Raw genomic sequence first — 57,295 nt, forward strand, 5'->3', positions numbered from 1 at the left:
AGATGGTGGTGGGAGAAGGATTCGAACCTTCGAAGTCTGTGACGGCAGATTTACAGTCTGCTCCCTTTGGCCGCTCGGGAATCCCACCGGGGATGATATGTGTGTTCAGGCAGCAGGTTCAGATGGTGGTGGGAGAAGGATTCGAACCTTCGAAGTCTGTGACGGCAGATTTACAGTCTGCTCCCTTTGGCCGCTCGGGAATCCCACCAGGGACTGAATTGTTGTGCTCTGAAGCGGGGCGCATCATACCAAATGCGCCATGGCTGTAAAGCGACGACTGGCAAAAGGTGAATCGTTTGCCCACTTTTTGCCCGTAGCGCTGGAATGTCAGCCAATCCAGCGCCGTTTACGCTTAAAGAATAATCGTGCGGTTACCATAAACAAAAACACGCTGGCCCAATACTTTATCCAGCGCGCGGCTCAGCACGTTTTTTTCGACGTCGCGTCCGGCCCGCATCATCTCTTCGGCGGTGTAACTGTGATCGACATTAATCACGTCCTGCATGATGATCGGACCTTCATCAAGGTTATCGTTAACGTAGTGTGCCGTTGCACCAATGATTTTCACACCACGTTCGTAAGCCTGATGGTAAGGCCGTGCGCCGATAAAGGCCGGCAGGAAAGAGTGGTGAATGTTAATAATCTGATTTGGGTAGCGCTGCACAAAGCCCGGCGTCAGCACGCGCATGTATTTGGCAAGCACCACATAATCGGGCTGATAACGATCAATCTCGTCCGCCATGCGGTTGTCATGCTCTTCGCGCGACAAGCCTTCGTGGCTGACCAGAACAAACGGAATATCGAAACGCTCTACCAGCGAACGCAACGTGTCGTGATTACCTATAACGGCGGCGATTTCCATATCGAGGCCGCCAAACGCACTCTTCATCAGCAGGTCGCCAAGGCAGTGTGCTTCTTTGGTAATGAGAATAACAACACGGCGACGGCCTGCGCTATGCAGTTCACGCACGGAACCTTGCGGAAGGGCACTATCGAGATCGGCCAGCAGGGTGGTGTCGTTAAAAATCCCCTCCAGCTCTGTGCGCATAAAAAAACGCCCGGTGCGATGGTCAACAAACTCATTGTTTTGCACGATATTCAGTTCGTGCTTGTAACAAATATTGGTGATTTTGGCGATCAGACCTTTTGCATCGGGACAAATGGTTCGTAAAACTTTTCTTTGCATGGTTTGCGCTTGCATCTCAATCAGAGTCCTGTCAAAGCATTAAGGGTAAAACCGTTACGCAGGCAACTGCCTTAGCCGCAACATTTTTTGTATTTTTTATCGGCGCCACAAGGACAGCGATCGTTACGCCCAATAGCGGGCGTCACTCCGTCTACATAGTACCAGCGTTGATCCTCGCGAAGAAAGCGTGAACGTTCGTACATTGCCCGATCGGCGCCGTTTTCACGATAACGGGCGAAAAAAGTCACAAACGATTCGTCATCATCGCGCCCCGGTTCACGCTGCGTGATGTTCAGGCTCAGCCATTCAGTACCAGCAAAACTTTCAGACAACAGTCCCGCAAGTGCCGGATCGCGCCGGGTAGGATGCCAGGTAGACACCAGGTAGTTGACGTCATGTTTGACATAAGCGCAGTAGCGAGAGCGCATAAGTTGTTCAGCTGATAAGGGAATTTCTGCTCCTTTAACAAAGGGCTGACAACATAGGCTATACTGCTTGCCGCTACAGCAAGGGCAAGATTCGGACACACTTTCTCCTGTTAATCACAGTCGTTGTTGATGATATCGTTTACTTTATCTGACCCATGCTTATGACGCTACGTATTGACGCCAGGAACCGAGCAAGATGAGAAAGCAAAAGATTGGATTGGCTCTGGGTTCCGGTGCCGCCAAAGGATGGGCGCATATCGGCGTCATCGAAGCGTTGGAAAGCGCAGGCATTGAAATTGATGTAGTCGCCGGGTGTTCAATCGGTGCCCTGGTCGGTGCGGCTTATGTCAATCACCGGTTGCCCCACATGAAAAAATGGGTCAGCGCTTTTAGCTACTGGGATGTGATCCGCCTGATGGATCTCTCCTGGCAGCGCGGCGGACTCCTGCGCGGTGAACGCGTATTTAACCATGTCCGCCAGCTCATCACGAATGATGCGCTTGAGTCATGCCATAAGCCCTTTGGCGTAGTGGCGACCAACCTGAGCACCGGGCGTGAATTATGGCTCACTGAGGGAGAATTGCATCAGGCGGTTCGCGCTTCCTGCAGTATGCCAGGTTTATTACCACCGGTCGGCTACAATGGATATTGGCTGGTAGACGGTGCCGTGGTGAATCCGGTGCCGGTTTCGCTAACGCGCGCACTGGGCGCTGATGTGGTTATTGCCGTCGATCTTCAACACGATGCGCACCTGATGCAGCCTGATTCAATGGTGCTGACGCCGCAGAGTTCTGAAGAACATGCCGCGGCTGTCGCACTGAATCTTGACTGGCGCGGAAAGCTGCGCCAGAGGCTGGTCAGTTTTACCCAGCGACGGGCATCACAAGTGCCGGGCGCGATGGAGATCATGGCAACATCCATTCAGGTCCTGGAAAATCGCCTGAAGCGAAACAGGATGGCAGGCGATCCGCCCGATGTGCTCATCCAGCCGTTTTGTCCACAAATATCCACGTTGGATTTTCATCGTGCAGAAGAAGCTATTGCGGCTGGGAAGGTTGCCGTTGAGAAACAAATGGATGAATTATTACCGCTGGTCCGTAGAAGATAATCTGGTTGTTCACGCACAGATGTTACTTCGGTCTATTCTGAAAGGCGCAACTGCGTTTTATGAACCACTATTGAATTATCGGGTACGCAGGGGGATGGAATGGAAAAACCACTGATCGGCAAAAAGATACTCATTGTCGAAGATGAGGCCGTTTTCCGTTCGCTTTTAAACCAATTTCTGTCATCAATGGGGGCTGTCACAGTTGAGGCAGAAGATGGCCTCGAGGCTATTGAGCAACTGAAGCAGCATGCCGTGGAGCTGGTGATTTGTGATCTTGAGATGCCGCGCATGAGCGGTATCGAATTCGTTGAACATGTGCGCAGCCGCGGTAACAGCGTCCCGATTTTGATTATTTCCGCCACAGAAAATATGTCCGATATTGCTCAGGTTTTGCGTCTTGGCGTACAGGATGTGCTGCTTAAGCCGCTAAAAAACTTTGAGCGTTTTCGTGAAGCGGTTTACGAATGCCTCTATCCCTCCATGTTTACCTCAAAGGTGGAGGAAGACGAGCAGCTGTTTCAGGACTGGGACGCTCTGGTTCGCGATCCCTCTGCGGCGGCAAAACTCCTTAAAGAACTTCAGCCACCCGTACAACAACGCATTGCTAATTGTCGGATCAACTATCGGCAACTGACGATGGCCGAGCAGCCGGGTCTGGTGCTGGATATCGCGGCGCTTTCAGACAAAGATCTCGCCTTTTATTGTCTTGACGTTACTCGCGCTGGCGACAACGGCGTACTGGCCGCCTTGCTTTTGCGCGCCTTATTTAACGGACTCCTTCAGGAACAGTTATCTGGCCAAAAACAACGCTTACCTGAGCTGAGCAGTCTGCTCAGACAGGTTAATTTGCTGCTGCGCCAGGCAAATCTGACCGGTCAGTTCCCGTTGCTGGTGGGCTACTATCACCGCGGATTAAAAAATCTGGTACTGGTTTCAGCCGGATTAAATGCAACGCTGCACGTTCAGGCCCATCAAATACAACTCAGTAACGGTGTGCCACTTGGCACTATGGGCAGTACACATACTAACCAAATAAGCCAGCGCGCTGATGACTGGCAATGCCATATTTGGGGGGCCGGAGGCCGCATACGACTGATGTTATCGTCTGACCAGTAAACCCGAATGGATAGTTTATTATCTGATGGGAGACAGGGCCAGAAGTTAGCTTTACACTTGGGTAATAGTCTTAAATTCTACGGATAGCGGTCTTCCAGGATAAATCCGTTCACGACTAACTGATATACTCATTTCCGAATTTAAACCGACATATCAAGCATTAAAACTTGAACGGCCTATAAGAGAGGTATTTTGATGTCTGCCTATAAGACCAAAGTAAAAAAAGCGGTAATTCCAGTAGCGGGTTTGGGTACACGTATGTTGCCTGCTACCAAAGCGATTCCAAAAGAAATGTTGCCGCTGGTTGATAAGCCGTTAATTCAGTATGTCGTTAACGAGTGTATTGCTGCGGGTATTAATGAGATTGTGCTGGTTACTCACTCCTCTAAAAACGCCATTGAGAACCATTTTGATACCAGTTTTGAACTGGAGTCTATGCTGGAAAAACGCGTAAAGCGCCAGCTGCTGGACGAAATTCAGTCCATCTGTCCTCCTCACGTGACCATCATGCAGGTCCGTCAGGGCATCGCGAAAGGTCTGGGCCATGCGGTCATGTGTGCACATCCTCTGGTCGGCGATGAACCTGTTGCGGTCATCCTGCCTGACGTGATCATCGACGAATACGAATCTAACCCAACCAAAGATAACCTGGCAGAAATGCTGAGCCGTTACGAAGAGTCTGGCCGTAGTCAGATCATGGTTGAGCCCGTCAGCGATGTGACGGCATACGGTGTTGTCGATTGTCAGGGTGCAGAACTGAATCCTGGTGACAGCGCGCCTATGGTCGGGGTTGTTGAGAAACCTAAAGCGTCTGAAGCGCCATCCAACCTTGCGGTTGTCGGTCGTTACGTTCTGTCTGCGGATATCTGGCCACTGCTGGCGAAAACGCCTCCAGGTGCCGGTGGCGAAGTTCAGCTCACCGACTCCATTGCCATGCTGATGGATAAAGAAACCGTCGAAGCCTATCACCTGAAAGGGGTAAGCCACGACTGTGGTAATAAACTGGGTTATATGCAGGCTTTCGTTGAATATGGTGTCCGCCATCCGGTATTGGGTAAAGAGTTCACTGAATGGCTCAACAATACTGTTAGCGATAAAAAGTAATTTTAAACACAGGATAGCTCAATGAAAGTCACTGTATTTGGTATCGGCTATGTCGGTCTGGTTCAGGCTGCGGTGTTGGCCGAAGTCGGACATGACGTTCTCTGCATTGATGTGGATGAAAACAAGGTCGAGAACCTTAAAAAAGGCAAGATCCCAATTTTTGAGCCGGGTCTGACGCCGCTGGTTATGTCGAATTACGAATCGGGTCGCCTGAAGTTCAGCACTGATGCTGCTCAGGGCGTGAACCACGGTGTAATGCAGTTTATCGCCGTCGGCACGCCGCCTGATGAGGACGGCTCGGCCGATCTGAAATATGTTACTGCCGTAGCGCGTACCATTGCTCAGCACATGACCGATCACAAAGTCGTGATTGATAAGTCAACGGTACCGGTCGGAACGGCTGACAGAGTCCGTGCTGTCATGACAGAAACGCTGCAGGCGCGCGATGCCAACATCAGCTTTGATGTGGTATCCAACCCAGAGTTCCTGAAAGAAGGCGCGGCCGTTAACGACTGTATGCGCCCTGAGCGTATCGTTGTCGGCACCGACAATGATGACGTGGTGGAGCTGTTGCGTGAGCTGTATGAGCCATTCAACCGTAACCACGATCGTATGATTTTGATGGATATTCGCAGTGCAGAACTGACGAAGTACGCCGCTAACTGCATGCTGGCGACGAAAATCAGCTTTATGAACGAAATTTCCAATCTCGCAGAACGTTTAGGTGCGGATATCGAAAAAGTGCGCCAGGGGATTGGTTCTGACTCACGTATCGGCTATCACTTTATCTACCCAGGCTGCGGCTATGGCGGTTCCTGCTTCCCGAAAGACGTTCAGGCGCTGATCCGCACAGCGGAGTCTATTGGTTATACACCGCGCCTGTTGAAGGCGGTGGAAGACGTCAACGACAGCCAAAAGACAAAGCTGCCCACCTTCATTAAACGCCACTTCGGTGACGATCTGAAAGGTAAAACGTTTGCGCTGTGGGGCCTGTCGTTCAAGCCCAACACAGATGATATGCGCGAAGCATCCAGTCGCGTGTTGATGGAAACGTTATGGGAAGCGGGTGCCTCTGTTCAGGCGTTCGATCCGGAAGCCATGGACGAAGCGCAGCGCATCTATGGTCATCGCGACGATCTGAAGCTGATGGGAACCAAAGAAGCGGCGCTGCACGGTGCAGACGGCCTGGTGATTTGTACGGAATGGCAAAATTTCCGTGCACCTGACTTTGACGTGATTAAGAGCGCACTGAAAGAACCCGTGATTTTTGATGGACGTAACCTGTATGATCCAGAGCGTATCAGCAAACGCGGCTTCGTTTATTATGCAATCGGCCGCGGAGCATCTATCCAGGCTGTGTGATTAACGAGGGATTTATGAATTTTCTGGTAACCGGCGCAGCAGGCTTTATTGGCTTTCATGTCAGTCAACGCCTGCTGGCCGCCGGTCACCAGGTTGTCGGCCTTGACAACCTGAATGACTACTATGATGTAAACCTTAAACAAGCTCGCCTTGATATCATCGGTGACAATCCATCCTTTACCTTTATTAAAGCCAATTTGGCCGATCGTCAGGCTATTGCCACACTTTTTGAACAGCACAATTTTCAGCGCGTTATTCATCTGGCCGCTCAGGCAGGGGTGCGTTACTCACTCGAAAACCCCCATGCGTATGCCGATGCAAACGTCATTGGGCACCTGAATATTCTTGAAGGCTGCCGCCACCATAAAATCGAGCATCTGCTTTATGCTTCATCCAGTTCGGTTTATGGCCTGAATAACAAGATGCCATTTTCAACAGAAGACAGCGTCGATCATCCCGTGTCATTGTATGCCGCGACGAAAAAAGCCAATGAGCTGATGTCGCATACCTATTCACATCTCTATCAATTGCCTACTACTGGCTTACGTTTTTTCACGGTCTATGGCCCGTGGGGACGTCCGGACATGGCGTTGTTTAAATTCACCCGCGCAATGCTTGCAGGCGAGGCGATAGATGTTTATAACCAGGGGCAAATGAAGCGCGACTTTACTTATATCGATGATGTTGCAGAGGCGGTTATTCGCTTGCAGGATGTTATCCCGCAGGCGGACGCAGACTGGACCGTGGAAACGGGTTCTGCCGCGTCAAGCTCTGCCCCTTATCGTATATATAACCTTGGCAATAGCCAGCCGGTGAGCCTGATTCACTATATTGAAGCGATTGAGAAAGCGCTGGGTGTGAAGGCAAATAAAAATCTGATGCCCATGCAACCGGGGGACGTGCTGGCAACCAGCGCGGACACAACCGCATTATTTAATACCATTGGATTTAAACCCCAAACCGGTGTTGATGAAGGCGTAAGGCGCTTTGTAGACTGGTATCGAAATTTCTATTCAATCTGAAAATAAAAAAAAGGAAGCGATCGCTTCCTTTTTTTTCTGCTGCGGATAATCGTAAAGCTAAAGTAAAGCTAACAATAAGCGAAACAGGCTAAGCATTACAGCAGGAAGTCGTCTAACTGCTTACCTTGTTCTTCCATGGCTTTCTTGATTGCTGCTGGCGTACGGCCCTGACCCGTCCAGGTTTTGGTCTCGCCATTTTCATCTACAAACTGATATTTAGCCGGGCGGGCAGCACGTTTGGCTTTGCCAGCCGTTTTTGATTCTGACAGGGTATTGAATAATTCGTTGGGATCGATACCATCCGCTAACAGCATCTCGCGATATTGCTCAAGTTTACGCGCACGCTCTTCGTTTTCAGCTTTAGAGTTTGACTCTTCGTCGCGACGTTCATTTACCACGACGTCCAGTTTTTCCAGCATTTCTTCCAGCGTTTCCAAAGAACACTCTCTGGCCTGGGCACGCAGCGTGCGGATATTATTAAGATTTTTAAGTGCTTCGCTCATTGTCCTGATCTCTGAATAATTAATAGGAGAGTTGTTCTGCCCGCTAATAGTAGTGGTGGAGAAAAATAAGTTCAACATTAAATTAATTTTTAGCTTAAAAAGAGTAAGCGAGGAATTTATTAAATTATTAATTCACCCCGATGACGTGTGATGTCAGGTGGGTTGAATCAATGAAAAGATTAAGATCTTAGCTGAAAATGCGCTGATACATTATCGGTATAAAAATAATGTTTAATCACACATGTGCTTTAATATTTATCCTGACCTAAAGACCCAATGCCGCATCATATTAACCGCTGCATCATCAATGAGTGATGCTAATCTGAACAGCATAAGGTGAAAATCCCCCCAGCAGCAACCTGTAGATATGGTAAAATCGACCCTGTTTTTTCATCGTATCCGAGAATCGGCGCAAATGGCTCAACTCTATTTCTACTATTCGGCAATGAACGCCGGTAAATCAACCGCATTATTGCAGTCATCCTACAATTATCAGGAACGCGGGATGCGCACGCTCGTCTATACCGCTGAGATCGACAATCGCTTCGGCGCAGGCAAGGTGAGCTCGCGTATTGGATTATCTTCTCCTGCGGTGCTTTATAATGCAGCCAGCCAGCTTGATGTGGAAATTGCCCAGGAACATGCGCGACAACCCGTTCACTGTGTACTGGTGGACGAAAGCCAGTTTCTGACGCGTGAGCAGGTTAAGGCCTTGTCTGACGTGGTAGATAATCTGGATATTCCCGTACTCTGCTACGGGCTGCGTACCGATTTTCTTGGTGAACTCTTCACCGGTAGCCAGTATCTTCTGGCATGGGCGGATAAGCTGGTAGAGCTGAAAACGGTCTGTCATTGTGGACGTAAAGCGGGCATGGTGCTGCGTCTGGACAGTGACGGTAAACCTTTCAGAGAGGGGGAGCAGGTCGTCATCGGCGGCAACGAACGTTATATCTCCGTATGTCGTAAGCATTATAAAAAGGCGATAGAGCAGGGTTGTTTGCAGGCCATCCATGGGGCGCAAACCCCCGTGGGGGAATAAATAGCCCTCAATGAGCGCCGGGCTGCTTTTCCATGGCGCTCGTTAAGGGCGCAAGGCGATGTGATCACGGACTTTATCCCTTTTCCCGTCCGGCTCAGGTCGATATTCTCTTCACTACGCTGATGCACCAGGCAGCAGTGTTTATCAAAGCGATAAACCCCCCATAAAAAACCCCTTGAGGCACGGGCCAGACAAGGGGTTTCGGCAGCCCGTTCATCGGGCGCGGAGCGGATTAGGCTTTTTTAGCTTTCTTCGCCGCTTTGCTGTCACTGACAGGCTGAGCCTGGGCAGCCTCGGCGGCACTGGCGAACGGCTCGACAAATTTGCGTCCGTAGTAGCTGTCCAGCATCAGCTGTTTGAGTTCGGCAATCAGCGGATAACGTGGATTCGCGCCAGTACACTGGTCATCAAAGGCATCATCCGCCAGTTTATCGACTTTCGCCAGGAAGTCTGCCTCCTGCACACCGGCTTCACGAATTGAGGCCGGAATACCCAGTTCCGTTTTGATTTCATCCAGCCATACCAGCAGCTTCTCAATTTTCTGGGCAGTGCGGTCGCCCGGCGCGGTGAGACCAAGATGATCCGCAATTTCAGCATAACGACGACGCGCCTGGGGACGATCGTACTGGCTGAATGCGGTTTGCTTAGTAGGGTTGTCATTTGCGTTATAGCGAATAACGTTGGAAATCAGCAGCGAGTTAGCCAGTCCATGAGGAATATGGAACTCAGAGCCAAGCTTATGCGCCATTGAGTGACAAACCCCGAGGAAGGCGTTAGCAAAGGCGATACCGGCGATGGTGGCGGCATTATGTACACGTTCACGGGCAACCGGATTTTTTGCACCTTCTGCATAGCTCGCCGGTAAGTTCTCTTTAAGCAGCTTAAGCGCCTGCAGGGCCTGACCATCGGAGTATTCATTGGCCAGAACGGACACATAGGCTTCCAGCGCGTGCGTCACCGCATCCAGACCGCCGAAGGCACAAAGTGAACGTGGCATATCCATGACCAGGTTGGCATCAACGATAGCCATATCCGGCGTCAGCGCATAATCGGCCAGCGGGTATTTCTGTCCGGTCGCGTCATCCGTTACCACGGCAAAAGGCGTCACTTCTGAACCTGTGCCTGAGGTTGTCGTAATGGCCACCATGCGCGCTTTCACGCCCATTTTAGGGAACTTATAGATACGTTTGCGAATATCCATAAACCGCAGTGCCAGCTCTTCAAAATGGGTTTCTGGATGCTCATACATGACCCACATGATTTTGGCTGCATCCATCGGCGAACCGCCGCCCAGGGCGATGATCACGTCTGGCTTAAAGCTGTTCATCTGTTCTGCACCTTTACGCACGATGCTTAAGGTGGGATCCGCTTCAACCTCAAAGAAAACTTCGGTTTCGATGCCGTGAGATTTTAAAACGCGGGTGACCTGATCGGCATAACCGTTGTTAAACAGGAAGCGGTCAGTCACCACAAACGCGCGTTTGGCACCGTCAGTGGCGATCTCTTCAAGCGCAATGGGTAAAGAGCCGCGACGGAAGTAAATGGACTTCGGAAGTTTATGCCACAACATATTTTCAGCTCGCTTAGCGACGGTTTTCTTGTTGATGAGATGTTTGGGCCCCACGTTTTCAGAAATGGAGTTACCGCCCCAGGAACCACAACCCAGTGTCAGAGAAGGGGCGAGTTTGAAGTTATATAAATCACCAATACCGCCCTGAGAAGCTGGTGTGTTGATCAGAATGCGGGCTGTTTTCATCTTGTCGCCAAAATAGTGCACGCGCGCTGTCTGATTGTCCTGGTCGGTATACAGGCATGACGTATGACCAATACCGCCCATCGCCACCAGTTTCTCCGCTTTGCTGACGGCATCCTGATAATCTTTAGCACGGTACATCGCCAGTGTCGGCGACAGTTTTTCATGAGCGAAAGGCTCTGATTCATCGACCCGTTCAACTTCGCCAATCAGGATTTTGGTTTCACCAGGTACGCTGATGCCGGCCATCTCCGCAATCTTCACCGCAGGCTGGCCCACAATGGCGGCGTTAAGCCCACCGTTTTTTAGAATGATATTTTGTACCGCACTCAGTTCCTGTCCCTGAAGCAAATAGCCACCATGGCTGGCGAAGCGCTCGCGCACGGCGTCGTAGACGGCATCCACCACGATAACCGACTGTTCAGAGGCACAGATCACACCGTTATCAAACGTTTTTGACATCAGGATGGAGGCAACGGCGCGTTTAACATCAGCTGTTTCATCGATGACAACGGGCGTGTTACCGGCCCCCACGCCAATCGCCGGCTTACCTGAGCTGTAGGCGGCCTTGACCATGCCGGGGCCACCCGTCGCCAGAATCAGGTTAATATCAGGATGGTGCATCAACTGATTGGACAGTTCCACAGAAGGTGCATCAATCCAGCCTATAATGTCTTTGGGCGCGCCAGCGGCAATCGCTGCCTGCAGGACAATATCCGCCGCTTTGTTCGTCGCATCTTTGGCTCGAGGATGGGGGGAGAAGATAATCCCGTTGCGGGTTTTAAGGCTGATAAGTGCCTTGAAAATCGCGGTGGAGGTAGGGTTAGTGGTGGGGACGATACCGCAAATCAGGCCGATGGGTTCAGCGATTGTGATGGTGCCAAACGTATCATCGGTGTCCAGTACGCCGCAGGTTTTCTCATCCTTATAGGCGTTGTAGATGTATTCAGAAGCGAAGTGATTTTTAATGACTTTGTCTTCAACAATGCCCATGCCCGATTCTGCCACCGCCATTTTAGCGAGTGGAATTCGGGCATCCGCGGCGGCCAGTGCGGCTGCGCGGAAGATGGCATCGACCTGTTGTTGAGAAAAATTGGCGAATTCTTGCTGGGCTTTTTTTACACGTTCAACCAGTGCATTGAGTTCAGCGACATTAGTAACGGCCATTGTGCTCTCCTGAGGAAGTTAAACTTTTTTTAGTAAACAAGCCTGAATCCCTGAGTATAGCCATGGTGCAAACGGCACGGTTTACGGGAATAAAGCAGCGGTTTTTCAATTGTTTACTAAAAGAGCTTCTCTCTGTTTCGAAATAATGAGACCTGCGTTACTGACAGAGAAAGAGTATCGGGTTTGGGAGAGAACAATGATGATTTAGATCAATTTAAACCCAAGCTGACTCCTTTCAGCTCTGCATTCAGGGGGGCCGGGCTGGGGGATAATAAACGGGGCGTAAAAGTAACATCTTCCACAAGATAGTTAATGCGTGGTTAAAGCCACTAAATTGTAAGTAAAATAACAGCATAAATAACTGCTTAGGCATCTGGCGCCCACGGCTTTTTTCACTTACATTAGGCGCGTTTTTCATCTGGGATGGGGAGTTAACCGTGAATCCTGCGTTATTAGATCTGTCTGGCTATATCAAGTTTTTCGTAGGCCTGTTTGCACTGGTTAATCCCATCGGCATCATTCCGGTATTTATTAGCATGACCCGCTATCAGGGCGTGGCAGAACGCAATAAAACCAACCTGACGGCCAACCTCGCGGTGGCGATTATTCTCTGGACCTCGCTGTTTCTGGGCGATGCAATCCTGCATGTCTTCGGTATCTCTATCGACTCGTTTCGCATTGCGGGCGGGATTCTGGTGGTGACCATCGCTATGTCGATGATTAGCGGCAAGCTGGGCGAGGATAAGCAAAATAAGCAGGAAAAAACGGAAACGGCAATTCGGGAAAGTATTGGCGTGGTTCCCCTTGCGCTGCCGCTCATGGCGGGTCCAGGCGCCATCAGTTCGACTATCGTCTGGAGCACGCGTTATAACAACTGGCTCAACCTTCTGGGTTTTACCGTTGCGATTGCTGTTTTCGCCTTTAGCTGTTGGCTGCTGTTCCGCGCTGCGCCTTTAATGGTCAGGCTGTTAGGGCAGACAGGGATTAACGTGATTACCCGTATCATGGGATTGCTGTTAATGGCGCTAGGTATTGAATTTGTGGTGACCGGCATCAAGGCAATTTTTCCCGGTCTGGTTGGGTAAACCGACTTATTTAATCGCATTTAACAAGAAATGAACCAATAGGGTGCAAAAGACGATTTTTTTGCACCGTATTGATGCAATTATTTATCTCTCTTCACATCCTTCTTCAGTTATCACTTCCGCTAATAACCTTCGCTGCAGCGCCAGTGCTGGCATCGCGGCATGTCACTATATTCACACTATATTCTGCTTTCGCAGCGGAAGTTGGCATGATTAATGCTGGTCTACGTCGTTTAAACCGTTTTTTAAATGATGTGACGGTGTGTATTAACACTACAACAACGCAACGCCAGGGTCTAAATGTTGTTTTTGGGTTAAATTGACATCAAAGTGATGAGATTGTTTATTAATCAGTCTGTTAAGCTATTTTTAGGGCAAAAATTAACACTTCCACTGGGAAAAATCTCATGATAAAAGAGAAACAGGTAACATTTTAGCGATTTAGTTTTGGCGCCCCTCTGCAGCATCTGCTAATTTTCGGCGCATTAATAATGTTTTCCCAAACGTCAAAAGCAAAAGATTTATTCCTTATTGATGCTGGGATATCAGAATAAAAATTGGCATTTAACAAGGGTGTGGGAAATGAACGCGCAGCACTACCTGGCTTGTCTGGCACTAACCTTAACCGCATTGCCCACCTGTGCTGCCACCGTGCCATCAGACGTGACGCTCTCCGCCGTCCAGCAAATCGTGATTAATAACGGTTCGGAAGTTGCCTCGCTCGATCCGCATAAAGTCGAAGGTGTACCGGAGTCAAACATCATCCTCAACCTGCTGGATGGGCTGGTTAACACGGACAATAACGGTAATGTGGTGCCGGGTGTGGCTGAGCGCTGGGAAAACCAGCAAGGTAAAATCTGGACATTCACCCTGCGCGACAATGCCAAATGGAGCAATGGGGAGCCGGTTACGGCACAGGACTTCGTTTACAGCTGGCGTCGTCTTGCCGATCCTAAAACTGCGTCGCCCTATGCCAGCTATCTGCAGGCTGCCCATATTGCGAATGTCGATGCGATTCTTGCCGGTAAAGTTGCCCCCGATCAACTGGGCGTGAAAGCCCTGGACGATCGCCATCTGCAAATTACCCTGACCGAACCGGTGCCTTATTTAGTGGCCATGCTGGCGCACACCGCGATGAAACCCGTTTACGCACCTGCCATCGAAAAGTGGGGTGAGGGCTGGACCCAACCCGGTCACTATATCGGTAACGGCGCCTATACGCTGAATGACTGGGTGGTGAATGAGAAAATTGTTCTGAAGCGTAATCCTCTTTACTGGAACAATGCTCAGACCGTTATTGAGCAGGGAACGTTTCTGGCCATCAGCTCGGAAAACAGTGATATCAATCGCTATCGCAGCGGTGGCATTGATATGACCAACAGCGCGGTTCCGCCCGACTTGTTTGCTAAATTGCGCAAAGATATGGGTGATGAGGTTAAAGTCAGTCCGCTGCTCTGCACCTTCTATTACGAAATTAATAACAAAAAACCGCCGTTCACCGATGCCCGCGTGCGCGCTGCGATCAAAATGACGCTGGATCGCGATATCATCGCTCGTAAGATCATGGGGCAAGGGCAAATTCCGGCCTACAGCTTTACGCCGCCTTACATCGCAGGCGCTGCGTTATCTTCCCCAGACTGGATGGCGTGGACACAGCCGCAGCGAAACGCGGCTGCGAAAAAACTGCTGGCCGAGGCGGGTTACAACGATAAAAATCCGCTGCGCTTTACGCTGCTCTATAACACATCCGATCAAAACAAAACCCAGGCCATCGCCGCCGCGTCCATGTGGCAACGCAATTTGGGCGCGCAGGTTACGTTGCAGAATCAGGAATGGAAAACCCTGCTGGAAACCCGGCATCAGGCACAATATGACGTTGTGCGCGCCACCTGGTGTGCGGATTACAATGAGCCCTCAACATTCCTGAATATGTTCCAGAGCCAGTCGTCGACCAATACCGCGTTTTACCACAGTGCGGAATACGACCGTCTGTTAGCCGCAACATTAACGGCTGAAAATGAAGCGGACCGCGCATCATTGTATCAGCAGGCAGAAACACAACTCGACAAAGACTCAGCAATTGTGCCAGTTTACTATCGCGTCAGCGTGCGGCTGGTTAAACCCTGGGTTGGCGGTTTTACTGGCCACGATCCGCAGGACATGACAGACCTGAAATACTATTTCATTAAAAAACACTGAGTCACGCGCTTAACCGGCGGCACAGTCGGGAAGGGCGTGGCCGTGCAGACCACACAACAGGGTCAATACGCCCCAGGTGGCAAACACCGGGGACCCGAATACGGGGAACGCTGAGGTCGCAAACACCCTCAGTGAAAATAAAAAAACTGGAGTTAAGAATGAACAACATCACGAAAAAAACCTTGATTGCTGCCAGCGTCTTTGCAGCGATGAGTGCGCTCGCAGCGAACAGCGTTATGGCAGCCACAGTACCTGCCGGCGTAGAACTGGCCGCGAAGCAGGAGCTGGTTAAAGGAAACGGTAGCGAGGTTCAGTCACTGGATCCGCATAAAATCGAAGGCGTTCCGGAATCTAACGTGAGTCGTGATCTGCTGGAAGGTCTGGTCATCAGCGATACGGATGGTCATCCCATTCCTGGTGTGGCTGAAAGCTGGGATAACAAAGACTTTAAAGTCTGGACTTTCCACCTGCGTAAAAATGCCAAATGGTCAAATGGTGAACCTGTCACTGCTCAGGATTTCGTCTACAGCTGGGAGCGTTTGGCCGATCCGAAAACCGCATCGCCTTATGCCAGCTATCTGCAATACGGCCATCTGGCTAACGTTGATGATATTATCGCTGGCAAGAAGCCCCCAACAGACCTGGGCGTAAAGGCGATTGACGATCATACACTGCAAGTGACCTTAAGCGAGCCGGTGCCTTATTTCTATAAATTACTCATTCACCCCTCAATGTCGCCAGTTAATAAAGCTGCAATCGAAAAATTCGGTGACAAGTGGACTCAGCCAGAAAACTGGGTGGGTAACGGTGCGTTTAAATTGGAATCACACGTCATCAACGAACGTATCACCGTTGTGCGTAACCCTGAATACTGGGATAACGCGCATACCGTGCTGAACAAAGTCACTTTCCTGCCAATCTCGTCGGAAGTCAGCGATGTAAACCGTTACTTCTCTGATAACGGCAGCGACATGACCTATAACAACCTGCCTATTGAGCTGTTTAAAAAATTGCAGCGTGACAACGGTAAAGAGCTGCATGTTGACCCGTATCTGTGTACCTACTACTACGAAATTAACAACCAGAAAGCGCCATTTAACGATCCGCGCGTTCGCGCTGCGCTTAAGCTCGGCATCGATCGCGACATTATCGTAGACAAAGTCCTGGCGCAGGGCCAGAAACCGGCTTACAGCTACACGCCGCCAGCGACAGATGGTATGGAATTGGCGAAGCCTGAGTGGTTTACCTGGTCACAGGAAAAACGTAATGCCGAAGCGAAAAAGCTGCTGGCCGAAGCCGGTTATACGCCAGAAAAACCGCTGACCTTTAATCTGCTGTACAACACCTCTGACCTGCATAAGAAACTGGCCATTGCCGCGTCATCTATCTGGACGAAAAACCTGGGTGTGAAAGTGAAGCTGGAGAACCAGGAGTGGAAAACCTTCCTGGATACCCGCCACCAGGGCAACTTTGACGTTGCGCGTGCAGGCTGGTGTGCAGACTACAACGAACCGACATCGTTCCTGAATACCATGCTGTCTGACAGCAGCAACAATACCGCGCACTATAAGAGCCCAGCTTTCGACATGCTGATGAAAGATGCGTTGGCCACTACAGATGATAAAGCGCGTTCGGCTGATTACGAGAAGGCAGAGCAGCAGCTGGATAAAGACTCTGTGATCGTGCCGCTTTACTACTACGTTAACACGCGCCTGGTGAAACCTTATGTTGGCGGTTATACCGGTAAGGATCCGCTGGATAACGTAGCAGACAGAAACCTGTACATCATCAAGCACTAATAAAACACCAAGAACAGCGGCGGCGCGTTACGCGCCGCCAGTACTTTTTTTAATGCAATGTGAAGCACCAGCCTGGTAGGTACGGCAATGTTAAAATTCATTCTGCGTCGGTTGCTTGAAGCAATTCCGACGCTTTTCGTTCTGATTACCATTTCCTTCTTTATGATGCGACTGGCGCCCGGCAGCCCTTTTACCAGCGAGCGCACCCTGTCGCCAGAGGTCATGGCAAATATCGAGGCGAAATATCACCTCAACGATCCTATCGGTAAGCAATACGTTGATTATCTGATTCAACTGGCGCATGGCGATTTCGGGCCCTCGTTCAAGTACAAAGACTATTCGGTCAATTACCTGGTCGGCCATGCCTTCCCGGTTTCAGCCAAACTCGGCCTTGCTGCCTTTATCCTGGCGGTGGTTCTGGGCGTCACGGCGGGCGTTATTGCGGCGCTGAAGCAGAACAGCCTGTGGGATTACGTTGTGATGGGGGTGGCAATGACCGGCGTGGTGATACCGAGTTTTGTGGTAGCGCCGCTATTGGTTCTGGTGTTCGCAATCACGCTTAAGTGGCTGCCGGGTGGCGGCTGGAATGGCGGTCAATGGAATTACATGCTGCTGCCGATGGTGGCGCTCTCACTGGCCTACATTGCCAGTATTGCGCGCATCACCCGCGGCTCGATGATTGAAGTTATGCACTCCAACTTTATCCGTACCGCGCGAGCGAAAGGGCTGCCGCTGCGTCGTATCGTGTTACGTCATGCACTGAAGCCTGCGCTGCTGCCGGTCATTTCCTATATGGGGCCGGCCTTTGTGGGCATCATTACCGGTTCTATGGTCATCGAGTCGATTTACGGACTGCCGGGTATTGGTCAGCTGTTCGTGAACGGTGCACTTAACCGTGACTATTCACTGGTGCTGAGCCTGACCATCCTGGTGGGGCTGTTGACCATCCTGTTTAATGCGATCGTCGATGTGCTGTATGCCGTTATCGACCCGAAAATCCGCTACTGATTCTGGAGTTCGCCATGATGTTAAGTAAGAAAAATAGCGAAGCTCTTGATGCATTCAGTGAAAAACTGGAAGTCGAAGGGCGAAGCCTGTGGCAGGATGCCCGTCGTCGTTTCATTCATAACCGTGCCGCATTAATCAGCTTGATGGTGCTGATGCTCATCACGCTGTTTGTGATTTTTGCGCCTATGCTGTCGCAATTCTCCTATTTCGATACCGACTGGGGAATGATGTCATCACCGCCCGATACCACGTCGGGACACTGGTTTGGCACCGACTCCTCGGGGCGCGATTTGCTGGTGCGCGTAGCCATTGGCGGGCGCATTTCACTGATGGTCGGGATTGCTGCCGCGCTGATCGCCGTGATCGTGGGAACCTTGTACGGTTCAATCGCGGGTTATCTGGGCGGGAAAACCGATTCCGTGATGATGCGTATTCTGGAAATCCTTAACTCCTTCCCGTTTATGTTCTTCGTTATCCTGCTGGTGACCTTCTTTGGCCGCAATATTCTGCTGATCTTTGCCGCTATCGGCATGGTGTCCTGGCTGGACATGGCGCGTATCGTGCGCGGGCAGACATTAAGCCTGAAGCGCAAAGAGTTTATTGAAGCTGCACACGTTGGCGGTGTTTCCACCTGGAAAATTGTGACGCGCCATATCGTCCCCAACGTTCTGGGCGTCGTGGTGGTTTACGCTTCGCTGCTGGTGCCCAGTATGATTCTGTTTGAATCTTTCCTGAGCTTTCTGGGGCTGGGAACGCAGGAGCCACTGAGTAGCTGGGGCGCACTGCTCAGCGATGGTGCGAACTCCATGGAAGTCTCGCCGTGGCTGTTACTGTTTCCGGCGACTTTCCTGGTCGTCACCTTGTTCTGTTTCAACTTTATTGGCGATGGCCTGCGTGATGCCCTCGACCCCAAAGATCGTTAAGGAGTTTCCCGATGACTATTCATGAATTTCAGCCTGCTCAGGCTGCGCGCGCGGGAAGCGAACTGCTGCTTGAAGTGAAAGATTTACGCGTAACCTTTGGCACGCACGATGGTGACGTCACCGCCGTTAACGATCTCAACTTTTCACTGCGGGCAGGTGAAACCTTAGGGATTGTGGGCGAGTCGGGTTCGGGTAAATCCCAGACCGCCTTTGCGTTAATGGGGCTGTTGGCCAGCAACGGGCGCATCGGTGGTTCGGCGTTGTTCAACGGTAAAGAGATCCTGAATTTGCCTGAGAAACAGCTGAACCGACTGCGTGCCGAGCAAATCGCCATGATCTTCCAGGATCCCATGACGTCACTGAACCCCTATATGCGGGTCGGCGAGCAACTGATGGAAGTGCTGAAGCTGCATAAAGGGATGAGCAATGCACAGGCATTTGAAGAGTCAGTAAGAATGCTGGATGCGGTTAAAATGCCGGAAGCGCGTAAACGTATGAAAATGTATCCCCACGAGTTTTCGGGTGGGATGCGTCAACGTGTGATGATTGCGATGGCCCTGATGTGTCGGCCTAAGCTGCTGATTGCCGATGAGCCGACAACCGCACTGGACGTCACGGTTCAGGCGCAGATCATGACCTTGCTGAATGAGCTTAAGCGCGAGTTTAACACCGCGATCATTATGATCACCCACGATTTGGGTGTGGTTGCGGGCATTTGCGATAAAGTTCTGGTGATGTATGCCGGACGCACCATGGAATATGGCCGCGCCCGTGATGTGTTTTATCAGCCCGCACATCCCTATTCTATTGGTTTGCTGAACGCCGTACCCAGACTGGATGCGGAAGGGGAAAGTCTGACGACGATACCGGGTAATCCGCCTAACCTGCTGCGTTTGCCGCAGGGTTGTCCTTTCCAGCCGCGCTGCCCTCACGCTATGGATATCTGCTCCAACGCACCGCCGCTGTTACCTTTTGCAGAAGGGCGTTTGCGCGCCTGCTTTAAGCCGGTGGAGGAACTCGTATGAGCAGCCTGGCAGAAAAGAAAGTGTTACTCGAAATCGCCGATCTGAAAGTCCATTTTGATATCAGGGATGGCAAGCAGTGGTTCTGGCAGCCGCCAAAATCTCTCAAGGCGGTGGACGGTGTCAGCCTGCGCCTGTATGAAGGTGAAACCCTGGGCGTCGTCGGGGAATCCGGCTGCGGCAAGTCTACGCTGGCGCGGGCCATTATTGGCCTGGTAAAAGCCACCGAGGGCCGCGTTTCATGGCTCGGGCGTAACCTGCTGGGGCAGAGTGAAGAAGAGTGGCGTAAGGCGCGAAGCGATATCCAGATGATTTTCCAGGATCCGCTGGCCTCGCTGAATCCGCGTATGACAATCGGCGACATCATTGCAGAGCCGTTACGCACTTATCATCCGGAGCTGTCGCGTCAAGATGTCAAAGATCGCGTCAAGACCATGATGATGAAGGTAGGGCTCCTGCCTAACCTGATCAACCGCTATCCACACGAGTTCTCGGGTGGACAGTGCCAGCGTATCGGTATTGCGCGCGCATTGATACTTGAGCCTAAGCTGATTATCTGCGACGAGCCGGTGTCGGCCCTGGACGTGTCCATTCAGGCTCAGGTCGTGAACTTGCTGCAGCAACTGCAACGTGAAATGGGCCTGTCGCTGATTTTTATCGCCCATGACCTCGCGGTGGTTAAACACATTTCCGACCGCGTGCTGGTGATGTATCTGGGGCACGCCGTGGAGCTGGGCACCTACGACGAGGTGTATACCAATCCGCAGCATCCCTATACCAAAGCGCTGATGTCGGCGGTGCCGATTCCCGATCCGGACCTGGAAAAAAATAAGCAAATCCAGCTCCTGGAAGGGGAATTACCCTCACCGATTAATCCGCCCTCCGGCTGTGTGTTCCGGACGCGCTGTCCGATTGCCGGCCCTGAGTGTGCGAAAACCCGACCGCTGCTTGAAGGCAGTTTCCGCCATGCGGTGTCCTGCCTGAAGGTGGATCCGCTGTAAAACAAAAAGCCGGGCAATCGCCCGGCTTTATATTCATGGTGTTACGCTATTCACGCCACAAAATATGGCACAGCTTGTGATCTTTTTCGCGACACAACAGCACGCGCGCAAAAACATCAGTAATAGGTTCGCCATCCGCTTCGCCCAGACCGATCACCACTTCTGAGAAAAAATCTGGATTCAAATCGAAATCCACATGATCCTGCCAGTCATCGGAAGGGTCAAACAGCTCTGCGCCACCACGCTCTTCAAACTGCAGGTTGAAAAGAATGATATCGGCCGGATCAAGATTATCGCCAGCCAGTTCAAGAAAAATGTCATAGGCCTGTTCCAGCGTTTCGTCTTCTGTCAGGCGGTTGTTCAGATCCATGCTCAGTCCCGTTTATCTAAGGGCAGTTCGTAATTTCGCTCGTTTTACAGTAAAGGGCTGAAGAAGTAAAACAGTCGTTCGACAATCCGCTGCCACCAGGCACGTTTTGCCCAGCGTTTGGGATCGAGCAGACGCGAACGGGCAATATAGTCATCCTGCACGCAGGCCAAATCGCTGCCGAATCCGGCATCATCGACAGCCAGGGTAATTTCGAAATTCAGCCACAGGCTACGCATGTCCAGGTTAACGGTTCCCACCAGGCTCAGTTGACCGTCCACCAGCACGCTTTTGGTATGCAGCAGGCCATCTTCAAACTGGTAGATTTTTACTCCTGCCTCAAGCAGCTCGCCAAAGAAGGAGCGGCTGGCCCAGCCGACCAGCAAAGAGTCATTGTGAAGGGGAACCACAAGACTCACGTTAACGCCCCGCATGGCCGCCGTGCAAATGGCATGAAGCAGATCGTCACTCGGCACCAGATAGGGCGTGGTCATGATAAGCTGCTCACGCGCTGAATACACCGCCGTGAGCAGGGCCTGATGAATCAAATCCTCCGGAAAACCGGGACCGGAGGCGATAACCTGCACCGTGTGCCCACTTTCCTGTTCAAACGGCATGATATTGCGGTCTGGCGGCGGCGGTAAAATACGTTTACCGGTCTCAATTTCCCAGTCACAGCTGTAGACAATTCCCATGGCGGTGGAAACCGGACCTTCCATGCGCGCCATCAGGTCAACCCATTGGCCTACGCCGGCCTCTTGTTTAAAAAAGCGCGGATCAACCAGGTTCATGCTGCCGGTGTAGGCAATATAGTTGTCGATCAGCACCATTTTACGATGTTGACGCAGGTCCATACGGCGCAGGAATACGCGCAGCAGGCTCACCTGGAGCGCCTCAACGACGTCAATGCCTGCATTACGCATCATGCCCACCCAGGGGCTTCTGAAGAACGCCACGCTGCCCGCTGAATCCAGCATGAGGCGGCAGTGAACGCCGCGGCGTGACGCGGCCATTAACGACTCGGCGACCTCATCCGCCAGCCCGCCCGGATTCCAGATATAGAACACCATCTCGACATTGTGGCGAGCCAGCTGGATATCGCGAATCAAGGCTTTCATGACGTCATCAGAGCTGGTCAGAAGCTGCAACTGATTGCCTTTTACGCCCGCAATGCCCTGGCGGTTGTTGCACAGTTGAAACAGCGATCGTGCGACGTCGCTGTAATCTGTCGCAAAAATTTCGCTGCGTTTCTTTAAATCATTTAACCAGCGAGCGGTGGAAGGCCACATGGTACGTGCGCGTTCAGCGCGGCGCTTACCCAAATGTAATTCGCCAAAGGACAAATACGCGATGATGCCAACCAGCGGCAGAATAAAGATAATCAGCAGCCATGCCATCGCTGAGGTAACGGCCCGTCGCTTCATCAGGATGCGCAGCGTGATCCCGGCAATCAGTAACCAGTAACCAAACAACAGCAACCAACTGATAAGCGTGTAAAACGTGGTCATTAAGTGGACATCCTGTTCGCGCTTGAGTCAGAGAAGTTTACGTGGAGATGAGGGGGAGCGAAACCCTTAATAATAGCGGCGTTTCGATGAGAGATCCGATTTGGCATTCGCTCAGAGATCTTTATAATGCGTGCGCGTGAGTTTGATGGCAGAGAGGAAGTGATGAGACGAAGCAGAAACGAAGTGGCCCGCTGGAGAATGTTACGTCAGGTACAGCGCAGACGTTCACGCTGGCTCGAGGGGCAGTCACGTCGCTATAAACGGATTCACGGAATTCGTCATCAACTGGCGCAGCAGCAGCGTCGTTCGATTCTGTTTATCACACAAAATCTGTAATCGATCAGCCGCCCGGCGCGGCTGAGACATTAATGCCCGGTCATCAATAACTTGACGTTCACCAGCTGTACCGCTGCGGCCAGGACGATCAGCATGACGATCAGGTGCTTTTTATTCCGCCAGCCGTGTTTTCGCCACAGATAAAGCGCCGCACCTACTAACAGCATAATCACCAGCAACAGGGTGATAATAATCGATTGCATAAAATATCATCTCGAAAAAAAAGCTTCTGAGCGGCTGCCCGGAAGCTCTTTTTTGGCTGCGGAGTTAAATCAGAAGACGCGCTTAAACGGCTTAACGCTAACCTGCTTGTAAACACCGGCGGCGATGTAGGGATCGTCTGCAGCCCAGGCCTGCGCCGTTTCCAGCGACGGGAATTCGGCGACGACGGTGGAACCGGTAAAGCCCGCAACGCCCGGATCGTTACTGTCGACCGCAGGCATAGGACCGGCGACGATTAACCGACCTTCTTCATGTAACAGCTTCAGACGTGCCAGGTGAGCGGGGCGCACGGCGTTGCGTTTTTCCAGAGAATCGGCGTTATCTTCAGCATAAATGACGTAAAGCAATTGGGCGCTCCCATTAACTCTTAAATTTGGCAACACGGTAAGGGATAGTTAAGTAGAGTGCAAACGAAACCTTGCGTCAATGGCCTCTGCAGCATATTGGGCTAAACAGGCTTTTTTAGCCGCAAAACAAGGAGGTTATTGAAACTGATTGCTATTTGCATTTAAAATCGTGACTTGATTTCACTACTGCGATTGCTATGACCACGCTGACTATGCCCTTACCGAAACGCACGCCTGTCGCCATGATCTTGTCTGTTGCACTGCACGGTGCAGTCATTGCGGGTGTTCTTTATGCGTCTTTTCATCAGACCATTGAGTTACCTAAAGCATCACAGCCGATTAGCGTGACGATGGTTGCACCGGCCGTTCAGCCAGAACCTGCAATCGCCCAACCCGCGCCGCAACCGACGCCTCAGCCAGAACCGGAACCCGTACCGGAGCCTCAACCTGCGCCAGAGCCGCCAAAAGCCGAACCGGTGCCGATCCCCAAACCTGAACCTAAGCCTAAGCCAAAGCCCCGTCACGAGCCTAAGCGTGAACAACCCAAGCGCGAGGTGAAACCGCGTCAGGAGGTGAAACCGCAGGCAAATCCGTTCAGCCATGATACGGCCGCCACCCAAAGCAAGCCTACCACCGCGCCAAAAAGTACGCCGTCGGCAGCACCCACGCAAAGTGTTTCTTCCGGGCCCAAAGCGCTTAATATCAGCAAGCCGTCTTATCCGCCACGGGCGGCGGCCTTGCGCGTTGAAGGACGCGTCAGGGTAAAATTTGACGTAGACAGCGACGGTCGGGTCGATAATATCGAAATCCTTTCTGCCGAACCGCGCAATATGTTCGAACGTACCGTTAAGCAGGCCATGCGAACGTGGCGTTATCAGAGTGGAAAACCGGGCAGCGGCCTGACGATGAATATCGTATTCAAAATTAACGGCGGGGCCAGCATCGAATAGCCGGAGAAAGGCTGTCTGAAGGGCGCTTGTGGCGCCGTGAGCGATCGCAACCTGCGCGTCGCTCACGGCAACAGGGAATTATCTGCAGGGCAGATGCAGCACCGAAAACCTGTTATCAGGCAGGGTAGGACTGGTTATCCCGTCCTGCTGGCAGTTGGCGAGGATGCCCCTCGTTGTCCACCGCGACGTAAATAAACACGGCTTCGGTAGCACAATACGTCTGCCCGATAGGTTCAGATGACACCTTCTTGATCCATACCTGAACGTTAATCGTCATCGAGCTGTTGCCGGTGCGGATACAGTGCGCATAGCAACTGACGACATCGCCCACTGCGACGGGTTTTAAGAAGGTCATACCATCAACGCGTACGGTGACGACGCGGCCTTCAGCAATCTCTTTAGCCTGGATCGCGCCACCCATATCCATTTGTGACATTAACCAGCCACCGAAGATATCGCCGTTAGCATTTGTATCCGCTGGCATCGCCAGGGTGCGCATCACCATTTCGCCCTTGGGCAATTTATGTTTATCGTCCATTGCTCTGGTTTCTTAAGTCTGAGAGAGACGTTGCCCGCCTGAGCGGACAACAGGTTTATTTTTGTTCTTGTTGCGGCATCTTACGCCAGATATAGACGCCGCTCAGCAGCGTAAACAGCAGCGTAAGGCCGGTCAGTCCAAACACTTTGAAGTTAACCCAGACTGACTGAGGTAACCAAAACGCAACATATATGTTTGCCAGGCCACAAATCAAGAAAAACAGCGCCCAGGCGATGTTGAGATTTCGCCAGACGTGGTCAGGCAGTTCCAGCTCTTTACCCAGCATGGTCTGTATTAACGGCTGTTTCATGAACCACTGGCTGAACAGTAACGCCAGCGCAAACAGGGTATAGATGACGGTGACTTTCCACTTAATAAATTCATCATTATGGAAAACCAGCGTCAGCGTGCCGAAGACGGCCACCAGAACGAAGGTGAAAATCGTCATTTTTTCAAGCTTGCGATACAGCACCCAGCTCGCGACCAGCGCCAGTCCGGTCGCGACAACCAGCGCGCCCGACGCCACAAAAATGTCGTACAACTTATAAAAAATAAAGAAAACAACAAGGGGGAGAAAGTCGAGTAGCTGCTTCATAGTCATTCCAGTTAAGGCTGCATGGCCTGCCAGTGCGCCGGAAGGCGCACGGACAATCAACGTAACAGCATATAAAGCCGGTACAAATAAATCACCAACAGGGTCGAAACCAGGTTACCGATGGCGGTGAAAATCACCGTTGAAACATTCATGGGCAACAGGGTTAATGAGGTAAAGAAAAACATCACGGCGAGCTTAGCCAGTAACCATACGATAATGGCAGGGGCAATCAGCTTCACGTTTTTCCAGGCCATTCGCATGCTGGCGCGCATTGCGGCGATAACGCCGAGTTTTTCACTCGCCAGAATGATTGGCGACAGCGACAGCACAATGGTCAGCAATACGCCCGGAACCACCAGTACCATAAAGCCCAGCTGCGCCACCAGGGTAACGAGAAACGTCAGCAGCAGTAGCTTTGGCAGCAAGGGTGCAGAGGCGCCAATCGCTCGCAGCGCACTTACGCGTTGGCCTGACGAAACCAACGGAATCAGGCACAGTATACCGCCCAACAGCAGCGTATTCCCCACCAGCCCCGCAAACGTTCCCGCTGCAGAAGCGCGCAGCAGCACCTGCTGCTGTTCGGGTGACATGCTCTGCACCATATCGAACAGCGAGGTACTGCTAATTTCGCCTTGCTGCAATATCGCCATTTGGTCGTCACCGGGCGTCAGAACGTGTAACAGCATGACCGTGACAAACGCGGTCAGCAGCGACATCAGCACCAGGGTGAACAATTGATGACGAAAAAAATTTCCAGTGTCACGGTATAACGAGCTTGCCGTGATAGACATGTACTCTCCTTGAAAGAACCGGGTTAATTAACCCGGCGATTGTACATGTTCTGACGGCTCGCTGGCACCCGCAACCCGATAACTTTCTGTCATATCAGGTAAAGATGGGTGAAAAAGTGCGGGAAGGCCAAAGCGCGCTCTGGCCCGGTCGCAGCCTTCGTTCCAAACCCCCTGTTCTCCAGACATCTCAAACTCACGGCAGGGCGAAGGCCGGTTTTCATAGATACTGCACGAAACACAGCCGCCAATATCGCCCTTGAGCGCGACACAGCGCGGTGTGCGATCGTTCGTGCCGCGCATATTCCGCATTAACAGACTCAGGGGCTCCGTTAATTCCGTTGGCACCAGCCCCCCGGCGTCATCGGCTTCTGCCCAGTAAAAAGAGACGCGAAAGTGGGCACAACAGGCACCACAGCTAATACAAGGGTTGAGAGTATCGCTCATTTGATCGCCCGCCACCTCTGAGGCATCGAAGCAAAACAGTCTGGGGAGATCAGCAAAGTAATGCGGCGTTACGGTTTCGGCAAGGGATATTTAGCGACCACCAGAGCACGCAAAATTGATTTGAATCAATTCATTGTTTTTTAAATCATTTTTCCGGGTTGATTTAGATGCAATTGACAATGAATCGCGCTAAATCTGTGCGGACAAAAAAATGATTCAGTGCAGGCATTCAATTTCTCACAGGAGTGAATATGAAACTGGCTAAATGCGCCATGCTGCTGGCGCTTGCATTACCGCAATTTGCGTTGGCTCACCAGGCGGGCGATTTCTTTGTCCGTGCAGGAAGTGCCACAGTCCGACCCACCGAAGGCTCAGACAATGTGCTGGGAATGGGGCCGTTTAGCGCAAGCAACGACACTCAGCTGGGCTTAACCTTTACCTATATGGCCACTGATAATATCGGGGTTGAGCTTCTGGCCGCCACGCCGTTTCGTCATAAAGTCGGGCTGGGCCCAACCGGCACCCTGGCGACGGTACGTCAGCTGCCGCCCACGCTGATGGCACAGTATTACTTTTTTGACAGCCAGAGTCAGGTGCGTCCCTATGTGGGCATCGGCGTTAACTACACCACCTTCTATGATGCCGATTTTAACCAGACCGGACGGGATGCGGGCTTGAGCGATCTCAGCCTGAAGGATTCGTGGGGCGTTGCCGGGCAGGTGGGGCTGGATTACCAGATCAACCGCGACTGGATGCTGAACGCTTCCCTGTGGTACATGGATATTGATACGCAGGTGAAATTCAAAGCGGGCGATCAGCAGCAGAATATCCATATGCGCGTGGATCCCTGGGTGTTCTTCTTTGGCGCAGGTTACCGTTTCTGATAAAAAAAAGGGCCACGTCAACGTGGCCCTTTTTTTTAACCGACGTTATTTAATTTGCATGTTATTAACGACGGATCTTACGCCTGCCACGCTGCGGGTAACCTGGACGGCATGGTTAGCCATCTGCGGCGAGCTGACAAAACCGCTGAGCTGCACTTTACCCTTAAAGGTTTCAACGTTGATTTCAGTCGATTTCAGCGACTCATCTTTTAACAGTTCTGCTTTTACTTTCGTGGTGATGACGGTGTCATCGATATAACCGCCGGTGCCTTCTTTAGTTGGCGTTGGCGCACAGGCGCTCAGTGTTAATGCAACAACAGCCGCGACCATGGCACTTGCCAGCACTTTAAACCATTTCATTGCTTCTCTCCCTGTCACAAATTGGATGCGACGTTACCATAACGGCGCCTGTTAATTGTGGTGCAGAAAATCCGAAATTAGCAAACCGGGAATGAAAAAAAACAGGGAAATCATGCCTTACCGGGCGGTAAGGCATGTGGGGAATTAGCGGGTGGCGGCTTTGAGGTTACCAATAAAGGTTCTCAGGGCATCCAGCATCACTTCGGGTTCTGCCTGATGTTGTTCAATGATTTTAACCACGGCCGAACCCGAGATCGCACCGGCGGAGCCCGCACCGAGAGATTCTCTAACCTGCGAGGCTTCAGAAATGCCAAAGCCCTGCAGCGGCGGCGCTGCATGATATTCCCGTAATTTTGCAATCAGGTGGTCCAGCGGCAGGCTGGCCCGCTTCTCGGTACCGGTCACCCCAGCGCGTGACAGCAGATAGGTATAACCGCGGCCGTGAGAGGCAATTTCACGGAGTAGTTCATCGCTGGCGTTGGGAGGGCAAATGAAAATGGGCGCAATCCCATGACGCATAGCGGCCTGACGGAACGGCGCGGATTCTTCCACGGGCACATCTGCCACGAGAACCGAATCAACCCCGGCCTGGGCACAGCGGGCATAAAATTCATCAATGCCGTTGCTGAACACAAGGTTGGCGTACATGAGTAAGCCAACAGGTAATTCAGGGTACTTATGACGGATGGCAGCAAGCATTTCAAAGCACTGTGCTGTGGTGGTGCCCGCAGCAAAGGCGCGCAGCGTTGCGCTTTGAATTGTCGGACCATCCGCTAGCGGATCTGAAAAGGGAATACCCAATTCAAGCGCATCTGCACCACCTTCTACCAGCGCATCAATAATTCGTAATGACATTTCGGGTGACGGATCGCCCAGCGTAACGAAAGGCACCAGTGCACCTTCTTTCTTCTCTGCCAGACGTGAAAACAGTCGATCGTAACGTTCCATCAGATTTCTCCCTGCGCAGTCAGAATATCGTGGACGGTGAAGATATCTTTATCACCGCGACCCGAAAGGTTGACGACAATCAACTGCTCTTTCTCGGGTTCTGCCTTAATCATTCTTAGCGCGTGGGCCAGCGCGTGCGCTGACTCCAGGGCAGGAATGATACCTTCGGCGCGGCACAGCGTTTTAAAGGCAGCAAGCGCTTCATTGTCGGTTACCGAAACATAGTCAGCCCGACCAATACTGTTGAGGTGAGCGTGCTGAGGACCGACGGAAGGAAAGTCGAGTCCGGCTGAAATTGAGTATGACTCTTCAATCTGCCCTTCGTCAGTCTGCATCATCGGGGCTTTCATACCGAAGTAAATGCCGACGCGGCCGTGCTTCAGTGGCGCACCGTGTTCGCCGGTTTCAATCCCGTGTCCGGCCGGTTCAACACCAATCAGCTTCACCTTCTCTTCGTCGATAAAGTCGGCAAACATACCGATGGCGTTGGAGCCCCCGCCGACGCAGGCGATCACGGCATCCGGCAGGCGACCTTCCTTTTCCAGAATCTGCTTTTTGGTCTCTTCACCAATCATGCGCTGAAACTCACGCACAATCGTCGGGAACGGGTGCGGACCCGCCGCGGTGCCCAGCATATAGTGAGCGGTTTCATAACTGCCTGACCAGTCGCGCAGCGCTTCGTTGCAGGCATCTTTCAATGTGGCAGAGCCGCTGTGCACCGGGATGACCTCGGCGCCCATCAGGCGCATACGAAAGACGTTCGGCGACTGCCGCTCTACGTCTTTGGCGCCCATATAGATGCGACATTTCATGCCCAGCAGCGCGCAGGCAAGGGCAGAGGCGACGCCATGCTGGCCTGCACCGGTTTCGGCAATGATTTCGTTTTTGCCCATGCGCTTAGCCAGCAGAGCCTGCCCTAACACCTGGTTGGTCTTGTGCGCGCCGCCGTGCAACAGGTCTTCGCGCTTTAAGTACAGGCGGGTTTTCGACCCTTTGGTCAGATTACTGCACAGGGTTAAGGCTGTGGGGCGGCCAGCATAATTTTTCAGCAGATCGGTAAATTCAGCCTGGAATTCCGGATCTTTTTGCGCGCTGACAAAAGCTTCTTCTAGCTGTTTCAAGGCCGGCATCAAAATCTGCGGCACATACATGCCGCCGAAGTCGCCAAAATAGGGATTAAGTAAGGTCATGTTTTGCTATCCTTTTTTTTGGCCCGTCAACACACGGGCCAGGTCAATCAGTAGGCGCGAAGCGTCCGGAATACCGAGGCAATTTTGCTGGCGTCTTTAATACCCGGCTCGCTTTCCACGCCCGAATTGAAATCCAGCCCTGCACAGCCTAACTGAGCGGCTTCGACGCAGTTGTCAGCGCTCAGTCCTCCTGCCAGCAGAACATTCTTCAGGTCCTGTCCTTTTAGCAGCGACCAGTCAAATGTCTGGCCCGAGCCACCGTTGCCGTTATCGAAGACATAGCGGTCAACATGGGGCCAGCGACGTTCGGGCAGGGCCGTCTGGATGCTGAGCGCTTTCCAGATTTGCACGTTTTCTGGCAGCGCCTGATAAAGCTCAGCCACATAGTCCGGGTCTTCATCGCCATGCAGTTGCACGGCACTCAGCTGTAACGCCTCTGTTTTGGTGACAATGTCACTTATAGCGGCATCACGGAACACGCCAACATACTTTAGCGGTGCGCCAGCCATGACCGCGCGCGCGCGCTCGGTATCAACCTGACGCGGCGAACCTTCAACAAAGATCAAACCACCAAAAATGGCACCTGCCTCGCAGGCCGCGCAGGCGTCTTCAGGACGGGTCAGACCGCAGACTTTATTGCTGCCCAGGGTGACGCGGCGCACGGCGGCATGAAGATCCTCTTCTTCCATTAGCGCAGAGCCGATGAGGAAACCATTCGCAAAATGGCTTAACTCGCGGACATCCCGATAGTTGTTGATGCCCGACTCGCTGATCACGGTGACGCCGGGGCCCAGGCGCGGGGCCAGTTCACGGGTCCGGTTAAGGTCGATGGAGAGATCGCGTAAGTCACGGTTGTTGATGCCGACCACTTTGGCTTCCAGCGCAATCGCGCGTTCCAGCTCCTGCTCGTTACTGACTTCAGTCAGGACGCCCATCTGCAGGCTGTGCGCAATGGCGGCCAGCTGGCGATACTGCTCGTCGTCAACCACAGAGAGCATCAGCAGGATGGCATCCGCCTGGTAGTAACGCGCCAGGTAAATTTGATACGGATCGATAATAAAATCTTTGCACAGGACCGGCTGCGTAATGGCCGCGCTGACGACGGGCAAAAAGGCGAAGTCACCCTGAAAGTATTTCTCGTCCGTTAATACGGAAACGGCAGAGGCATAGTGGCGATAAACCCCGGCTATCATCTCAGGATCAAAATCATCACGAATAAGCCCTTTGGATGGAGAGGCTTTTTTGCATTCCAGAATAAAGGCAGTGCGGGTGCCCTGCAGTGCGTCATAAAAACTACGGCTGGAAAGCGCCACTCGCTGCTGGAAACTCTCCAGAGGTTGCTGCTGCTTACGCGCCTCAACCCAAACGGCTTTGTCTTTCACGATTTTATCTAACACTGTACCCTGCATGATTATCCTCTTGCTGCCAGAGCCACCACGCGCTCATAAGCCTGACCGCTACGGATGGCATTGAGCGCACGCTGTGCATTTTCACGGAGATCTTCATTACCAAACACTTTGAGCAGCATCGCCACGTTGACGGCAACCGCCTCCTCGTGGGCCTGCTCGCCATTACCCTGGAGTAAACGTGTCAGAATGTCACGGTTTTCTTCGGGCGTGCCGCCGGCCAGCGCCTCTTTAGGATGGAAGCCGAAGCCGAAATCCTCTGGCGCCAGCTGATAGCGGGTAATCTCACCTTCACGCAGCTCCGCTACATGGGTGACATCGTGAAGGGCCACCTCATCCATGCCGCCCCCGTGTACCACTGCCGCGCGCTGGTAACCCAGAACTTTTAGCGTCTGCGCGATGGGCAACACCAGCTCGGGGCTGTAAACCCCAATCACGGCCAGCGGTGGACGTGCAGGATTAATCAGCGGCCCCAGCACGTTAAACAGCGTGCGGGTTTTCAGCTGTTGGCGCACCGGCATGGCATGACGAAAGCCCGTATGGTACTGGGGGGCAAACAGGAAGCAGACATTAAGATCGTCCAGCGCTTTGCGTGCCCGCGCCGCAGGCATATCAAGATCGATGCCGAACGCCGCCAGCAGATCGGAAGAACCTGATTTGCTGGATACGCTGCGATTTCCGTGTTTCGCCACCTTCAGGCCGCAGGTTGCTGCAACAAACGCGCTGGCGGTGGAAATATTAATGCTGTTACTGCCATCGCCACCGGTGCCGACAATATCGGCAAAGGCATAATCCGGGCGAGGAAAGGGTTTAGCATCTTCCAGTAAGGCACAGGCCGCCCCGGCAATCTCCTCGGGGTTTTCGCCACGCACCTTCATAGCAATCAGCGCGGCGGCCAGCTGAGTAGGTTCAAGCTGACCGGTGATGATGGCGCTAAACAACTGATGACTCTCGTCTTGCGTCAGGATGTGCGACTGGTAAAGTTTTTCCAGAATCGTGTTCATACCTTGCTCCCTGTTACTTCGCCAGCGCCCAGGCCAGCGTCTGTTCAAGCAGACGTGCGCCCTGCGTGGTTAAAATGGATTCCGGATGAAACTGGAACCCGCAAACGCGATCTTTCTCGTGACGGACCGCCATCACCATACCGTTGTAGCTGGCATTCACCGTCAACTCATCGGGTGTATTACTGCCAACCAGTGAGTGATAACGGGCAACGGGAAGAGGATTGCTGAGCCCGGCAAACATCGCTTCACCGTCATGACTGATGGCAGAGGCTTTACCATGCAGAATTTCGCCCGCCTGGCCGACGTGGCCGCCGTAGGTTTCAACAATTGCCTGATGCCCAAGGCAGATACCAATAACCGGTAGCTTTCCGCGAACCTCGCGCAGCAACGCTGGCATACAGCCCGCATCTTTCGGTGCGCCGGGTCCGGGAGAGAGCATCAGCACCGGATTATTCATGCTGTGCAGTCTGTCGAGCAACAGCGACGCCGGCATCGTATTGCGATAAACCACCACGTTATGCCCGAAGGTGCGCAGCTGATCGACGAGGTTGTAGGTAAAAGAGTCGATGTTGTCCAGCAGCAGGATGTCAGCCATCAGAAAATCTCCTTGCAGTGATGAGCAGTGGCAATTGCGCGCAACACCGCGCGGGCTTTATTACGGCTTTCGTCCGCTTCGGCCTGCGGGTTTGAATCCAGTACCACACCGGCCCCGGCCTGCACCGTTGCCACGCCGTCTTCCACATAGGCTGAGCGGATCACGATGCAGGTGTCTAAATCACCGTTAGCGGTGAAATAGCCCACTGCGCCGCCATAGATGCCGCGACGGGTGCCCTCAGCTTCGGCAATCAACTGCATCGCTCTGACTTTTGGCGCACCACTAAGGGTGCCCATGTTCATGCAGGCGCGATAGGCATGCAGCACATCAAGATCATCGCGCAGCGTGCCGACGACGCGTGAGACCAGATGCATAACAAAAGAGTAGCGGTCCACTTTGGTCAGATCGGCAACATAGCGGCTGCCGGGGCGACAGATACGGGCTAAGTCATTGCGCGCCAGATCGACCAGCATCAGGTGCTCTGCCAGCTCTTTGTGGTCCGTGCGCATTTCCAGCTCAATACGGCTGTCGAGATCGCGATCCAGGGAGCCGTCGGCGTGACGACCACGTGGACGCGTACCGGCTATGGGGTAAATTTCAATCTGACGTGAAGCGGCATCGTACTTCAGCGAACTTTCAGGCGAGGCACCAAACAGTGAAAAGTCCTGGTCCTGCATAAAGAACATATAAGGACTTGGATTACTGCGTTTCAGCGTGTCGTAAGCCGCCAGCGCAGATGGGCAGGGCAGCGAAAAGCGGCGTGAGGGCACAACCTGGAAGATTTCGCCAACGCGAATGGCTTCCTGCATTTTTCGCACCACCTCACAATACTCATCATCACTCTGGCTGGTGGTCAGCGTCATGGTTTCGACAGGCTGAACCGGCAATACCGGCGCAGGCTGTAACATCTGCCCATGCAGTTGCTCAATACGGCGCTGCAGACGCTGAAATTCAGAGGTGGAAGCGCTGAACAGACTGGCCTGCAGGCGTGCGCTGCGCGCCTGATGATCCAGCACCAGTAGCGTTTCCGCCAGATAGAAGCAGTAGTCGGGGCAACGTTGCTCGCTGCTGAGCTCGGGTAAATCTTCGAAGCCTGCGACCAGGTCATAGGCGAACAGCCCGCCAACAAACACGGCTTCACGCTCTTCACTGGGTGAATTCACCAACTGCGGGATCAGACGCAGGGCATCAAATACCGACAGGGCGCGCAAGCGGGAATCTTCATCCTGCTGATCCTGAGGCGCAGGAAAGGTCAGAACACGGCCGTCAGGACGCGGTTCATTCAGAATGTTAGAGGGTAACGCGTCATCCAGCAGCGTCAGCAGTGCCCGACCATTGTCAGACAGCGCCTGAAAGGTGACGCGATTGCCCAACGCGCTAATGCGCAGGGCGCTGTCGACAATCATCAGGCTTTGTAAGTTTTCTTTGCTGTCAATGTCCGCCGATTCGAGTAACAGGGTGGCCGGACGCGCACCACATAACTGGTGAAACACCGCGGCAGGATCTTCCCGATAGGGCGCGCTGCCGGTAATTAACTTCACTGTAGGTTTTGCATTGAGCATGATGATTTCTCTGAATATCGTCCAAAAAAAAGCCCGCTCGGTGGCGGGCTCAGGTATCTGCACAGTGTTTACGCTAGGTGTGCACGACAACGTCGCCCGTACTGGGAAACATTGCGCCACCAACCCATCAAAAGCGTAATAACAGTTTTCATGATCAAATACCCGTTTGCGGTGAACTTGTGTACTAGTTAACTGGTTCGCGACAAAAATGTCAATACACTTTTTCAGTGACCGATAAAATCGTTATTATGCTGACCCGAGCAGTAGCCAGCAGGAGTTGTTTTGAGCGATATCGCCCGTTTTCCGCTTTACGATCTTCATAGTCACACACGGGCTTCAGACGGATTACTGTCGCCGCAGGCGCTGGTTGAGCGCGCGGTCGACATGCGCGTCGGGGTGCTGGCCATTACCGATCACGACACCGTTGCGGGCGTGACCGAGGCGCAGCAGACCGTACGGGATCAGCAACTGCCCATTAGCGTTTTAGCCGGTGTTGAAATTTCCACGCTGTGGGAAAACCATGAGATTCATATCGTCGGCCTCAATATTGATATTCAGCATCCGGTCATGACTCAGTTCCTTGCCGGTCAGTATGCGACGCGGCTGGAACGCGCACATCGCATTGCTGAACGGCTTGAAAAGGCCCAGATCCCGGATGCGCTGGCTGGGGCTATGCGTTTGGCTGATGGCGGAATGATTACGCGTGGCCATTTTGCCCGCTACCTGGTTGAGGTGGGAAAGGCCAACAATATGGCCCAGGTGTTTAAAAATTATCTGGCACGAGGCAAAACCGGCTACGTCCCGCCCCTATGGTGTACAATTAATCAAGCTATTGATGCTATTCACCATTCTGGTGGATGTGCCGTGCTGGCACATCCGGGACGGTATGGATTATCGGCAAAATGGCTAAAGCGCCTGGTCGCGTTTTTTAGCGCCGCGGGGGGCGATGCTATCGAAGTGGCGCAGTGCCAGCAGGCACCTGATGAGCGTACGACGTTAGCGCAATATGCCCGAGATAACGGCCTGGCAGCATCGCAAGGTTCTGATTTTCATCAACCCTGCCCGTGGATCGAACTTGGCCGCAAATTGTGGCTGCCCGCGGGGGTTGAACCGGTGTGGGAACGTTTTCCTGCGCTGGCACCCGCAGTCGAATGTACGGAAAGGGGATAAGAGGTTTCTATGAGTCAACTGTTTCATATTCATCCAGATAATCCGCAACCGCGCCTGATTAATCAGGCGGTAGAGTACCTGAATAAAGGTGGCGTTATTGTCTACCCGACGGATTCGGGTTATGCCCTGGGGTGTCGGCTGGAAGAGAAAGGGGCGATGGAGCGAATTTGCCGGATCCGTCAGCTGGACGGCCATCACAACTTCACCCTGATGTGCCGTGATTTATCTGAGCTGTCAGTCTATTCTCAGGTCGGTAATAGCGCCTTCCGGCTGCTTAAAAATAACACGCCAGGTAATTACACCTTTATTCTCAAGGCGACCAAAGAAGTGCCGCGTCGTCTGATGAATGATAAGCGTAAAACGATTGGATTACGCGTACCTTCAAATCCGGTCGCGCTTGCGCTGCTTGAGGCGCTAAACGAGCCAATGATGTCCACCTCGTTAATTCTGCCGGGTAATGACTTTACTGAATCCGATCCGGAAGATATTCAACACAGTATTGGCAAACTGGTCGATTTGATTATTGACGGTGGCACGCTAGGACAGCAGCCCACCACCGTCATCGATCTGACCAGCGATGCACCTGAAGTCGTCCGTGAAGGTGTGGGGGATGTTACGCCTTTTCTGTAATACACTCAGGTTTTACGGGTGGCCGGAAGGGTCGCCTGTAACCAGTTTTTAAACTGGCCGTAAGGGATATACAGTGACACGTCTTTTAAAATCACTTTTCCGCTGCGGCCATTTTTAATGGCATCTGAATAACCTACGATAACCCCGCCCAGCGTATCATCACTGTTGTAAACACCGCCGCCGGACATACCCTGAACCACACCGGCGTTAGACGCCATCGCGATACAAGGGCTTTTATTCCAGGTATTACGAATGGCTGTGCGCGCCAGGTTTACCCCTTTCGACTCCACCGGCATGGCGGAGATATAGCTGTATCCGTACATTTTCACCGCATCACCAATATCGGTGCTGCGGAACTGGGTTAGCGTATTAGGGGGATTCTTGTGATAAATAATCGCAAGGTCGCAATAAGGGTGGTAGGACTTCACGCGCTGCACGGCAAATTTAGCCACGTGCGCGGCAGTCAGGCTGTAGTCAGGCGTCAGAGGAATGCTGGTGCCAAGCGTCCCTAAACCGAGAATGGTAGGGATGCCTGTCACACTCATATCCACGTGTTGCATTGCCGTACGGCTGTACTCAGTGTGACCCACAGAACAACCGCTTAGCGCCAGCGTCATAAGCGCCGGGCATAAAAACTGTTTTTGCATAATGATGTCTTCAGGTGAGCATGTCAGTAAAATCCCTGGTGAAGATTTAAGACATGCAAATTAAAGCTCATCGTGAGCCGTATTAACGCAATATTCCTGATGCGCCGGTTTATAAATATTCAATAACAACCAGTTAGCTGTCTTTTCATACTGCCGCGATAAAGATACCGAAGCCTGTAAGGTTCTTAGAATTAGACCGCCAGAAAGGTCGCATAAGGGTTATCGGCTAAAATTCGTATTAGCCCAATTTTTTTAATTAACTTTTTCTTTATTGACAGTACGACTACACGAGCAGCAGGCCAACCCAATCAGGTCAGCACAAGGGTATTATCGGACAATAATTAAAATTGTACAATTTTTTTATCTTTGTATAGCTTTGTCATGCGATTACTGTTGTTTTACAAGGAAAAAAACGCAGCTGTCCAGCGTGAAAGGGTTGGGTTTCGCGCATTCCTGTACAGGCTAAATGACCACGCGTTTATTTGAGTTAAGTGAAATTTTGCCCGATTTTTATTTAACTCAAATTAAATGGGGTGCGCTAAATAACCTTCCTCATGGAACTTTTGTTGTCACCGCAGAAGCCGTGAGCGAACCGCTTAAATTTTTTGACGGTAAATCTATAGTACAGAAATCATTAAATACAAATCTGTTTTATAGCCATTTTTAAAAACAGATGACGCGTAAAGTTTTATAGTCGCTCATCTGAGAAACATTAGATAAAATTAAGTAACAATGCGTTACATTTTGCGTTGAGGACAATTAAATCTCTGCCGGGAACCTGTTACACAAAAGAGCGCGGACAACCGTGAATCCAGACGACAGTATGCTGAGGATCTGAGGAGGCGCCTTTCTAATAATTATGCAGACAAGGCGTGGCGCGAGCCCGGCTTCAAAGACGACGTTTTCATTATTATAATAAAGGGCAGGCTTCGCTTATCTTGCCTTCAGCCGTGTTGATGCGTAACAGACGAGCGGTGGGTTTCATCTGTTTTCATGCTGATTTTTACTTACCTGCGGCGCGCATCAGGGCAATGCCATAATACGGGTTACATTAAGAGGGACATCCTGTATAATGGGGCCAACAGGAAAATATAAGCCATTGATTTTTAAGGTTAAATTCCTAATCCATCCGACGCCTGGGAAGGCGACAATGAGGTAGCTCCATGAGCGAAAAGTTACAAAAAGTCTTAGCGCGTGCCGGTCATGGCTCGCGTCGTGAAATTGAAGCGATGATTGCTGCCGGGCGCGTGAGCGTTGACGGCAAGCTGGCCACTCTCGGCGATCGTATCGAAAACAGCAAAGCCCTGAAGATCCGTATTGACGGTCATCTGGTGTCGATTGCTGAATCAGCAACAGAAGTCTGCCGTGTTCTCGCCTATTACAAACCTGAAGGTGAACTTTGTACCCGCAGCGATCCGGAAGGGCGCCCTACAGTCTTTGACCGACTGCCGCGCCTGCGCGGTTCGCGCTGGATCGCCGTGGGCCGCCTTGACGTCAATACCTGTGGATTGATGCTGTTCACAACGGATGGTGAACTGGCTAACCGCCTGATGCACCCCAGCCGTGAAGTAGAACGTGAATATGCGGTGCGCGTGTTTGGTCAGGTTGATGACGACAAAATTCGTCAGCTCAGTAAAGGTGTGCAGCTTGAAGATGGCCCTGCGGCATTTAAAACACTGCGCTTTGCCGGGGGGGAAGGGATTAACCAGTGGTATAACGTAACCCTGACCGAAGGACGCAACCGGGAGGTTCGTCGTTTGTGGGAAGCGGTGGGCGTTCAGGTGAGTCGGCTGATGCGTGTTCGCTATGGCGATATCACGTTGCCAAAAGGCGTACCACGCGGTGGCTGGATGGAGCTTGATCTCCCTGCTGTTAACTATCTGCGCAATATGGTGGGAATGGACGATGAGACCGTCACCAAGCTGGCTGTCGAAAAAGATCGCCGCCGCACCAAAGCTAACCAGATCCGTCGTGCCGTTAAACGCCACAGCCAGACCAGTGGCAGACCTGCGCGTCGTAATCCGGGCAGCAAACGCAACGCGACCTGATATCAGGCTGAGCTGAAGCGCCGGATTAATAAAAAAGCCGCAACGTGATCGTTGCGGCTTTTTGCTGTCAGGGAGAGGTGATCTGAGCCAGTTTAGCGGTGGAACAGTGGAAACGCGCCGGTAATTAATCCCCCGGCCATTAGCACCAGACTGATTAAAATGCCCCACTTAATGGCAAAACGCTGGTGGTCACCAATATCGACTTTCGCCAGACCGACCAGGAGATAAACCGATGGAACCAGCGGGCTGAGCAGGTGGAAAGGCTGACCCACAATCGAAGCGCGGGCAATTTCCTCAGCAGAAATCCCATAGCTGGCCGCCGTTTGGGCAATGACTGGCAGGATGCCAAAGTAGAAGGCATCGTTGGACATAAAAAAGGTAAAAGGCAGGCTGATTAATGCGGTGAATACCGCGAGATAGGGGCCAAAGCTGTGGGGGATAAACGCCAACAGGCTCTTCGCCATGGCATCCACCATGCCGGTTCCGGAAAGGATGCCGGTAAAAATACCTGCGGCAAAAATCAGGGCTGTGACGGCCAGCACATTACTGGCATGGGAACCAATACGCGCCTTTTGCTCTTCCAGCGTAGGGTAATTCAGCATTACCGCAATCGCGAAGGCCAGCATAAACAGAATCTGGATAGGCATCGCGCCAATAACCAACAAAACCAGCAGCACCGTGGTAAGAATAAAGTTTGGCCAGAACATTTTGGGTCGACGATTCGCCGCGCACTCTTCCGCATCGCCCAGGCCCAGCTCAATATTATCCAGATGGTGATCGTTGATGCTCATGACCCCCAGGCGCTTACGTTCCTGCAGGCCAAACAGAAACGCCAGGCCGACAAGGGCCACGCAGGCGATAAAAATGGCCGGCAGCATGGGAATAAAAATGTCCAGCGCGTCAATGCGCAATGCCGCCGCCGCACGGGCCGTCGGGCCGCCCCAGGGAGAAAGGTTCATGATACCGCTTGCAAGGTTAACCAGACAGGTCATTGCCAGCACGTTCATACCCAGCTTGCGGTAAAGAGGAAGAAACGCGGCAATCGCGATCATGTAAGTCGTTGAGCTGTCACCATCCAGTGAGACCAGCAACGTTAACACGGCCGTTCCGACGAGAACCTTAAGCGGATCGCCACGTACGATTTTCAAAATAAACCGCACCAGGGGATCAAACAGACCCGCATCGATCATCAGGCCGAAGTAGAGGATAGAGAAGGTGAGCATCACACCCGTTGGAGCCAGCGTTTTCACACCATCGAGCATCATGGCGCCCAGACCCTGGTAAAATCCCCCTATCAGGGCGAACAGTGTGGGAATAAGAATTAGCGCTATCAGCGCTGACATGCGTTTGGTCATGATTAAATACATGAAACAAACAACCATCGTAAAACCCAGTATGGTCAGCAAAATAACAGCCCTCTTATTGGCAAAAAGTTATTCAATTGTGAGTAAGTAAGGTAATAATTTATGGAATTACTTAGCGTGTTAATAGTTAACCCGTTGTTTTGATTAACCATGCACATAGAGATGATATTAAAGCTAAATTATTTTTATCATTTCTTTAACATAAAAGGGTGATCCCGATCGGTTTCTGGCCCGGCTGGCCCGGCACAATGTGACTGTGATCAATGAATGCTGGCGCGGGAAAGGGTTAATTTCAGGCATCATTAACTGGAAAGGGCGCGTAAAACCTAAGCGAAAAAATGACATTGATCGCCAGTTGAATGGGGTAAGGCTGTGAGCAGCCTGCCCAAATTGCCCCGACAACCTTAACGCGACACCGGGAAGGGCGCGTGGTGGGTCATCTCGCGTTTGAGCAAGGGATGGGGATGACAGCTATAGCAAAGTGATAACAGATTGATAATTTGATTGAGACAAAAAAAGAGGCGGGTCAGACGGATTCACGCCTGACCTTTATGGCATTGTGTTAATTAACGCTACCAGTCTATGCCCTGTTGGGCCTGGATACCGGCGTCAAAAGCGTGCCTGACGGGGCGCATTTCCGTTACCGTATCGGCCATATCCAGCAGCGTGCGATGGCAGCCCCGGCCAGTAACGATCACGCTCTGATGCACCGGTCGCTGTTTCAGGGCCGTTACCACCGCCTCAAGCGGAAGATAATCCATGCTGACCATATAGGTGATTTCATCAAGTATCACCAGGTCCAGCCGGGGATCGGCCAGCATGCGCTGAGCATGTTGCCACACGGCAAGGCAGGCATCGGTATCGGTCTGGCGATTCTGCGTTTCCCAGGTGAAGCCGGTAGCCATAACCTGAAACTCCACGCCGTGCTGTTCCAGCAGATTGCGCTCGCCGTTTGGCCACTCGCCTTTGATAAACTGAATGGCTGCGGCACGCTTACCATGCCCGCAGGCGCGGAGCGCGGTGCCAAACGCCGCCGTGGTCTTACCTTTGCCATTGCCGGTAAACACCATCAGGATGCCCCTGACTTCACTGGCTGCGGCAATGCGGGCATCGACGTGTTCTTTCAAACGCTGCTGTCGCTGTTGGTGGCGTTCATCCGTCATTACTCGGCCGCTCCGGGTTTTCTGCCAGGCTGGGCATCAAAGCTGATACCGGTTTTGCGACGACTGTCGTCGCCCATCAAATACAGGTAGAGCGGCATGATATCGGCGGGGGTTTTAAGTTTGCTGGCATCTTCCTGCGGAAACGCACTGGCACGCATTTTAGTCCGCGTACCGCCGGGATTGATACAGTTGACCCGCAACGCATGATTTTTATACTCATCTGCCAGCACCTGCATCATGCCTTCGGTGGCAAATTTCGATACCGCATAGGCTCCCCAGCCTGCCCGGCCGGTGCGGCCTACGCTAGACGTGGTGAAGACCAGCGAGCCGCTATCTGATTTTAACAACAGCGGCAGCAGGGCCTGGGTGAGGAAGAAAGTCGCATCAACGTTAATCTTCATCACCTGTTGCCACACCAGGGGATCAAGCTCGGCCAGCGGCGTGATGTCACCCAGAATACTGGCGTTATGTAAGACGCCGTCCAGGTGTGTAAACCGCTGTGCCAGTTGCCCGGCCAGCTGGTGGCAATGCGCCGGCGTGGCCTCAGACAGATCAAAGACTACCGAGTGTGCCGGACATTTGTTTAACTGATTAATCGCCTCTTCTGTCTGCTGCAGCTTTTCGGCGCTGCGCCCCAGCAAGATAACTTCCGCACCAAAGCGGGCATAGGTTAACGCGGCTTCTCGTCCAATGCCGTCAGAGGCACCGGTCACGAGAATCAGGCGATTCGCAAGTAAATCATTTTTGGGTTGGTAGTGCATGTTGGGAGCCTCCCGCAACGTGAGGGTTTCACGCTTTATGCCTCAATTCAGGGCATGACGCAATTAGCAACAGGTACATTCTGTGCCAGGTGCTGGCATTTCAGGCGACGAGCCAAAATAAACCAGTTAAACTAACCCTTTGTCAGTAATCCTCTGTTTAATAAGGCGACACGATGGAACTTCTTTTGAATTATGGACTGTTTTTAGCAAAAGCGGTGACGGTGGTGATTGCCATTGCAGCGATCGTCATGATCGTTGTGAACGCCGCACAGCGCAAACGTCACCAGGGTGGGCAACTCCGTTTAACCCACCTCGGTGATGACTACAGCAAAATGAAAGAGGATCTGCAGCTTGAGAAAATGAAACCTCAGGCACAAAAGCTGTGGTTAAAAAATAATAAGAAAGCCGAGAAACAAAAGGCTAAAGCAGAGAAACGCGCAGTGAAGCAGGGCAGCCTGGAGACCGCCAGGCCGACGCTTTATGTGCTCGACTTTAACGGCAGCATAGATGCCAGCGAAGTGAAATCATTGCGTGAAGAAGTCTCTGCCGTACTGGCAGTGGCCCAGCCCGGTGACGAAGTCCTGCTGCGGTTGGAAAGCCCGGGTGGCATGGTGCACGGCTATGGTCTCGCCGCCTCTCAGTTGCAGCGCCTGCGTGACGCCGGATTAACACTTACGGCTGCCGTTGATAAGGTCGCGGCCAGCGGCGGTTACATGATGGCCTGTGTTGCCAGCCAGATCGTGGCGGCGCCCTTTGCGGTCATAGGTTCAATTGGCGTTGTCGCGCAAATTCCTAACTTCAATCGCCTGCTCAAGCGCAACGATATCGATGTTGAACTGCACACGGCGGGCCAGTACAAACGCACCCTGACACTGTTTGGTGAAAACACAGAGGAAGGGCGTGAGAAATTCCAGCAGGATCTGAATGAAACACATCTGTTGTTTAAGCAGTTCGTTCACGAAATGCGCCCGTCACTGGACATCGACCGTGTCGCCACCGGTGAGCACTGGTACGGACGCCAGGCCCTGACGTTAGGCCTGATCGATCGTATTTCAACCAGTGACGATCTGATTATTCAGCACATGGATAAATTTACCGTGCTGGGCGTTAACTACGTGCGTCGCCGTTCAAGAATCGATCGCCTGACCCACAGTTCAGGACAGGTATTTGAACGCCTGCTGCTAAAGTGGTGGCAACGCGGTGATAAACCGATGTTATGAGTACAAACCCGGCTTCGGCCGGGTTTATTGTTATTGCAGGTGGTAGCGGGGAGACAGCTCAACCGCCAGGTGTTTAAAGAGATTGAAGACCGCGGTGGTTTTTGCCGTTGGCAACCCTTCTTCATCCAAAAAAAGCGGGCCACGGAAGACCAGCACATCACCCTGCTGACTGACCGCCTCCACCGCGACACCGGCTAAATAATCATCATGTTGCCTGAGCAGAGCATTGGCAATCTCCAGTAGTGCCTGGGGCGAAATACCCTGAGTCGGGTTGTGCATGTGTCGGCTCCTTTTTGACAGTCTGATAATTCTTTCTATATTACTTGCGTATCGCATCGTTCGACAAACGGCTGCAGGGGTAAAAAGGGGCTTTACTCACAACAGATGCTAATTAAGTTGCGTAACAGATTTTATCAGGTACAGTGTGGGCGTTTCAGATTCCAGGGATATTGCACCGGGAAGTGCGATTAAGTCAGGCAGAAAAAGCGATTTTTATCATAAAGTTGCATTGGACTGTAATCACTGACCAGAGATTGAGCCCCTCGTCCTGAAATAAAAAACAGGCGTAGCAATATTGAACCCCGTGGGTTTTTGGGCATCCAATCCTCTCCCGTAGAGCAGGACGTATTCATTAGGTAAAGGTAAATATGGGTAAAGCACTCGTTATTGTTGAGTCCCCGGCAAAGGCCAAAACAATCAATAAATACCTGGGCAGTGGCTACGTGGTGAAATCCAGCGTGGGCCATATCCGGGATCTGCCGACCAGTGGTTCAACCGCCAAAAAAAGTGCTGAAACCTCGACAGATAAAAAAGTCAAAAAAGTAAAGAAGGACGAGAAGGCCGCGCTGGTCAGCCGTATGGGCGTTGATCCCTATCATGGCTGGGAAGCGGACTACCAAATCCTGCCAAATAAAGAGAAGGTGGTCGCTGAACTCAAAGCCTTGGCTGAAAACGCTGACCACATTTATCTCGCAACCGACCTTGACCGCGAAGGGGAAGCCATTGCCTGGCACCTGCGGGAAGTCATCGGCGGCGACGACAAACGCTTTAGCCGCGTGGTGTTTAACGAAATCACCAAAAATGCGATCCGTCAGGCGTTTGATACGCCGGGCGAACTGAATATTGACCGCGTTAATGCGCAACAGGCACGCCGCTTTATGGACCGTGTTGTGGGCTACATGGTTTCGCCGCTGTTGTGGAAAAAAGTCGCGCGGGGATTATCCGCGGGCCGCGTACAGTCGGTTGCCGTGCGGTTAGTGGTTGAGCGTGAGCGCGAGATCAAAGCGTTTGTTCCTGAAGAGTATTGGGAACTCAGCGCTAACCTGACCACGCCGAAGGGCGATGACCTGGCGATGGACGTGACTCACGCGGGTGATAAGCCTTTCCGTCCGGTCAATCACGAACAGACGCATGCCGCCCTGGCGCTGCTTGAAAAAGCCCGCTTTGCCGTTACCGATCGCGAAGATAAGCCAACCAGCAGTAAACCCGGTGCGCCATTTATTACGTCTACGCTGCAGCAGGCCGCGAGTACCCGCCTGGGCTTTGGCGTCAAAAAAACCATGATGATGGCACAGCGACTTTATGAAGCGGGTCATATCACCTATATGCGTACCGACTCGACCAATCTGAGTCAGGATGCGGTTTCCATGGTGCGCGGCTATATCGAAGGGAATTTCGGTAAAAAGTATCTGCCAGACAACGCCAATACCTATGCCAGCAAAGAGAATTCACAGGAAGCGCACGAAGCGATTCGTCCTTCTGACGTGGATGTGGTGGCTGAGCAGCTCAAAGATATGGAAGCGGATGCACAAAAGCTGTATCAGCTCATCTGGCGTCAGTTTGTTGCCTGCCAGATGACACCTGCTCAGTATGATTCAACCACGCTGACGGTAACAGCGGGGGATTACAAACTGAAGGCCAAAGGGCGCACGCTGCGTTTTGACGGCTGGACTAAGGTCATGCCCGCCCTGCGCAAGAACGATGAAGATCGCACCTTGCCGCCGGTGAACGTGGGTGACGAACTGAGCCTGCAGGCATTGCTGCCAAGCCAGCACTTTACCAAGCCACCGGCTCGCTTCAGCGAAGCCTCGCTGGTGCGCGAACTGGAAAAACGTGGAATTGGCCGGCCTTCGACCTATGCCGCTATTATCTCCACCATTCAGGACCGGGGCTATGTCCGGGTTGAGAATCGCCGTTTTTATGCCGAAAAAATGGGTGAAATCGTCACCGATCGCCTGGAAGAAAATTTCCGCGAACTGATGAATTACGATTTCACCGCGCATATGGAAAGCAGCCTCGACCAGGTTGCCAACAATCAGGCGGAATGGAAAGCGGTGCTTGATCGCTTCTTCTCAGACTTCAGCCAGCAGCTGGAACAGGCGGAGAAAGATCCTGAAGAAGGCGGCATGCAGCCAAACCAGATGGTGTTAACCACCATTGACTGCCCCACCTGCGGCCGCAAAATGGGCATTCGCACGGCCAGTACCGGCGTTTTCCTGGGATGTTCAGGTTACGCACTGCCGCCGAAAGAGCGCTGTAAGCAAACCATTAACCTGATTCCAGAAAATGAAGTGCTGAATATTCTGGAAGGGGACGATGCTGAAACCAATGCGTTACGCGCACGTCGTCGTTGCCAGAAGTGCGGCACGGCAATGGACAGCTACCTGATTGATAACGGACGCAAACTGCACGTGTGTGGTAACAACCCTGAATGCGATGGCTATGAAATCGAAGAGGGCGAGTTCCGAATCAAGGGTTACGACGGTCCGGTGGTTGAGTGCGAAAAGTGCGGGTCTGAAATGCACCTGAAGATGGGGCGTTTCGGTAAGTACATGGCCTGTACCAACGATGACTGCAAGAATACACGTAAAATTTTGCGTAATGGCGATGTGGCACCACCGAAAGAAGATCCGGTGCCGCTGCCAGAACTGCCGTGTGAAAAGTCAGATGCCTACTTTGTGCTGCGCGACGGTGCGGCGGGTGTGTTCCTGGCCGCTAACACCTTTCCAAAGTCACGTGAAACCCGTGCACCGCTGGTGGAGGAACTGCAACGTTTCCACGATCGCCTGCCTGAGAAGTTGAAATACCTGGCCGAAGCGCCAGCAACCGATCCGGAAGGCAATAAAACGTTGGTGCGCTTTAGCCGTAAAACGAAACAACAGTACGTTGCCTCTGAAAAAGAGGGTAAAGCGACGGGCTGGTCAGCGTTTTACATTGACGGCAAGTGGCAGGAAGCGAAAAAGTAATCCTCAGAGGCCAGCACACGCTGGCCTTTTTTCTCGCCTTATATCAATCCGTTCTACATTGTTTCTTAAAATGCTATAGTGGTTATAGCATTTCCGAACCCTTCTTGCTGCTCAGCACTCCTCCACCGGCCGGGGCGACAGTACGTCATCCGGGGATGCGACTCTGTAACCGACCAGGATAAAAAAAGATATGAAATTACAGCAGTTGCGCTATATCGTAGAAGTCGTGAACCACAATCTTAATGTCTCTTCGACAGCGGAAGGTCTTTATACCTCGCAGCCTGGCATAAGCAAACAGGTGCGTATGTTAGAAGACGAACTGGGCGTGCAGATTTTTGCCCGCAGCGGTAAACATCTCACCCAGGTGACGCCGGCCGGTGAAGAAATCATTCGTATTGCCCGCGAAGTCCTCTCTAAAGTCGACGCAATCAAGTCTGTCGCCGGTGAACATACCTGGCCAGATAAGGGCTCCCTGTATGTGGCGACTACCCATACTCAGGCTCGCTATGCCCTCCCGGGCGTGATCAAAGGATTTATCGAGCGCTATCCCCGTGTTTCACTGCATATGCATCAGGGCTCCCCAACGCAGATTGCCGAGGCGGTCTCCAAGGGAAATGCGGATTTTGCCATTGCGACGGAAGCGCTGCATCTGTACGACGACCTGATCATGCTGCCGTGCTATCACTGGAACCGCGCCATCGTTGTCACGCCCGATCATCCTTTGGCAGCTAAAGCGCAGGTAACGATTGAGGAGCTGGCCGATTTTCCGCTGGTCACTTATACCTTTGGTTTCACCGGTCGCTCGGAGCTGGATACCGCGTTTATGCGGGCGGGATTAACGCCGCGTATCGTTTTTACCGCGACGGATGCGGACGTTATCAAAACCTATGTCCGACTGGGGTTAGGGGTTGGCGTTATCGCCAGCATGGCCGTCGATCCCGTTGCCGATCCCGACCTGGTCAGAATCGAAGCCTCTGAAATTTTCACCAACAGCACGACCAAGATTGGCTTTCGTCGCAGCACCTTCCTGCGTAGCTACATGTATGACTTTATCCAGCGCTTTGCGCCTCATCTGACGCGAGATGTCGTTGATACGGCTGTCGCACTACGCTCAAACGAAGATATTGAAGCCATGTTTAAAGATATCAAACTGCCGTTTAAGTAACAGAGATGTCCAATCCCTTAGTCTCAGGCTGCCTTGCGCAGCCTTTTTTTTGTTTGAATGTTAGCGCCATGCTTAGGTTGATAAGTTTTATTATTTTTTTGTTAATGCTGCGTCGATCACATGTTTAATGTTTGCTGTATCTTAAATGCGAAACACAACACATTTTTGACGTGATATCTTTGCGGGCTGCCAGGATAATTCCCATACTCCAGTTAAGCCTTGATGGAGAAGCGTTAATTAGGGGGTGATTAAAAGACGGGTTTAGTAATGACTGGATCTAAAGTTAAATTAACTCAAATTTTTGTCACTGCCGTTTACGTTTATTTGGAATAAGTCATTAATCATCACTTAAGTAATTTTTACCATTTTGATAAATTGCGTTAATCGTTTTGTGCAATAAAAATTACTGGATTTTTGGCCTTAACGGGTTTAGGATTCGTCCTAAATCTTAATCGATGTTATCAATCGTTTTGTTGAGAGTGATTATCAAAAACTATGACTACGAGACTGACTGTAGACCCGGGTTTCCCGGCTAAAAGCACCAAGGTTAAGCGCTCCGGTAACACTCGTCGCAACGCCTGGTTAACTGTATTTGCTGCCTCAGCGCTGTTTTGGGTTGTTGTAGCGTTAATGATTTGGCGCATCTGGGGTTAAGCCATGTGGGCAAACGCACTCTGCCATAAGCACACAATGACCACTCGTCAGCATCGCCTCTCTGGCTACAAAGCTAAAGAGCCGGTTGCAAAGGCGGAAAAAGTGTCTATCCCGGAAAGCTGGGATCTCAACGAACATCAACGCAATTTCATCGAGTCCTTTCTGGACCCGAAAGTAAAATAATTAATTATCGTTCTTTTCTTTTCGACACATCTTCTGTCATTCGGCTGCTTAAAAAAGCCTTTCACACGTAGCATAAAAGATGTCATCCGTTAAAACGGTTGGTAGTGCGGCTTTCTATTGCCCATTCGGCGCAGGAGTGATCTTATGAATATGATAAAAATGACCTGGTTCAGTGCCTATGCTTTCTCTTTTAGCGTGTGGATGGCAGCACTTTGGGCAGCCTTGTAATATATCGTTTCCTGTTAATAAATAATGCCTCGTAATTTTACGGGGCATTTTTGTTTGCGTCAGATTGTAGCAATTGGTGTTGTAATCAAAACGTTAACAGAAAAGTGGTCTATCTTTAAGCTAAACCTTGTTGTCTCTGAGGTTTAAAGACCATGATTATTAAGGAGGAGCTATGTCGTCAACCCTACGCGAGCAGAGTCAGGAAACACTGCAGGTAGATAATCAAAACTATCACATCTTCAGTCTACCTCGCGCATCACAACATCTCGGCAACATTGATCGTTTGCCTAAATCCATGAAAGTTCTGCTGGAAAACCTGCTGCGCTGGCAGGACGGTGATTCAGTCACGGAAGAGGATATCCAGGCACTGGTCGACTGGCAGAAAACGGCCCATGGCGATCGGGAAATTGCCTATCGCCCTGCGCGTGTATTAATGCAGGACTTCACTGGCGTGCCTGCCGTGGTGGATTTGGCCGCCATGCGTGAAGCGGTGAGTCGTCTTGGCGGCGACGTCGCCAAAGTGAATCCTCTGTCGCCGGTCGATCTGGTTATCGACCACTCTGTCACGGTTGACCATTTCGGTGACGATAACGCATTTGAAGAAAACGTGCGGCTGGAAATGGAGCGTAACCATGAACGCTACGTCTTTCTGCGCTGGGGCCAAAAGGCTTTTGATCAGTTTCGGGTGGTACCGCCAGGCACAGGTATCTGTCATCAGGTGAACCTGGAATACCTGGGCAAAGCGATCTGGCAGCAGAACATTAACGGTGAACGTTACGCCTGGCCTGATACGTTAGTCGGAACCGATTCTCATACCACCATGATCAATGCCCTGGGTGTACTCGGCTGGGGCGTGGGCGGGATTGAGGCAGAGGCCGCCATGCTTGGCCAGCCGGTTTCTATGCTGATCCCCGACGTCGTGGGTTTCAAGCTAACCGGGAAACTGCGTGCGGGCATTACCGCAACCGACCTTGTACTTACCGTCACGCAAATGCTGCGTAAGCACGGCGTTGTCGGGAAGTTTGTCGAGTTCTATGGCGATGGCCTGGCTGATCTGCCGCTGGCCGACCGTGCCACCATTGCTAATATGGCACCGGAATATGGCGCAACCTGCGGGTTTTTCCCGGTTGATGAAGTCACACTCAGCTATATGACACTAACCGGACGCGATGCAGAGCAGGTGGCACTGGTTGAACACTATGCTAAGCGACAGGGCCTGTGGCGTAACGCCGGTGATGAACCGATTTTCACCAGTAGCCTTGCGCTCGATATGAATGAAGTCGAGTCGAGCCTGGCCGGACCGAAACGTCCGCAGGATCGCGTCTCGCTGGGGGATGTGCCCGCCGCTTTCGATGCCAGCAATGAGCTGGAAGTGAACCATGCACAGAAACCGCATAAGCAGGTCGACTATACCGACAGCGAGACCGGCCTGAGCCACACGCTGACCGATGGCGCGGTGGCGATTGCGGCGATTACCTCCTGTACCAACACCTCTAACCCCAGCGTGCTGATGGCCGCAGGGTTACTGGCGAAAAAAGCGGTTGAGCGGGGATTAAAACGCCAGCCGTGGGTCAAAGCGTCGCTGGCTCCGGGTTCTAAAGTGGTCTCCGACTATCTCGCGGTCGCGCAGCTGACACCTCATCTCGATAAACTGGGTTTTAACCTTGTGGGCTACGGTTGTACGACCTGTATCGGTAACTCGGGTCCGCTGCCGGATGAGATTGAATCGGCCATCAAAGAAGGGGATTTAACGGTAGGGGCCGTCCTGTCCGGTAACCGCAACTTCGAGGGCCGTATTCATCCGCTGATTAAAACCAACTGGCTGGCATCGCCACCGCTGGTCGTCGCCTATGCGCTGGCAGGTAATATGAAAATCAACCTGCAAACCGACCCGCTCGGTCACGATCATCAGGGCAAGCCGGTATTTCTGAAAGACATCTGGCCTTCACCTGAAGAGATTGCGACCGCCGTCCAGCAGGTCACCAGCGATATGTATCACAAAGAGTACGCTGAGGTATTTAACGGCACGCCAGAGTGGCAGGCCATTAAGGTAAGTGAAGCGGCTACCTACGACTGGGATGAAGGATCAACCTACATTCGCCTGTCGCCCTTCTTTGACGACATGGAAAAAGAACCTAAGCCGGTTCAGGATATTCATGGCGCGCGCCTGCTGGCGATTCTTGGCGATTCGGTCACCACTGACCACATCTCGCCTGCCGGTAGCATCAAAGCGGAAAGTCCGGCCGGTCGCTATCTGCTGTCCCACGGCGTGGAGCGGAATGATTTTAACTCCTACGGTTCACGGCGCGGCAACCACGAAGTGATGATGCGCGGGACCTTTGCGAATATCCGTATTCGAAATGAAATGGTGCCCGGCGTGGAAGGGGGTTACACCAAACACTACCCCAGCGGTGAGCAGTTGGCCATTTATGACGCGGCGATGAAATATCAGGCTGACGGCATTCCCCTGGCGGTGATTGCGGGTAAAGAGTACGGTTCAGGATCGAGCCGTGACTGGGCGGCGAAAGGGCCGCGTTTGCAAGGCGTCCGCGTGGTAATTGCGGAATCCTTCGAACGTATTCACCGTTCCAACCTGATTGGTATGGGGATTTTGCCGCTGGAGTTCCCTCAGGGCGTAACGCGTAAAACGTTAGGTCTGAAAGGGGATGAGGCGATAGATGTGGAAAACCTGGCGCAGCTTAAACCCGGATGCACCGTTTCTGTCACGCTAACGCGCGCAGATGGCAGTCAGGAGAAGCTGGATACGCGTTGCCGTATTGATACCGGTAATGAACTGACCTATTACCGAAACGACGGTATTCTGCACTACGTGATTCGTAACATGCTGAACTGATAAATCAGCCGGGGAAACCCGGCTGTTTCATTCAGGACTTCGGCAGAAGATGACCCATTTTTTCTGCCTTGGTATCAAGATAGTGCGCATTCTCAGGATTGCGCCCGACAACCAACGGCACCCGCTCAACAATATTGATCCCGGCTTCACCCAGAATTTCCACTTTCCGTGGATTGTTAGTGAGCAGCCGAACTTCATTTACGCCCAGTAATTTAAACATATCGGCACACAGCGTGAAGTCACGTTCGTCAGCGGCAAAGCCTAACTGATGATTGGCTTCAACGGTGTCGTAGCCTTTATCCTGCAACGCATAGGCACGAATTTTGTTCAGCAGGCCGATGTTACGACCTTCCTGGCGGTGATAGAGCAGTACACCGCGGCCTTCTTCAGCAATGGCATTCAGGGCCGCTTCAAGTTGGAAGCCGCAGTCGCAACGCAGGCTGAACAGCGCATCGCCAGTCAGACACTCGGAATGAACACGAGCCAGGACTGGTTGATTATCGTTAATATCGCCAAAGACCAGGGCAACATGGTCATGACCGGTTGCCAGTTCTTCAAAACCTACCATCAGGAAATCTCCCCATGGCGTGGGCAGTTTGGCTTCTGCCACCCGTTTAAGCTGCATGTGACTCTCCAGAACCCTCAAAGGATGCACTATCATCATGATAGTGCACAGGCCGATGCGGCCCGACAAACGTGGAATATTGTGCCACAACCGCGAGGCAGGCTGTTAATCTGTGTAAACGATTGTTGTGATAAAGCACGATTATCTAATCTTAAAAGGTTATGTTATTCTTTTTTAAGCTAAAGTTATGCTTTCGCAACAGGTTTTTACCGGGAAAAAGGAAAAGGGATGATTAAAATCTTTCAACGGACGCTGGCGGGAATGCTGCTGCTGCTTATTATGCCGGTTGCAGTATGGTTATCCGGTTGGCAATGGCAGCCTGGCGAAAGTAATACCTTTCTCAAGGTCTTGTTCTGGATGACCGAAACGGTCACACGACCGTGGGGAATGCTGACCAGCCTGATTTTAAGCGCGTGGGTGCTGTGGTGCCTGCGTTTCAGGCTCAAACCGGCGCTACTGCTCCTGGTGATCATGAATGCCACCATTCTGGCCGGTCAATACACAAAATCCTTTATCAAAGAGCAGGTGCAGGAACCCCGGCCCTATGTCGTCTGGCTGGAGAAAACCCACGGGCTGGACGACAAGACCTTTTACCAACTGAATCGTGAGCAACGTGGCCAGCGCGTCACGGCGCTGATTGCGGATGAATCCCATATTCCGGGCTGGTTGAAAAAGCACTGGGCCTTTGAAACAGGGTTTGCCTTCCCGTCGGGACACACGATGTTTGCCGCCAGTTGGGCCTTACTGGTCATCGGTTTACTTTGGCCACGCCGGCATTACAAAACGATTGTGCTTGTCGGACTCTGGGCGACAGGCGTCATGGGCAGTCGCCTGCTGCTGGGCATGCACTGGCCGCGCGATCTGGCCGTGGCAACATTCATTTCCTGGGTGTTTGTCGTGGTGGCAACCTGGCTCGCTCAACGCTTCTGTGGGCCGCTCAGCCTGCCACCGGAAGAGAAGCAGGAGGTGGCCGAACGGGAACAAGGATTGTAATTGCGCCGTTCAGCACCATATCTTTATCTTGAAACTGAGCAAAAGCTCTTCGTCTGATGCGGCCGGGAGCAGTATTTTTGCCGTAATTTTGGCATAATTCTATTCGACAACCTCACAACGGGATGCACTGTGAAATATTTGCTGATTTTTTTAGTGGTTTTGGTCATTTTTATCATTTCCGTGACCCTTGGCGCGCACAACGACCAGGTTATCACCTTTAACTATCTGCTGGCGCAGGGTGAATTCCGTATCTCTACGTTACTGGCAACGCTTTTCGGCGTCGGTTTTTTGCTGGGATGGGTTATCTGCGGACTCTTCTGGTTACGTCTTCGGGTCTCTCTGGCCAATGCACAACGTAAAGTTAAGCGCCTGCAGACTCAGATTGATCAGAGCACGCCAGCGCCTGTCGGTAAACCGCTACCGCCGGCCGCGCAGGAATAAGTCTCCATGTTAGAGCTGCTGTTTCTGTTACTTCCTGTCGCCGCTGCCTATGGTTGGTACATGGGCCGCCGAAGCGCGCAGCAGGATAAGCAACAGGAATCAAACCGCCTGTCTCGTGACTACGTCGCAGGGGTAAACTTTTTACTCTCCAACCAGCAGGATAAAGCGGTCGATCTGTTTCTTGACATGCTCAAGGAAGACAGCGGCACGGTTGAAGCGCACCTGACCCTTGGCAACCTGTTCCGTTCGCGCGGTGAGGTTGACCGCGCCATTCGAATTCATCAGTCTTTAATGGAAAGCGCGTCGCTTAGCTACGAACAACGCTTGCTGGCCATCCAGCAACTGGGGCGTGACTATATGGCAGCAGGTCTTTATGACCGCGCCGAAGACATGTTCAAACAGCTGACGGATGAGACAGATTTCAGGATCGGTGCACTGCAACAGCTGTTGCTTATTCATCAGGCAACCAGCGACTGGGTTCAGGCTATCGAGGTGGCTGAGCGGCTGGTTAAACTGGGCAAAGACAAGCAGAAGGGTGAGATTGCCCATTTTTATTGCGAACTCGCGCTGCAGGCAATGAGCAGCGACGATCTCGACAGGGCGATGACCCTGTTGAAAAAGGGGGAGTCAGCCGATCGTCAGAGCGCACGCGTCTCGATTATGATGGGGCGCATCCTGATGGAGAAAGGGGAGCACGCCAAAGCTATCGAGCATCTGCAGCGTGTTCTGGATCAGGATAAAGAGCTGGTCAGTGAAACGCTGCCGATGTTGGAAACCTGTTTTCAGCGTCTTAATCAGCCCGACGCCTGGGCCGCGTTTCTTAAACGCTGTGTGGAAGAGAACACCGGCGCCGCGGCGGAACTGTATCTTTCCGCGATTCTGGAGCAGGAGCAGGGCGCGGAAGCGGCGCAAAACTACATCAATAACCAGTTACAGCGTCACCCCAACATGCGCGTATTCCATCGTCTGATGGAGTTTCACCTGCATGAAGCGGAGGATGGTCGTGCTAAAGAGAGCCTGATGGTGCTGCGCGATCTGGTCGGCGAGCAAATCCGCACGAAACCACGTTATCGCTGCCAGAAATGCGGCTTTACGGCTCATGCGCTCTACTGGCACTGTCCGTCATGCCGGACCTGGTCATCAGTCAAACCGATTCGCGGACTGGATGGGCAATAACCTGTTGGTTATTGTCTTCGGTTTTCAATGCTTTTTAGTTACAACATACTAGAATTGTTAATTGCAGAAATTGCCTGACCTCCGTGCGTTTATCGCCTGGCAGCGCAACAGGGATTGTGATGCGAAAAGCGGGCAGGTAGAATGCGTGCCGTTTGTCTAACGCGCCAGCAGGTGCCTACCGCAGAGGAAATAGCATGGCCTTATCCCAGACTTCACCGGTGTTAGTGGCGCTTGATTACCACGATATGAACAGCGCACTGCATTTTGTCGATCAGATAGAGCCGGGCAGCTGCCGCCTGAAAGTGGGCAAAGAAATGTTCACATTGTTCGGCCCACAGCTGGTAAAAACCCTGCAACAGCGTGGATTTGAGATCTTTCTCGACCTGAAATTTCACGATATTCCCAATACTACCGCCCGTGCGGTCGCTGCTGCTGCTGATCTTGGCGTCTGGATGGTGAACGTTCATGCGAGCGGCGGAGCACGCATGATGAATGCCGCCCGTGAAGCGCTTCTTCCCTATGGTGAGCAGGCGCCGTTACTGATTGCCGTCACCGTCCTGACCAGCATGGATGCCGAAGACTTACTGGGCCTGGGCATCACGCTGTCTCCCGCAGAGCAGGCTGAACGCCTGGCAAAACTCACGCGCGAATGCGGTCTTGATGGGGTTGTCTGCTCCGCGCACGAAGCCGCGCGCTTCAAACAGGCGATCGGTCATGATTTTAAGCTGGTTACTCCCGGCATTAGGCCTCAGGGAAGCGACGCGGGCGATCAGCGCCGCGTTATGACGCCACAGCAGGCCCGCCTTGCTGGCGTCGATTATATGGTAATAGGACGTCCCATTACGCAGTCAGCGGACCCCGCAGCGACGCTTAAGGCGCTGTTGCAGGATTTGGAGAGCGTAAAATGAGTCGCGATAATCCCTTGGTGTATTCAACCGACGCTGGCCGTATCACTCAGCCCGAACAAAAGGCGGAACGGCCCAAAGGCGACGGCATTGTTCGCATTCAGCGCCAGACCAGTGGACGCAAAGGCAAAGGTGTTTGCCTGATTTCTGGCGTCGATATGGATGAGGCAGCACTGAACCAGCTGGCCGCTGAACTGAAGAAAAAATGCGGTTGTGGCGGGTCGGTGAAAGAGGGCGTGATCGAAATCCAGGGCGACAAGCGCGATTTATTAAAAAGCCTGCTGGAAGCCAAAGGGATGAAGGTAAAACTGGCTGGGGGTTGAAAGAAGAAACCGGACTACAAGGTAACCCGGTTTTTTATTATGTAGATGCGCTGCGTAGCCGTGATTTATTGTTATAGCGTGCTTAGTGAACCTGGTGACCGATAATACCACCCACAGCTGCACCACCCACGGTACCCAGCGCGCTGCCGTTGGTTAATACAGAGCCACCAATTGCGCCGGCACCTGCGCCAATCGCAGTGTTACGGTCGCGTTTAGACCAGTTCGAACAGCCGCTTAACGCCACAACCAGCGTGGTCGCCAGGACAGCGGCGGTCACTTTTTTCATTGTAATTGTCATGAACTTCTCCTTTATTGTGTATGCAGATGCAACACAGTAAGTATAGCTGTGAAATTTTTTTCAGGCCGCCTGTGAGGCATGATTACCGCATCCTTTCAGTATAAAAATGCCAGACACCATGGACAATCTGCTTGTAGCGGCTGAAAAGCATCATTAACAGATGGACCTGTCTGATGCCTGACAGAATTCTATTCATTTTGCAGAATTTCCGAAGATGGAAAATTCTTAATTCGCGACACAATTTTTCATTCACAGCCATTTTCCGCTGCTTTTTAGCTATTTGCTCCATAACGTTTTTTCTGCCTGCTCCGCACACTATGAAAACCCTTC

55 protein-coding genes, 2 tRNA genes, 1 pseudogene and 1 other annotated feature are annotated in these 57,295 nt (G+C 52.2%); of the genes and pseudogenes, 31 read left to right on the plus strand and 27 right to left on the minus strand.

Annotation, left to right across the window (positions count from 1 at the left end):
• Positions 1-3: 3 nt before the first annotated feature.
• From NXS97_RS01850 to NXS97_RS01865, 4 genes are all read right to left on the minus strand, one after another.
• Positions 4-88, minus strand: a tRNA-Tyr gene (locus tag NXS97_RS01850).
• A 35-nt stretch (positions 89-123) separates the two neighbouring features.
• Positions 124-208 (minus strand) — tRNA-Tyr (locus tag NXS97_RS01855).
• 144 nt (positions 209-352) lie between these two features.
• The gene (gene purU, locus NXS97_RS01860; protein ID WP_013025975.1) at positions 353-1,201 is read right to left on the minus strand and encodes a formyltetrahydrofolate deformylase; all 849 of its coding nucleotides are present in this window, start codon (positions 1,199-1,201) and stop codon (positions 353-355) included.
• A 56-nt stretch (positions 1,202-1,257) separates the two neighbouring features.
• A complete protein-coding gene (locus NXS97_RS01865) occupies positions 1,258-1,713 on the minus strand; it encodes a YchJ family protein (protein ID WP_014593829.1) in 456 nt (151 codons plus the stop codon).
• 97 nt (positions 1,714-1,810) lie between these two features.
• Here NXS97_RS01865 and rssA point away from each other — a divergent pair, with 97 nt between their 5' ends.
• From rssA to NXS97_RS01890, 5 genes are all read left to right on the plus strand, one after another.
• Entirely contained in the window at positions 1,811-2,722 is a 912-nt protein-coding gene (gene rssA / locus NXS97_RS01870) for a patatin-like phospholipase RssA (RefSeq protein WP_014593828.1), read from the plus strand.
• A 99-nt stretch (positions 2,723-2,821) separates the two neighbouring features.
• Complete coding sequence (gene rssB / locus NXS97_RS01875) at positions 2,822-3,838, plus strand: two-component system response regulator RssB (RefSeq protein WP_014605716.1); 1,017 nt, start codon at positions 2,822-2,824, stop codon at positions 3,836-3,838.
• A 195-nt stretch (positions 3,839-4,033) separates the two neighbouring features.
• Positions 4,034-4,942, plus strand: a complete 909-nt coding sequence (galU, locus tag NXS97_RS01880) for a UTP--glucose-1-phosphate uridylyltransferase GalU (RefSeq protein WP_014593827.1) — start codon at positions 4,034-4,036, stop codon at positions 4,940-4,942.
• 21 nt (positions 4,943-4,963) lie between these two features.
• On the plus strand, positions 4,964-6,304 hold the full coding sequence (locus NXS97_RS01885) for a UDP-glucose/GDP-mannose dehydrogenase family protein (protein WP_013025970.1): 1,341 nt from the start codon (positions 4,964-4,966) through the stop codon (positions 6,302-6,304).
• A 14-nt stretch (positions 6,305-6,318) separates the two neighbouring features.
• Positions 6,319-7,326: an NAD-dependent epimerase gene (locus NXS97_RS01890; protein ID WP_014593826.1), complete on the plus strand. Its 1,008-nt coding sequence runs from the start codon at positions 6,319-6,321 to the stop codon at positions 7,324-7,326.
• Positions 7,327-7,421: 95 nt separating this feature from the next.
• Here NXS97_RS01890 and hns read toward each other — a convergent pair whose 3' ends face one another.
• Positions 7,422-7,829 (minus strand): histone-like nucleoid-structuring protein H-NS, encoded by a 408-nt coding sequence (gene hns / locus NXS97_RS01895; protein ID WP_014605719.1) that lies wholly within the window; start codon positions 7,827-7,829, stop codon positions 7,422-7,424.
• A gap of 415 nt (positions 7,830-8,244) precedes the next feature.
• On the opposite strand from hns, the gene tdk reads away from it, so the two are divergent.
• On the plus strand, positions 8,245-8,868 hold the full coding sequence (tdk, locus tag NXS97_RS01900; protein WP_024471785.1) for a thymidine kinase: 624 nt from the start codon (positions 8,245-8,247) through the stop codon (positions 8,866-8,868).
• Between the two features lie 232 nt (positions 8,869-9,100).
• Here tdk and adhE read toward each other — a convergent pair whose 3' ends face one another.
• A complete protein-coding gene (gene adhE, locus NXS97_RS01905) occupies positions 9,101-11,788 on the minus strand; it encodes a bifunctional acetaldehyde-CoA/alcohol dehydrogenase (protein WP_015700205.1) in 2,688 nt (895 codons plus the stop codon).
• Positions 11,789-12,225: 437 nt separating this feature from the next.
• Here adhE and NXS97_RS01910 point away from each other — a divergent pair, with 437 nt between their 5' ends.
• The 7 genes from NXS97_RS01910 (at position 12,226) to oppF (ending at position 20,825) form a co-directional block, all read left to right on the plus strand.
• Positions 12,226-12,873, plus strand: coding sequence for a YchE family NAAT transporter (locus tag NXS97_RS01910; RefSeq protein WP_013025965.1), 648 nt, complete (start codon positions 12,226-12,228; stop codon positions 12,871-12,873).
• A 582-nt stretch (positions 12,874-13,455) separates the two neighbouring features.
• Positions 13,456-15,072: an ABC transporter substrate-binding protein gene (locus tag NXS97_RS01915; RefSeq protein ID WP_064373879.1), complete on the plus strand. Its 1,617-nt coding sequence runs from the start codon at positions 13,456-13,458 to the stop codon at positions 15,070-15,072.
• A gap of 158 nt (positions 15,073-15,230) precedes the next feature.
• Positions 15,231-16,871 (plus strand): oligopeptide ABC transporter substrate-binding protein OppA, encoded by a 1,641-nt coding sequence (gene oppA / locus NXS97_RS01920; protein ID WP_259231658.1) that lies wholly within the window; start codon positions 15,231-15,233, stop codon positions 16,869-16,871.
• 87 nt (positions 16,872-16,958) lie between these two features.
• Positions 16,959-17,879: an oligopeptide ABC transporter permease OppB gene (oppB, locus tag NXS97_RS01925; protein WP_013025963.1), complete on the plus strand. Its 921-nt coding sequence runs from the start codon at positions 16,959-16,961 to the stop codon at positions 17,877-17,879.
• 14 nt (positions 17,880-17,893) lie between these two features.
• Positions 17,894-18,802, plus strand: a complete 909-nt coding sequence (oppC, locus tag NXS97_RS01930) for an oligopeptide ABC transporter permease OppC (protein ID WP_013025962.1) — start codon at positions 17,894-17,896, stop codon at positions 18,800-18,802.
• Positions 18,803-18,813: 11 nt separating this feature from the next.
• The gene (locus NXS97_RS01935; RefSeq protein WP_013025961.1) at positions 18,814-19,827 is read left to right on the plus strand and encodes an ABC transporter ATP-binding protein; all 1,014 of its coding nucleotides are present in this window, start codon (positions 18,814-18,816) and stop codon (positions 19,825-19,827) included.
• The gene (oppF, locus tag NXS97_RS01940) at positions 19,824-20,825 is read left to right on the plus strand and encodes a murein tripeptide/oligopeptide ABC transporter ATP binding protein OppF (RefSeq protein ID WP_013025960.1); all 1,002 of its coding nucleotides are present in this window, start codon (positions 19,824-19,826) and stop codon (positions 20,823-20,825) included. Before NXS97_RS01935 ends, oppF begins: the two co-directional genes overlap by 4 nt.
• A gap of 46 nt (positions 20,826-20,871) precedes the next feature.
• Here oppF and NXS97_RS01945 read toward each other — a convergent pair whose 3' ends face one another.
• Positions 20,872-21,201, minus strand: coding sequence for an HI1450 family dsDNA-mimic protein (locus tag NXS97_RS01945; RefSeq protein WP_196492568.1), 330 nt, complete (start codon positions 21,199-21,201; stop codon positions 20,872-20,874).
• Between the two features lie 38 nt (positions 21,202-21,239).
• Entirely contained in the window at positions 21,240-22,700 is a 1,461-nt protein-coding gene (cls, locus tag NXS97_RS01950; RefSeq protein ID WP_013025958.1) for a cardiolipin synthase, read from the minus strand.
• A gap of 162 nt (positions 22,701-22,862) precedes the next feature.
• Here cls and NXS97_RS01955 point away from each other — a divergent pair, with 162 nt between their 5' ends.
• Positions 22,863-23,036 (plus strand): YciY family protein, encoded by a 174-nt coding sequence (locus NXS97_RS01955; RefSeq protein ID WP_006119368.1) that lies wholly within the window; start codon positions 22,863-22,865, stop codon positions 23,034-23,036.
• A gap of 29 nt (positions 23,037-23,065) precedes the next feature.
• Here the strand turns inward: NXS97_RS01955 and NXS97_RS01960 are convergent, their stop codons facing one another.
• A complete protein-coding gene (locus tag NXS97_RS01960) occupies positions 23,066-23,239 on the minus strand; it encodes a hypothetical protein (protein WP_013025956.1) in 174 nt (57 codons plus the stop codon).
• 69 nt (positions 23,240-23,308) lie between these two features.
• The gene (locus NXS97_RS01965; RefSeq protein ID WP_014605725.1) at positions 23,309-23,605 is read right to left on the minus strand and encodes a YciI family protein; all 297 of its coding nucleotides are present in this window, start codon (positions 23,603-23,605) and stop codon (positions 23,309-23,311) included.
• 197 nt (positions 23,606-23,802) lie between these two features.
• Between NXS97_RS01965 and tonB the strand changes: the two genes are divergently transcribed.
• Positions 23,803-24,555, plus strand: a complete 753-nt coding sequence (tonB, locus tag NXS97_RS01970; RefSeq protein ID WP_110286785.1) for a TonB system transport protein TonB — start codon at positions 23,803-23,805, stop codon at positions 24,553-24,555.
• Positions 24,556-24,670: 115 nt separating this feature from the next.
• Here the strand turns inward: tonB and yciA are convergent, their stop codons facing one another.
• Genes yciA through NXS97_RS01990 form a run of 4 tightly spaced genes read right to left on the minus strand, consistent with a single transcriptional unit; the run spans position 24,671 to position 26,923 of the window.
• Entirely contained in the window at positions 24,671-25,093 is a 423-nt protein-coding gene (yciA, locus tag NXS97_RS01975; RefSeq protein WP_013025953.1) for an acyl-CoA thioester hydrolase YciA, read from the minus strand.
• 55 nt (positions 25,094-25,148) lie between these two features.
• Complete coding sequence (locus NXS97_RS01980; RefSeq protein WP_014605727.1) at positions 25,149-25,688, minus strand: septation protein A; 540 nt, start codon at positions 25,686-25,688, stop codon at positions 25,149-25,151.
• A gap of 56 nt (positions 25,689-25,744) precedes the next feature.
• Entirely contained in the window at positions 25,745-26,479 is a 735-nt protein-coding gene (locus NXS97_RS01985; RefSeq protein ID WP_116219757.1) for a YciC family protein, read from the minus strand.
• 27 nt (positions 26,480-26,506) lie between these two features.
• Positions 26,507-26,923, minus strand: coding sequence for a YkgJ family cysteine cluster protein (locus NXS97_RS01990; RefSeq protein WP_015700210.1), 417 nt, complete (start codon positions 26,921-26,923; stop codon positions 26,507-26,509).
• Between the two features lie 251 nt (positions 26,924-27,174).
• Between NXS97_RS01990 and ompW the strand changes: the two genes are divergently transcribed.
• Positions 27,175-27,807 (plus strand): outer membrane protein OmpW, encoded by a 633-nt coding sequence (gene ompW / locus NXS97_RS01995; RefSeq protein WP_014593818.1) that lies wholly within the window; start codon positions 27,175-27,177, stop codon positions 27,805-27,807.
• A gap of 45 nt (positions 27,808-27,852) precedes the next feature.
• On the opposite strand, the gene NXS97_RS02000 is transcribed toward ompW, so the two are convergent.
• The 6 genes and pseudogenes from NXS97_RS02000 to NXS97_RS02025 all read right to left on the minus strand — a co-directional run bounded on the left by NXS97_RS02000 (position 27,853) and on the right by NXS97_RS02025 (position 34,872).
• Positions 27,853-28,167: a BON domain-containing protein gene (locus NXS97_RS02000; protein ID WP_014605729.1), complete on the minus strand. Its 315-nt coding sequence runs from the start codon at positions 28,165-28,167 to the stop codon at positions 27,853-27,855.
• Between the two features lie 144 nt (positions 28,168-28,311).
• Positions 28,312-29,115: a tryptophan synthase subunit alpha gene (trpA, locus tag NXS97_RS02005; protein WP_116219756.1), complete on the minus strand. Its 804-nt coding sequence runs from the start codon at positions 29,113-29,115 to the stop codon at positions 28,312-28,314.
• Positions 29,115-30,305, minus strand: a complete 1,191-nt coding sequence (trpB, locus tag NXS97_RS02010; protein WP_013025946.1) for a tryptophan synthase subunit beta — start codon at positions 30,303-30,305, stop codon at positions 29,115-29,117. Before trpB ends, trpA begins: the two co-directional genes overlap by 1 nt.
• Before the next feature lie 47 nt (positions 30,306-30,352).
• A complete protein-coding gene (gene trpCF / locus NXS97_RS02015; protein WP_013025945.1) occupies positions 30,353-31,714 on the minus strand; it encodes a bifunctional indole-3-glycerol-phosphate synthase TrpC/phosphoribosylanthranilate isomerase TrpF in 1,362 nt (453 codons plus the stop codon).
• 2 nt (positions 31,715-31,716) lie between these two features.
• Positions 31,717-33,310, minus strand: a pseudogene (gene trpD / locus NXS97_RS02020) (bifunctional anthranilate synthase glutamate amidotransferase component TrpG/anthranilate phosphoribosyltransferase TrpD).
• Positions 33,310-34,872 (minus strand): anthranilate synthase component 1, encoded by a 1,563-nt coding sequence (locus tag NXS97_RS02025; protein WP_112900355.1) that lies wholly within the window; start codon positions 34,870-34,872, stop codon positions 33,310-33,312. Before NXS97_RS02025 ends, trpD begins: the two are co-directional and overlap by 1 nt.
• Before the next feature lie 23 nt (positions 34,873-34,895).
• Positions 34,896-35,000 (minus strand) — a sequence feature (Trp leader region).
• Positions 35,001-35,154: 154 nt separating this feature from the next.
• Between NXS97_RS02025 and NXS97_RS02030 the strand changes: the two genes are divergently transcribed.
• The gene (locus NXS97_RS02030) at positions 35,155-36,042 is read left to right on the plus strand and encodes an RNase RNM (protein ID WP_028715220.1); all 888 of its coding nucleotides are present in this window, start codon (positions 35,155-35,157) and stop codon (positions 36,040-36,042) included.
• A 9-nt stretch (positions 36,043-36,051) separates the two neighbouring features.
• On the plus strand, positions 36,052-36,672 hold the full coding sequence (locus NXS97_RS02035) for an L-threonylcarbamoyladenylate synthase (RefSeq protein WP_013025941.1): 621 nt from the start codon (positions 36,052-36,054) through the stop codon (positions 36,670-36,672).
• A gap of 5 nt (positions 36,673-36,677) precedes the next feature.
• Here NXS97_RS02035 and NXS97_RS02040 read toward each other — a convergent pair whose 3' ends face one another.
• On the minus strand, positions 36,678-37,319 hold the full coding sequence (locus tag NXS97_RS02040) for a hypothetical protein (protein WP_013025940.1): 642 nt from the start codon (positions 37,317-37,319) through the stop codon (positions 36,678-36,680).
• 466 nt (positions 37,320-37,785) lie between these two features.
• On the opposite strand from NXS97_RS02040, the gene NXS97_RS02045 reads away from it, so the two are divergent.
• Positions 37,786-37,986, plus strand: coding sequence for a hypothetical protein (locus NXS97_RS02045; RefSeq protein ID WP_112900356.1), 201 nt, complete (start codon positions 37,786-37,788; stop codon positions 37,984-37,986).
• 496 nt (positions 37,987-38,482) lie between these two features.
• Positions 38,483-39,367, plus strand: coding sequence for a 23S rRNA pseudouridine(2605) synthase RluB (gene rluB, locus NXS97_RS02050; RefSeq protein WP_014593812.1), 885 nt, complete (start codon positions 38,483-38,485; stop codon positions 39,365-39,367).
• A gap of 92 nt (positions 39,368-39,459) precedes the next feature.
• Here the strand turns inward: rluB and NXS97_RS02055 are convergent, their stop codons facing one another.
• The 3 genes from NXS97_RS02055 to NXS97_RS02065 all read right to left on the minus strand — a co-directional run bounded on the left by NXS97_RS02055 (position 39,460) and on the right by NXS97_RS02065 (position 42,655).
• Positions 39,460-40,773 (minus strand): CitMHS family transporter, encoded by a 1,314-nt coding sequence (locus tag NXS97_RS02055; protein WP_013025938.1) that lies wholly within the window; start codon positions 40,771-40,773, stop codon positions 39,460-39,462.
• Positions 40,774-41,303: 530 nt separating this feature from the next.
• Entirely contained in the window at positions 41,304-41,894 is a 591-nt protein-coding gene (gene cobO, locus NXS97_RS02060) for a cob(I)yrinic acid a,c-diamide adenosyltransferase (protein ID WP_013025937.1), read from the minus strand.
• Positions 41,894-42,655: a YciK family oxidoreductase gene (locus NXS97_RS02065; protein ID WP_112900357.1), complete on the minus strand. Its 762-nt coding sequence runs from the start codon at positions 42,653-42,655 to the stop codon at positions 41,894-41,896. The genes cobO and NXS97_RS02065 overlap by 1 nt, the downstream gene beginning before the upstream one ends.
• 173 nt (positions 42,656-42,828) lie before the next feature.
• Here NXS97_RS02065 and sohB point away from each other — a divergent pair, with 173 nt between their 5' ends.
• Complete coding sequence (gene sohB, locus NXS97_RS02070; RefSeq protein ID WP_013025935.1) at positions 42,829-43,875, plus strand: protease SohB; 1,047 nt, start codon at positions 42,829-42,831, stop codon at positions 43,873-43,875.
• A gap of 30 nt (positions 43,876-43,905) precedes the next feature.
• Here the strand turns inward: sohB and NXS97_RS02075 are convergent, their stop codons facing one another.
• Positions 43,906-44,154 carry a YciN family protein gene (locus NXS97_RS02075; RefSeq protein WP_014605738.1) on the minus strand — a complete coding sequence of 83 codons (249 nt, stop codon included), beginning with the start codon at positions 44,152-44,154 and terminating at the stop codon, positions 43,906-43,908.
• Positions 44,155-44,522: 368 nt separating this feature from the next.
• On the opposite strand from NXS97_RS02075, the gene topA reads away from it, so the two are divergent.
• The 5 genes from topA (at position 44,523) to acnA (ending at position 52,204) form a co-directional block, all read left to right on the plus strand.
• Positions 44,523-47,120: a type I DNA topoisomerase gene (gene topA, locus NXS97_RS02080; protein WP_029570068.1), complete on the plus strand. Its 2,598-nt coding sequence runs from the start codon at positions 44,523-44,525 to the stop codon at positions 47,118-47,120.
• A 190-nt stretch (positions 47,121-47,310) separates the two neighbouring features.
• Complete coding sequence (gene cysB / locus NXS97_RS02085; protein WP_013025932.1) at positions 47,311-48,285, plus strand: HTH-type transcriptional regulator CysB; 975 nt, start codon at positions 47,311-47,313, stop codon at positions 48,283-48,285.
• A gap of 495 nt (positions 48,286-48,780) precedes the next feature.
• Positions 48,781-48,939: a YmiA family putative membrane protein gene (locus tag NXS97_RS02090; RefSeq protein WP_013025931.1), complete on the plus strand. Its 159-nt coding sequence runs from the start codon at positions 48,781-48,783 to the stop codon at positions 48,937-48,939.
• 36 nt (positions 48,940-48,975) lie between these two features.
• The gene (locus NXS97_RS02095) at positions 48,976-49,122 is read left to right on the plus strand and encodes a hypothetical protein (protein ID WP_227022862.1); all 147 of its coding nucleotides are present in this window, start codon (positions 48,976-48,978) and stop codon (positions 49,120-49,122) included.
• 400 nt (positions 49,123-49,522) lie between these two features.
• Positions 49,523-52,204, plus strand: coding sequence for an aconitate hydratase AcnA (gene acnA, locus NXS97_RS02100; RefSeq protein ID WP_013025930.1), 2,682 nt, complete (start codon positions 49,523-49,525; stop codon positions 52,202-52,204).
• Between the two features lie 31 nt (positions 52,205-52,235).
• Here the strand turns inward: acnA and ribA are convergent, their stop codons facing one another.
• Complete coding sequence (ribA, locus tag NXS97_RS02105; protein ID WP_015700216.1) at positions 52,236-52,829, minus strand: GTP cyclohydrolase II; 594 nt, start codon at positions 52,827-52,829, stop codon at positions 52,236-52,238.
• A gap of 228 nt (positions 52,830-53,057) precedes the next feature.
• Between ribA and pgpB the strand changes: the two genes are divergently transcribed.
• The 5 genes from pgpB to yciH all read left to right on the plus strand — a co-directional run bounded on the left by pgpB (position 53,058) and on the right by yciH (position 56,667).
• The gene (gene pgpB, locus NXS97_RS02110; RefSeq protein WP_013025928.1) at positions 53,058-53,822 is read left to right on the plus strand and encodes a phosphatidylglycerophosphatase B; all 765 of its coding nucleotides are present in this window, start codon (positions 53,058-53,060) and stop codon (positions 53,820-53,822) included.
• Between the two features lie 129 nt (positions 53,823-53,951).
• Positions 53,952-54,263: a LapA family protein gene (locus NXS97_RS02115; protein ID WP_014593805.1), complete on the plus strand. Its 312-nt coding sequence runs from the start codon at positions 53,952-53,954 to the stop codon at positions 54,261-54,263.
• Positions 54,264-54,269: 6 nt separating this feature from the next.
• A complete protein-coding gene (lapB, locus tag NXS97_RS02120; protein ID WP_013025926.1) occupies positions 54,270-55,439 on the plus strand; it encodes a lipopolysaccharide assembly protein LapB in 1,170 nt (389 codons plus the stop codon).
• Positions 55,440-55,633: 194 nt separating this feature from the next.
• Positions 55,634-56,347 carry an orotidine-5'-phosphate decarboxylase gene (pyrF, locus tag NXS97_RS02125; RefSeq protein ID WP_014593804.1) on the plus strand — a complete coding sequence of 238 codons (714 nt, stop codon included), beginning with the start codon at positions 55,634-55,636 and terminating at the stop codon, positions 56,345-56,347.
• Positions 56,344-56,667: a stress response translation initiation inhibitor YciH gene (gene yciH / locus NXS97_RS02130; RefSeq protein ID WP_014593803.1), complete on the plus strand. Its 324-nt coding sequence runs from the start codon at positions 56,344-56,346 to the stop codon at positions 56,665-56,667. Before pyrF ends, yciH begins: the two co-directional genes overlap by 4 nt.
• An 82-nt stretch (positions 56,668-56,749) precedes the next feature.
• Here yciH and osmB read toward each other — a convergent pair whose 3' ends face one another.
• Positions 56,750-56,965, minus strand: coding sequence for an osmotically-inducible lipoprotein OsmB (gene osmB, locus NXS97_RS02135; RefSeq protein ID WP_014593802.1), 216 nt, complete (start codon positions 56,963-56,965; stop codon positions 56,750-56,752).
• Positions 56,966-57,295: the final 330 nt, after the last annotated feature.

It is taken from the genome of Pantoea sp. B623 (assembly GCF_024814475.1).
Taxonomy (GTDB): Bacteria; Pseudomonadota; Gammaproteobacteria; order Enterobacterales; family Enterobacteriaceae; genus Pantoea; species Pantoea ananatis.

Coding starts and splice junctions, on each gene's coding strand:
- cls (WP_013025958.1), bottom strand. CDS start 22,700: ATGACCACGTTTTACACGCTTATCAGTTGGTTGCTGTTGTTTGGTTAC.
- galU (WP_014593827.1), top strand. CDS start 4,034: ATGTCTGCCTATAAGACCAAAGTAAAAAAAGCGGTAATTCCAGTAGCG.
- purU (WP_013025975.1), bottom strand. CDS start 1,201: ATGCAAGCGCAAACCATGCAAAGAAAAGTTTTACGAACCATTTGTCCC.
- adhE (WP_015700205.1), bottom strand. CDS start 11,788: ATGGCCGTTACTAATGTCGCTGAACTCAATGCACTGGTTGAACGTGTA.
- ribA (WP_015700216.1), bottom strand. CDS start 52,829: ATGCAGCTTAAACGGGTGGCAGAAGCCAAACTGCCCACGCCATGGGGA.
- NXS97_RS02095 (WP_227022862.1), top strand. CDS start 48,976: ATGACCACTCGTCAGCATCGCCTCTCTGGCTACAAAGCTAAAGAGCCG.
- NXS97_RS02075 (WP_014605738.1), bottom strand. CDS start 44,154: ATGCACAACCCGACTCAGGGTATTTCGCCCCAGGCACTACTGGAGATT.
- ompW (WP_014593818.1), top strand. CDS start 27,175: ATGAAACTGGCTAAATGCGCCATGCTGCTGGCGCTTGCATTACCGCAA.
- cysB (WP_013025932.1), top strand. CDS start 47,311: ATGAAATTACAGCAGTTGCGCTATATCGTAGAAGTCGTGAACCACAAT.
- oppA (WP_259231658.1), top strand. CDS start 15,231: ATGAACAACATCACGAAAAAAACCTTGATTGCTGCCAGCGTCTTTGCA.
- rssA (WP_014593828.1), top strand. CDS start 1,811: ATGAGAAAGCAAAAGATTGGATTGGCTCTGGGTTCCGGTGCCGCCAAA.
- NXS97_RS02035 (WP_013025941.1), top strand. CDS start 36,052: ATGAGTCAACTGTTTCATATTCATCCAGATAATCCGCAACCGCGCCTG.
- NXS97_RS02090 (WP_013025931.1), top strand. CDS start 48,781: ATGACTACGAGACTGACTGTAGACCCGGGTTTCCCGGCTAAAAGCACC.
- rssB (WP_014605716.1), top strand. CDS start 2,822: ATGGAAAAACCACTGATCGGCAAAAAGATACTCATTGTCGAAGATGAG.
- NXS97_RS02065 (WP_112900357.1), bottom strand. CDS start 42,655: ATGCACTACCAACCCAAAAATGATTTACTTGCGAATCGCCTGATTCTC.
- yciH (WP_014593803.1), top strand. CDS start 56,344: ATGAGTCGCGATAATCCCTTGGTGTATTCAACCGACGCTGGCCGTATC.
- pyrF (WP_014593804.1), top strand. CDS start 55,634: ATGGCCTTATCCCAGACTTCACCGGTGTTAGTGGCGCTTGATTACCAC.
- cobO (WP_013025937.1), bottom strand. CDS start 41,894: ATGACGGATGAACGCCACCAACAGCGACAGCAGCGTTTGAAAGAACAC.
- yciA (WP_013025953.1), bottom strand. CDS start 25,093: ATGGACGATAAACATAAATTGCCCAAGGGCGAAATGGTGATGCGCACC.
- oppB (WP_013025963.1), top strand. CDS start 16,959: ATGTTAAAATTCATTCTGCGTCGGTTGCTTGAAGCAATTCCGACGCTT.
- tdk (WP_024471785.1), top strand. CDS start 8,245: ATGGCTCAACTCTATTTCTACTATTCGGCAATGAACGCCGGTAAATCA.
- hns (WP_014605719.1), bottom strand. CDS start 7,829: ATGAGCGAAGCACTTAAAAATCTTAATAATATCCGCACGCTGCGTGCC.
- NXS97_RS01885 (WP_013025970.1), top strand. CDS start 4,964: ATGAAAGTCACTGTATTTGGTATCGGCTATGTCGGTCTGGTTCAGGCT.
- NXS97_RS01935 (WP_013025961.1), top strand. CDS start 18,814: ATGACTATTCATGAATTTCAGCCTGCTCAGGCTGCGCGCGCGGGAAGC.
- trpCF (WP_013025945.1), bottom strand. CDS start 31,714: ATGCAGGGTACAGTGTTAGATAAAATCGTGAAAGACAAAGCCGTTTGG.
- trpB (WP_013025946.1), bottom strand. CDS start 30,305: ATGACCTTACTTAATCCCTATTTTGGCGACTTCGGCGGCATGTATGTG.
- trpA (WP_116219756.1), bottom strand. CDS start 29,115: ATGGAACGTTACGATCGACTGTTTTCACGTCTGGCAGAGAAGAAAGAA.
- NXS97_RS01960 (WP_013025956.1), bottom strand. CDS start 23,239: ATGCAATCGATTATTATCACCCTGTTGCTGGTGATTATGCTGTTAGTA.
- rluB (WP_014593812.1), top strand. CDS start 38,483: ATGAGCGAAAAGTTACAAAAAGTCTTAGCGCGTGCCGGTCATGGCTCG.
- NXS97_RS01955 (WP_006119368.1), top strand. CDS start 22,863: ATGAGACGAAGCAGAAACGAAGTGGCCCGCTGGAGAATGTTACGTCAG.
- NXS97_RS02000 (WP_014605729.1), bottom strand. CDS start 28,167: ATGAAATGGTTTAAAGTGCTGGCAAGTGCCATGGTCGCGGCTGTTGTT.
- topA (WP_029570068.1), top strand. CDS start 44,523: ATGGGTAAAGCACTCGTTATTGTTGAGTCCCCGGCAAAGGCCAAAACA.
- pgpB (WP_013025928.1), top strand. CDS start 53,058: ATGATTAAAATCTTTCAACGGACGCTGGCGGGAATGCTGCTGCTGCTT.
- oppF (WP_013025960.1), top strand. CDS start 19,824: ATGAGCAGCCTGGCAGAAAAGAAAGTGTTACTCGAAATCGCCGATCTG.
- NXS97_RS02045 (WP_112900356.1), top strand. CDS start 37,786: ATGACCACGCGTTTATTTGAGTTAAGTGAAATTTTGCCCGATTTTTAT.
- osmB (WP_014593802.1), bottom strand. CDS start 56,965: ATGACAATTACAATGAAAAAAGTGACCGCCGCTGTCCTGGCGACCACG.
- NXS97_RS01985 (WP_116219757.1), bottom strand. CDS start 26,479: ATGTCTATCACGGCAAGCTCGTTATACCGTGACACTGGAAATTTTTTT.
- NXS97_RS01990 (WP_015700210.1), bottom strand. CDS start 26,923: ATGAGCGATACTCTCAACCCTTGTATTAGCTGTGGTGCCTGTTGTGCC.
- NXS97_RS01980 (WP_014605727.1), bottom strand. CDS start 25,688: ATGAAGCAGCTACTCGACTTTCTCCCCCTTGTTGTTTTCTTTATTTTT.
- tonB (WP_110286785.1), top strand. CDS start 23,803: ATGACCACGCTGACTATGCCCTTACCGAAACGCACGCCTGTCGCCATG.
- sohB (WP_013025935.1), top strand. CDS start 42,829: ATGGAACTTCTTTTGAATTATGGACTGTTTTTAGCAAAAGCGGTGACG.
- NXS97_RS01890 (WP_014593826.1), top strand. CDS start 6,319: ATGAATTTTCTGGTAACCGGCGCAGCAGGCTTTATTGGCTTTCATGTC.
- NXS97_RS02040 (WP_013025940.1), bottom strand. CDS start 37,319: ATGCAAAAACAGTTTTTATGCCCGGCGCTTATGACGCTGGCGCTAAGC.
- NXS97_RS01915 (WP_064373879.1), top strand. CDS start 13,456: ATGAACGCGCAGCACTACCTGGCTTGTCTGGCACTAACCTTAACCGCA.
- NXS97_RS02025 (WP_112900355.1), bottom strand. CDS start 34,872: ATGCTCAATGCAAAACCTACAGTGAAGTTAATTACCGGCAGCGCGCCC.
- acnA (WP_013025930.1), top strand. CDS start 49,523: ATGTCGTCAACCCTACGCGAGCAGAGTCAGGAAACACTGCAGGTAGAT.
- lapB (WP_013025926.1), top strand. CDS start 54,270: ATGTTAGAGCTGCTGTTTCTGTTACTTCCTGTCGCCGCTGCCTATGGT.
- oppC (WP_013025962.1), top strand. CDS start 17,894: ATGATGTTAAGTAAGAAAAATAGCGAAGCTCTTGATGCATTCAGTGAA.